This is a genomic window from Streptomyces sp. NPDC090994 (genome assembly GCF_044768905.1).
Classification (GTDB): domain Bacteria; phylum Actinomycetota; class Actinomycetes; order Streptomycetales; family Streptomycetaceae; genus Streptomyces.
Window position 1 is genome coordinate 1 of the sequence record NZ_JBIVWS010000019.1, and the last position, 55,277, is coordinate 55,277.

54 protein-coding genes, 2 pseudogenes and 1 riboswitch (1 of these 57 running past the window's edge) are annotated in these 55,277 nt (G+C 72.8%); of the genes and pseudogenes, 31 read left to right on the forward strand and 25 right to left on the reverse strand.

The window, feature by feature from the left end; all coding sequences use genetic code 11:
* Positions 1–128, reverse strand: a pseudogene (locus ACIQR3_RS29315) (xylose isomerase); the annotation flags it as partial.
* Positions 129–334: 206 nt separating this feature from the next.
* Between ACIQR3_RS29315 and xylB the strand changes: the two are divergent.
* The 7 genes from xylB to ACIQR3_RS29350 all read left to right on the forward strand — a co-directional run bounded on the left by xylB (position 335) and on the right by ACIQR3_RS29350 (position 8,681).
* On the forward strand, positions 335–1,780 hold the full coding sequence (xylB, locus tag ACIQR3_RS29320) for a xylulokinase (protein WP_403543658.1): 1,446 nt from the start codon (positions 335–337) through the stop codon (positions 1,778–1,780).
* Between the two features lie 150 nt (positions 1,781–1,930).
* Positions 1,931–3,139: an ROK family protein gene (locus tag ACIQR3_RS29325; protein ID WP_403543659.1), complete on the forward strand. Its 1,209-nt coding sequence runs from the start codon at positions 1,931–1,933 to the stop codon at positions 3,137–3,139.
* A gap of 425 nt (positions 3,140–3,564) precedes the next feature.
* Positions 3,565–4,167, forward strand: coding sequence for an N-acetylmuramoyl-L-alanine amidase (locus ACIQR3_RS29330; protein ID WP_403543660.1), 603 nt, complete (start codon positions 3,565–3,567; stop codon positions 4,165–4,167).
* A gap of 167 nt (positions 4,168–4,334) precedes the next feature.
* Positions 4,335–5,474, forward strand: a complete 1,140-nt coding sequence (locus ACIQR3_RS29335; protein WP_403543661.1) for a cellulose binding domain-containing protein — start codon at positions 4,335–4,337, stop codon at positions 5,472–5,474.
* Between the two features lie 119 nt (positions 5,475–5,593).
* Entirely contained in the window at positions 5,594–6,685 is a 1,092-nt protein-coding gene (locus ACIQR3_RS29340) for a lytic polysaccharide monooxygenase (protein ID WP_403543662.1), read from the forward strand.
* 182 nt (positions 6,686–6,867) lie between these two features.
* Complete coding sequence (locus tag ACIQR3_RS29345; RefSeq protein WP_403543663.1) at positions 6,868–7,257, forward strand: luciferase family protein; 390 nt, start codon at positions 6,868–6,870, stop codon at positions 7,255–7,257.
* A 212-nt stretch (positions 7,258–7,469) separates the two neighbouring features.
* Complete coding sequence (locus ACIQR3_RS29350) at positions 7,470–8,681, forward strand: phosphodiester glycosidase family protein (RefSeq protein WP_403543664.1); 1,212 nt, start codon at positions 7,470–7,472, stop codon at positions 8,679–8,681.
* 80 nt (positions 8,682–8,761) lie between these two features.
* Here ACIQR3_RS29350 and ACIQR3_RS29355 read toward each other — a convergent pair whose 3' ends face one another.
* The 6 genes from ACIQR3_RS29355 to ACIQR3_RS29380 all read right to left on the reverse strand — a co-directional run bounded on the left by ACIQR3_RS29355 (position 8,762) and on the right by ACIQR3_RS29380 (position 14,024).
* Complete coding sequence (locus ACIQR3_RS29355) at positions 8,762–8,956, reverse strand: hypothetical protein (RefSeq protein WP_215168277.1); 195 nt, start codon at positions 8,954–8,956, stop codon at positions 8,762–8,764.
* A 127-nt stretch (positions 8,957–9,083) separates the two neighbouring features.
* Positions 9,084–9,947: a phosphatidylinositol-specific phospholipase C/glycerophosphodiester phosphodiesterase family protein gene (locus tag ACIQR3_RS29360; RefSeq protein WP_403543665.1), complete on the reverse strand. Its 864-nt coding sequence runs from the start codon at positions 9,945–9,947 to the stop codon at positions 9,084–9,086.
* Between the two features lie 183 nt (positions 9,948–10,130).
* A complete protein-coding gene (locus ACIQR3_RS29365; RefSeq protein WP_403543666.1) occupies positions 10,131–11,204 on the reverse strand; it encodes an acyl-CoA dehydrogenase family protein in 1,074 nt (357 codons plus the stop codon).
* Entirely contained in the window at positions 11,201–12,382 is a 1,182-nt protein-coding gene (locus ACIQR3_RS29370; RefSeq protein WP_403543667.1) for an acyl-CoA dehydrogenase family protein, read from the reverse strand. The genes ACIQR3_RS29365 and ACIQR3_RS29370 overlap by 4 nt, the downstream gene beginning before the upstream one ends.
* Positions 12,379–13,350 (reverse strand): NADPH:quinone oxidoreductase family protein, encoded by a 972-nt coding sequence (locus ACIQR3_RS29375; RefSeq protein ID WP_403543668.1) that lies wholly within the window; start codon positions 13,348–13,350, stop codon positions 12,379–12,381. Before ACIQR3_RS29375 ends, ACIQR3_RS29370 begins: the two co-directional genes overlap by 4 nt.
* Positions 13,351–13,451: 101 nt before the next feature.
* Entirely contained in the window at positions 13,452–14,024 is a 573-nt protein-coding gene (locus tag ACIQR3_RS29380; RefSeq protein ID WP_215168282.1) for a helix-turn-helix domain-containing protein, read from the reverse strand.
* Positions 14,025–14,093: 69 nt separating this feature from the next.
* Here ACIQR3_RS29380 and ACIQR3_RS29385 point away from each other — a divergent pair, with 69 nt between their 5' ends.
* From ACIQR3_RS29385 to ACIQR3_RS29405, 5 genes are all read left to right on the forward strand, one after another.
* Entirely contained in the window at positions 14,094–15,086 is a 993-nt protein-coding gene (locus ACIQR3_RS29385) for an NAD(P)/FAD-dependent oxidoreductase (protein WP_403543669.1), read from the forward strand.
* Between the two features lie 30 nt (positions 15,087–15,116).
* Positions 15,117–16,655: an ATP-dependent DNA ligase gene (locus tag ACIQR3_RS29390; RefSeq protein WP_403543670.1), complete on the forward strand. Its 1,539-nt coding sequence runs from the start codon at positions 15,117–15,119 to the stop codon at positions 16,653–16,655.
* The gene (locus ACIQR3_RS29395) at positions 16,652–17,113 is read left to right on the forward strand and encodes an NUDIX domain-containing protein (protein ID WP_403543671.1); all 462 of its coding nucleotides are present in this window, start codon (positions 16,652–16,654) and stop codon (positions 17,111–17,113) included. The genes ACIQR3_RS29390 and ACIQR3_RS29395 overlap by 4 nt, the downstream gene beginning before the upstream one ends.
* A 64-nt stretch (positions 17,114–17,177) precedes the next feature.
* Positions 17,178–18,563 carry an NADP-dependent succinic semialdehyde dehydrogenase gene (locus tag ACIQR3_RS29400; protein ID WP_403543672.1) on the forward strand — a complete coding sequence of 462 codons (1,386 nt, stop codon included), beginning with the start codon at positions 17,178–17,180 and terminating at the stop codon, positions 18,561–18,563.
* A 26-nt stretch (positions 18,564–18,589) separates the two neighbouring features.
* Positions 18,590–18,829, forward strand: a complete 240-nt coding sequence (locus ACIQR3_RS29405) for a DUF6213 family protein (protein ID WP_215168286.1) — start codon at positions 18,590–18,592, stop codon at positions 18,827–18,829.
* On the opposite strand, the gene ACIQR3_RS29410 is transcribed toward ACIQR3_RS29405, so the two are convergent.
* Entirely contained in the window at positions 18,817–19,503 is a 687-nt protein-coding gene (locus tag ACIQR3_RS29410; RefSeq protein WP_403543673.1) for a transcriptional regulator, read from the reverse strand. The genes ACIQR3_RS29405 and ACIQR3_RS29410 overlap by 13 nt on opposite strands.
* 167 nt (positions 19,504–19,670) lie before the next feature.
* Here ACIQR3_RS29410 and ACIQR3_RS29415 point away from each other — a divergent pair.
* The 3 genes and pseudogenes from ACIQR3_RS29415 to ACIQR3_RS29425 all read left to right on the forward strand — a co-directional run.
* Positions 19,671–20,750 (forward strand): annotated as a pseudogene (locus ACIQR3_RS29415) (type III polyketide synthase); the annotation flags it as partial.
* Positions 20,747–21,961: a cytochrome P450 gene (locus ACIQR3_RS29420; protein ID WP_403543674.1), complete on the forward strand. Its 1,215-nt coding sequence runs from the start codon at positions 20,747–20,749 to the stop codon at positions 21,959–21,961. The pseudogene ACIQR3_RS29415 and the gene ACIQR3_RS29420, both read left to right, overlap by 4 nt.
* A 7-nt stretch (positions 21,962–21,968) precedes the next feature.
* A complete protein-coding gene (locus ACIQR3_RS29425) occupies positions 21,969–22,490 on the forward strand; it encodes a cupin domain-containing protein (RefSeq protein WP_215168290.1) in 522 nt (173 codons plus the stop codon).
* Between the two features lie 108 nt (positions 22,491–22,598).
* On the opposite strand, the gene ACIQR3_RS29430 is transcribed toward ACIQR3_RS29425, so the two are convergent.
* Complete coding sequence (locus ACIQR3_RS29430) at positions 22,599–23,825, reverse strand: acyl-CoA dehydrogenase family protein (protein WP_403543675.1); 1,227 nt, start codon at positions 23,823–23,825, stop codon at positions 22,599–22,601.
* 169 nt (positions 23,826–23,994) lie between these two features.
* On the opposite strand from ACIQR3_RS29430, the gene ACIQR3_RS29435 reads away from it, so the two are divergent.
* The gene (locus tag ACIQR3_RS29435) at positions 23,995–24,636 is read left to right on the forward strand and encodes a TetR family transcriptional regulator (RefSeq protein WP_403543676.1); all 642 of its coding nucleotides are present in this window, start codon (positions 23,995–23,997) and stop codon (positions 24,634–24,636) included.
* A 152-nt stretch (positions 24,637–24,788) separates the two neighbouring features.
* On the opposite strand, the gene def is transcribed toward ACIQR3_RS29435, so the two are convergent.
* The gene (gene def / locus ACIQR3_RS29440; protein ID WP_403543677.1) at positions 24,789–25,331 is read right to left on the reverse strand and encodes a peptide deformylase; all 543 of its coding nucleotides are present in this window, start codon (positions 25,329–25,331) and stop codon (positions 24,789–24,791) included.
* Positions 25,332–25,482: 151 nt separating this feature from the next.
* On the opposite strand from def, the gene ACIQR3_RS29445 reads away from it, so the two are divergent.
* From ACIQR3_RS29445 to ACIQR3_RS29465, 5 genes are all read left to right on the forward strand, one after another.
* Positions 25,483–26,721, forward strand: a complete 1,239-nt coding sequence (locus tag ACIQR3_RS29445; protein ID WP_403543678.1) for a MurT ligase domain-containing protein — start codon at positions 25,483–25,485, stop codon at positions 26,719–26,721.
* 27 nt (positions 26,722–26,748) lie between these two features.
* Complete coding sequence (locus ACIQR3_RS29450; protein WP_403543679.1) at positions 26,749–27,477, forward strand: type 1 glutamine amidotransferase; 729 nt, start codon at positions 26,749–26,751, stop codon at positions 27,475–27,477.
* A 179-nt stretch (positions 27,478–27,656) separates the two neighbouring features.
* Positions 27,657–28,682 (forward strand): 6-phosphofructokinase, encoded by a 1,026-nt coding sequence (locus ACIQR3_RS29455; RefSeq protein WP_403543680.1) that lies wholly within the window; start codon positions 27,657–27,659, stop codon positions 28,680–28,682.
* A gap of 123 nt (positions 28,683–28,805) precedes the next feature.
* The gene (locus ACIQR3_RS29460) at positions 28,806–29,759 is read left to right on the forward strand and encodes a cytochrome c oxidase assembly protein (protein WP_403543681.1); all 954 of its coding nucleotides are present in this window, start codon (positions 28,806–28,808) and stop codon (positions 29,757–29,759) included.
* Between the two features lie 54 nt (positions 29,760–29,813).
* Positions 29,814–29,984: a hypothetical protein gene (locus ACIQR3_RS29465; RefSeq protein ID WP_215168298.1), complete on the forward strand. Its 171-nt coding sequence runs from the start codon at positions 29,814–29,816 to the stop codon at positions 29,982–29,984.
* A gap of 3 nt (positions 29,985–29,987) precedes the next feature.
* Here ACIQR3_RS29465 and ACIQR3_RS29470 read toward each other — a convergent pair whose 3' ends face one another.
* From ACIQR3_RS29470 to ACIQR3_RS29485, 4 genes are read right to left on the reverse strand one after another with little or no spacing between them, the layout of a single operon-like run.
* The gene (locus ACIQR3_RS29470; RefSeq protein WP_403543682.1) at positions 29,988–31,193 is read right to left on the reverse strand and encodes a sensor histidine kinase; all 1,206 of its coding nucleotides are present in this window, start codon (positions 31,191–31,193) and stop codon (positions 29,988–29,990) included.
* Positions 31,190–32,926, reverse strand: a complete 1,737-nt coding sequence (locus tag ACIQR3_RS29475; protein ID WP_403543683.1) for a cation acetate symporter — start codon at positions 32,924–32,926, stop codon at positions 31,190–31,192. Before ACIQR3_RS29475 ends, ACIQR3_RS29470 begins: the two co-directional genes overlap by 4 nt.
* Positions 32,927–32,931: 5 nt before the next feature.
* Positions 32,932–33,294 (reverse strand): hypothetical protein, encoded by a 363-nt coding sequence (locus ACIQR3_RS29480; RefSeq protein ID WP_403543684.1) that lies wholly within the window; start codon positions 33,292–33,294, stop codon positions 32,932–32,934.
* Positions 33,295–33,297: 3 nt separating this feature from the next.
* Complete coding sequence (locus ACIQR3_RS29485; protein ID WP_215168302.1) at positions 33,298–34,047, reverse strand: LytTR family DNA-binding domain-containing protein; 750 nt, start codon at positions 34,045–34,047, stop codon at positions 33,298–33,300.
* A gap of 77 nt (positions 34,048–34,124) precedes the next feature.
* On the opposite strand from ACIQR3_RS29485, the gene ACIQR3_RS29490 reads away from it, so the two are divergent.
* The 3 genes from ACIQR3_RS29490 to rocD all read left to right on the forward strand — a co-directional run bounded on the left by ACIQR3_RS29490 (position 34,125) and on the right by rocD (position 36,805).
* Entirely contained in the window at positions 34,125–34,640 is a 516-nt protein-coding gene (locus ACIQR3_RS29490; RefSeq protein WP_403543685.1) for an Lrp/AsnC family transcriptional regulator, read from the forward strand.
* Positions 34,641–34,766: 126 nt separating this feature from the next.
* Positions 34,767–35,585, forward strand: coding sequence for a dimethylargininase (gene ddaH, locus ACIQR3_RS29495; protein WP_403543686.1), 819 nt, complete (start codon positions 34,767–34,769; stop codon positions 35,583–35,585).
* Positions 35,585–36,805, forward strand: coding sequence for an ornithine--oxo-acid transaminase (rocD, locus tag ACIQR3_RS29500; protein WP_403543687.1), 1,221 nt, complete (start codon positions 35,585–35,587; stop codon positions 36,803–36,805). Before ddaH ends, rocD begins: the two co-directional genes overlap by 1 nt.
* A 79-nt stretch (positions 36,806–36,884) precedes the next feature.
* Here the strand turns inward: rocD and ACIQR3_RS29505 are convergent, their stop codons facing one another.
* Entirely contained in the window at positions 36,885–37,340 is a 456-nt protein-coding gene (locus ACIQR3_RS29505) for an RpiB/LacA/LacB family sugar-phosphate isomerase (RefSeq protein ID WP_215168305.1), read from the reverse strand.
* A 116-nt stretch (positions 37,341–37,456) separates the two neighbouring features.
* On the opposite strand from ACIQR3_RS29505, the gene ACIQR3_RS29510 reads away from it, so the two are divergent.
* Together ACIQR3_RS29510 and ACIQR3_RS29515 are read left to right on the forward strand one after the other, a co-directional pair.
* Positions 37,457–38,977 carry an MFS transporter gene (locus ACIQR3_RS29510; RefSeq protein ID WP_403543688.1) on the forward strand — a complete coding sequence of 507 codons (1,521 nt, stop codon included), beginning with the start codon at positions 37,457–37,459 and terminating at the stop codon, positions 38,975–38,977.
* A gap of 180 nt (positions 38,978–39,157) precedes the next feature.
* A complete protein-coding gene (locus tag ACIQR3_RS29515; RefSeq protein WP_403543689.1) occupies positions 39,158–40,123 on the forward strand; it encodes a YihY/virulence factor BrkB family protein in 966 nt (321 codons plus the stop codon).
* Between the two features lie 210 nt (positions 40,124–40,333).
* Here ACIQR3_RS29515 and ACIQR3_RS29520 read toward each other — a convergent pair whose 3' ends face one another.
* Positions 40,334–42,235, reverse strand: coding sequence for an ABC transporter ATP-binding protein (locus ACIQR3_RS29520; protein WP_403543690.1), 1,902 nt, complete (start codon positions 42,233–42,235; stop codon positions 40,334–40,336).
* Positions 42,236–42,403: 168 nt separating this feature from the next.
* Here ACIQR3_RS29520 and ACIQR3_RS29525 point away from each other — a divergent pair, with 168 nt between their 5' ends.
* Positions 42,404–43,126: a lysophospholipid acyltransferase family protein gene (locus ACIQR3_RS29525; protein ID WP_403543691.1), complete on the forward strand. Its 723-nt coding sequence runs from the start codon at positions 42,404–42,406 to the stop codon at positions 43,124–43,126.
* A 62-nt stretch (positions 43,127–43,188) separates the two neighbouring features.
* Complete coding sequence (locus ACIQR3_RS29530; RefSeq protein ID WP_403543692.1) at positions 43,189–44,232, forward strand: NAD-dependent epimerase/dehydratase family protein; 1,044 nt, start codon at positions 43,189–43,191, stop codon at positions 44,230–44,232.
* A 46-nt stretch (positions 44,233–44,278) separates the two neighbouring features.
* On the opposite strand, the gene ACIQR3_RS29535 is transcribed toward ACIQR3_RS29530, so the two are convergent.
* The 7 genes from ACIQR3_RS29535 to ACIQR3_RS29565 all read right to left on the reverse strand — a co-directional run bounded on the left by ACIQR3_RS29535 (position 44,279) and on the right by ACIQR3_RS29565 (position 50,690).
* Positions 44,279–45,880, reverse strand: a complete 1,602-nt coding sequence (locus tag ACIQR3_RS29535) for an alpha/beta hydrolase (protein ID WP_403543693.1) — start codon at positions 45,878–45,880, stop codon at positions 44,279–44,281.
* 140 nt (positions 45,881–46,020) lie between these two features.
* Positions 46,021–46,905 (reverse strand): urease accessory protein UreD, encoded by an 885-nt coding sequence (locus ACIQR3_RS29540; RefSeq protein WP_403543694.1) that lies wholly within the window; start codon positions 46,903–46,905, stop codon positions 46,021–46,023.
* Positions 46,893–47,579 carry an urease accessory protein UreG gene (ureG, locus tag ACIQR3_RS29545; RefSeq protein WP_403543695.1) on the reverse strand — a complete coding sequence of 229 codons (687 nt, stop codon included), beginning with the start codon at positions 47,577–47,579 and terminating at the stop codon, positions 46,893–46,895. The genes ACIQR3_RS29540 and ureG overlap by 13 nt, the downstream gene beginning before the upstream one ends.
* A gap of 95 nt (positions 47,580–47,674) precedes the next feature.
* Positions 47,675–48,349 carry an urease accessory protein UreF gene (locus ACIQR3_RS29550; protein ID WP_403543696.1) on the reverse strand — a complete coding sequence of 225 codons (675 nt, stop codon included), beginning with the start codon at positions 48,347–48,349 and terminating at the stop codon, positions 47,675–47,677.
* Positions 48,349–50,070 carry an urease subunit alpha gene (locus tag ACIQR3_RS29555; RefSeq protein WP_403543697.1) on the reverse strand — a complete coding sequence of 574 codons (1,722 nt, stop codon included), beginning with the start codon at positions 50,068–50,070 and terminating at the stop codon, positions 48,349–48,351. Before ACIQR3_RS29555 ends, ACIQR3_RS29550 begins: the two co-directional genes overlap by 1 nt.
* On the reverse strand, positions 50,063–50,374 hold the full coding sequence (locus tag ACIQR3_RS29560; protein WP_403543698.1) for an urease subunit beta: 312 nt from the start codon (positions 50,372–50,374) through the stop codon (positions 50,063–50,065). Before ACIQR3_RS29560 ends, ACIQR3_RS29555 begins: the two co-directional genes overlap by 8 nt.
* Before the next feature lie 13 nt (positions 50,375–50,387).
* A complete protein-coding gene (locus tag ACIQR3_RS29565; protein WP_215172590.1) occupies positions 50,388–50,690 on the reverse strand; it encodes an urease subunit gamma in 303 nt (100 codons plus the stop codon).
* Positions 50,691–51,413: 723 nt separating this feature from the next.
* A riboswitch (cyclic di-AMP (ydaO/yuaA leader) is annotated at positions 51,414–51,546 on the forward strand.
* Between the two features lie 3 nt (positions 51,547–51,549).
* On the opposite strand from ACIQR3_RS29565, the gene ACIQR3_RS29570 reads away from it, so the two are divergent.
* On the forward strand, positions 51,550–52,023 hold the full coding sequence (locus ACIQR3_RS29570; RefSeq protein WP_403543699.1) for a C40 family peptidase: 474 nt from the start codon (positions 51,550–51,552) through the stop codon (positions 52,021–52,023).
* A gap of 339 nt (positions 52,024–52,362) precedes the next feature.
* Here the strand turns inward: ACIQR3_RS29570 and ACIQR3_RS29575 are convergent, their stop codons facing one another.
* Positions 52,363–52,827: an ATP-binding protein gene (locus ACIQR3_RS29575; protein WP_403543700.1), complete on the reverse strand. Its 465-nt coding sequence runs from the start codon at positions 52,825–52,827 to the stop codon at positions 52,363–52,365.
* Between the two features lie 214 nt (positions 52,828–53,041).
* Here ACIQR3_RS29575 and ACIQR3_RS29580 point away from each other — a divergent pair, with 214 nt between their 5' ends.
* The gene (locus tag ACIQR3_RS29580) at positions 53,042–53,902 is read left to right on the forward strand and encodes a helix-turn-helix domain-containing protein (RefSeq protein WP_403543701.1); all 861 of its coding nucleotides are present in this window, start codon (positions 53,042–53,044) and stop codon (positions 53,900–53,902) included.
* A gap of 9 nt (positions 53,903–53,911) precedes the next feature.
* On the forward strand, positions 53,912–54,142 hold the full coding sequence (locus ACIQR3_RS29585; RefSeq protein ID WP_215172583.1) for a DUF397 domain-containing protein: 231 nt from the start codon (positions 53,912–53,914) through the stop codon (positions 54,140–54,142).
* A 42-nt stretch (positions 54,143–54,184) separates the two neighbouring features.
* Here ACIQR3_RS29585 and ACIQR3_RS29590 read toward each other — a convergent pair whose 3' ends face one another.
* On the reverse strand, positions 54,185–55,277 hold the 3' portion of the coding sequence (locus ACIQR3_RS29590) for an 8-amino-7-oxononanoate synthase (RefSeq protein ID WP_403543702.1). 134 nt of this gene lie beyond the right edge of the window; only the last 1,093 of its 1,227 coding nucleotides appear in the window; its start codon lies beyond the right edge, outside the window; its stop codon occupies positions 54,185–54,187.

The following is a 55,277-nucleotide window of genomic DNA, read 5'->3' on the forward strand; positions in this document are numbered from 1 at the left end:
AGACGCCGCACCGACTCGACCGGATCCAGCTCCGGCCGGGTCGCGTCCCCGAACGGGTCCCTGCCCTGCCAGCCAACGGTCCACAGACCGAACGTAAACCTGTCCTCGGGAGTGGGCTGGTAGCTCATGTCGCGGCTCCTCGCTCGCTTGCGCCTATTTCGTCATGGCACTTTACAAATTAGTATGCGGACGCATTCCTGGGAAGGGTCAAGGGTGTCTCGGAGGAGTGATGTCCGTGTCTTCGCGGTCCTGGCTCCGAAGCGGAAGCCCGTGGAGACATCCCTGGAGCCCCAGGTCGGAATCGCGCAGAGCCGCGGAAAGAGGGAGAAGCCCGATGTCAGCAGCCGAGGGTCCGCTCGTCGTCGGTGTGGACACGTCCACCCAGTCCACCAAGGCACTGGTGGTCGACGCGGCCACCGGCCGGGTCGTCGCGAGCGGCCAGGCCCCGCACACCGTCTCGTCGGGGGCGGGCCGCGAGAGCGATCCGCGCCAGTGGTGGGACGCCCTGTGCGAGGCGCTGCGCCAGTGCGGCGAGGCGGCGCACGAGGCGGCCGCGGTGTCGATCGGCGGACAGCAGCACGGACTGGTCACGCTGGACGCGCGGGGGGAGCCGGTGCGCCCGGCCCTGCTCTGGAACGACGTGCGTTCGGCACCGCACGCGCGGCGCCTGATCGAGGAGCTGGGCGGCCCCAAGGCGTGGGCGGAGCGCACGGGCAGCGTCCCCAGTGCCTCGTTCACCGTCACCAAGTGGGCCTGGCTGGCGGAGAACGAACCGGAGGCCGTCCTCGCGACCAAGGCCGTACGCCTCCCCCACGACTACCTCACCGAGCGTCTCACCGGCGAGGGGACCACCGACCGCGGTGACGCGTCCGGCACCGGCTGGTGGGCGGCCGGGACGGAGGCGTACGACGAGGAGACCCTCGCGCGCGTGGGGCTCGATCCGGCGCTGCTGCCCCGGGTCGTGCGGCCCGGCGAGGTGGCCGGCACCGTACGCGGCGGTCATGACCTGCCGTTCGCCACGGGCACCCTGGTCGCCCCCGGCACCGGCGACAACGCGGCCGCCGCGCTGGGCCTGGGGGTCAGCCCCGGCGTGCCGGTGATGAGCCTGGGGACGTCGGGGACGGTGTACGCCGTGACGCGGCACCGCCCCGCCGACCCGACCGGCACGGTGGCCGGTTTCGCGGACGCGCGCGGCGACTGGCTGCCGCTCGCGTGCACCCTCAACTGCACGCTCGCCGTCGACCGGGTCGCGACGCTGGTGGGGCTGGACCGGGAGGCCGTCGAGCCCTGCGCCGACGTCACGCTGCTGCCGTATCTGGACGGTGAGCGCACCCCCAACCTGCCGAGCGCCTCCGGCCTGTTGCACGGACTGCGGCACGACACGACCGGCGGCCAGTTGCTCCAGGCCGCCTACGACGGCGCGGTCCATGCCCTGCTGGGCGCGCTGGACCTGGTCCTCGGCGCGGACGCCGATCCCTCCGCCCCCCTGCTTCTGATCGGCGGCGGTGCCCGCGGCGCGGCCTGGCAGCAGACCGTACGGCGGCTTTCCGGGCGCCCGGTACAGATTCCCGAGGCCCGGGAACTGGTGGCTCTCGGGGCGGCGGCGCAGGCGGCCGGTCTGCTCACCGGAGAGGACGCGGCAGCGGTCGCGCGGCGCTGGAACACCGCCGCCGGTCCGGTGCTGGATGCCGTGGAGCGGGACGAGGCGACGCTGTCCCGGATCTCCGGAGTACTCTCCGACGCGGCCCCGCTGCTGGAGCGGAGCGCGCCCGCCAGGTGAGTACGCCAGGTGATCACCGCCTGCCTGGGCCGGCCGGCTGAACACCGCCGGCCGGCGCGCGTGGCCGCGATGAACCACCTGGAAACAGCCATGTCCCCGCCGAGGACATCGACGGGGACTGCCGAGAACATCGACGAGAACCGAGGAGGCATGACCGCACCGCCGCACACCGGGCACCCGGCCGGTCCCGGACGTCCGCTGCCGGACACCCAGCAGGGCATGCGACGCCGCAATCTCGCCCGGGTGATGCACGCCGTCCGCGCCGAGGGCCGGCTCTCCCGGGCCGCCGTCGCGTCACGGATCGGGCTGACCCGTGCGGCGGTGTCGACCCTCGTGGACGAGCTCATCCGCTCCGGCCTGCTGGAGGAACTGGGGCCCGAGCGGCCGGGACGGGTCGGCCGGCCCGGATCGGCGCTGGCGGTCAGCGGGAGCGGACCCGCCGGGATCGGTGCGGAGATCGGTGTCGACCACCTCGCGGTGTGCGCTGTCGATCTGCGGGGCCGGGTGCGGTCCCGGGCCGTACACCACGGCGGCAACCGCGACCGCTCCGCCGGACCGGTGCTCGGACAGCTCACCGGCCTGGTCCGCCAGGTCGTCGACGAGGCCCAGGCGGAGGGCCTGTGGCCGGCGGGGCTCGCCGTGGCGGTGCCGGGCCTGGTGGCACGGGACACCCGGACCGTCGTACGCGCCCCCAACCTCGACTGGCACGACACCGACCTCCGCGCCCTTCTGACCGTCGACATGCCATTGACCGTGGACAACGAGGCCAACTTCGGCGCACTCGCCGAACTATGGCTCGGTGACGGCACGCCACGGGACTTCCTCCATGTCTCGGCCGAGATCGGCATCGGCGCGGCGGTGGTCGTGGACGGGCTGCTGCTGCGGGGCACCCGGGGCTTCGCGGGTGAGCTGGGGCATGTGCCGGTCCGCCCCGACGGGCCCGCGTGCGCCTGCGGCGGACGCGGCTGTCTGGAGCAGTACGCCGGCGAGGAGGCGGTCCTGCGGGCGGCCGGTCTGGCCCCGGGCGAGAACCGCGTCGGCCTGCTCGCGCGGCGCGCGGCGGAAGGCGACGAGGGCGTACGGCACGCCCTGACCGGCGCCGGGACCGCGCTCGGCATCGCGCTGACCGGCGCGGTGAACCTGCTGGACCCCGAGAGCGTGGTCCTGGGCGGCGCCCTGGCCGAACTCGCGCCCTGGCTGCTGCCCGCGCTCCGCGACGAACTGGCCCGGCGCACCGCCGGTCCGGCATGCCCGGTGACCGTGTCAGCGCTGGGACCCCAGGGACCGCTGCTGGGTGCCGCGCACTCGGTCGTGCGGGCCGTGCTGGACGACCCGGCGGCGTTCGCGGAACGGGCCTGAACCGCTCCGACCCGTCCCGACCCGTCCCGACCCGCCCTGGTCGCCGCCGCTCGCTCGTCGGCGTTCCGGCACACGGCCGGCCCTCACTCGATCGGGTGGCGAAGTTATCCCCAGTCGGACGGTTGTCCACCGGAAGGCGCCGCTTCTCCCTGCCCAACCCTCGCTCGCCGTACCGTGATTCACGCGGAACGCAGCCGCCACGAGATCGGCGGACGCGTCCGCCGGGTCCACCGCCATCTGGAGGAGGGACCGGGTCGTGACGGTGCTCACGCGGGTGTGCGCGCCACCCTGGGCACACCACCCTCGTCCGCGACCTCGGCCTCCGTGAGGCCGTTGGCCCGCACACGAGGGCGAACACGTCCACGACGCCCCGTCAGCCGCAAGCCAGGTTCAGCACATCGACCACGTACGGAAGGCGACTCCTCATGGAACGGACACGACCGCTCCCCAGCAGACGACGGCTCCTCGCCGGCGGCGCCGCCCTCGCCGCCGCCTCCTACGCGCTGTTGACGGACACCCGGGCCGGCGCCCGGGCCCAGGACGTCGACCACCCGGGCGCCGAGTGGCGGCCGGCGAGCGGGTCGAACTACACCCGGTCCAGCCGCCCGAAGGCCCATCCCGTCGACTACGTGGTCATCCACGTCAGCCAGGAGACCTACGCCGACACCCTGGGCATCTTCCAGGATCCGCAGAAGAACGTGTCCGCGCACTATGTGGTGCGCTCCTCCGACGGGCACCTCGCGCAGTGCGTCCGCGAGGCCGACATCGCCTGGCACGCGGGCAACTGGGACTACAACACGCGCAGCATCGGGATCGAGCACGAGGGGTGGGTGGACAAGCCTGCCTGCTTCACCGACGCGCTCTACGCGAGTTCGGCGGCGCTGACCTCGGCGATCTGCGCGAGATACGGCATTCCCAAGAACCGGGAGCACATCATCGGGCACCACGAGGTGCCGGGCAGCGACCACACGGACCCCGGTCCGCTGTGGGACTGGACCCGTTACCTCCAGCTGGTCAACCTCATGTGATCCGCGACCGGCCGGTCGGGCCTCCACCCGGCCGGAGCGGATCCGCGCACAGTCTTGTCAGGGACATGGACAGCTCCTACAGTCCCCCCACAGCAAGCGATGGGAGCGCTCCCATCAACGCCACACGCGTCCCCCAACTCATCCCCCTCCTCAGAGAGGCCGCCCGCATGCGATCGTCCCCCCACCAGGCCGCCGCCCTGCGCGGCCCGTTCGGCGCGCTGCTCATGACCCTCTCCCTCATCGCGGCGCTCACAGCGCTCATGACGTCGGCCGCGCCGGCCGGCGCGGCCGACACCACCATCTGCGAGCAGTACGGAACGGCCACGATCCAGAACCGTTACGTCGTCCAGAACAACCGCTGGGGCAGCAGTGCCGAGCAGTGCGTCACCGTGACCGACACCGGCTTCCGGCTGAGCAGAGCGGACGGCTCGGTGCCGACCAACGGCGCGCCGAAGTCGTACCCCTCGGTCTTCAACGGCTGCCACTACACCACCTGTTCGCCGGGCACCGCGCTGCCCGCCCGGGTCGACTCCATAGCGAGCGCGCCCAGCAGCGTCTCGTACGGCTTCGTCGACGGCGCCGTCTACAACGCCTCGTACGACATCTGGCTGGACCCGACGCCCCGGACCGACGGGGTGAACCGGACCGAGATCATGATCTGGTTCAACCGGGTCGGTCCGATCCAGCCGATCGGCTCCCAGGTCGGCACCGCGACGGTGGCCGGGCGGAACTGGGAGGTGTGGTCGGGCGGCAACGGTTCCAATGACGTCCTGTCCTTCGTCGCCCCGGCGGCCGTCGACAGTTGGAGTTTCGACGTCATGGACTTCGTCCGGCAGGCCGTCTCCCGCGGCCTCGCCGGGAACGACTGGTACCTGACGAGCGTGCAGGCCGGTTTCGAGCCCTGGCAGAACGGTGCGGGGCTGTCGGTCGACTCCTTCTCCTCGACCGTCGTCACCGACGACGAGGAGCCGACCGACCCGGGCACCCCGGCCGCCTGCGAGGTCTCCTACACCCCGCAGGTCTGGCAGGGCGGCGTCACCGCGGAGGTCAGAGTCGGCAACACCGGAGCGGCGCCCGTGGACGACTGGCGGCTGGCCTTCACCCTGCCCCCGGGCCAGCAGATCACCCACGCCTGGAACGGGTCGGTGACGACGGCGGCGGGTGCGGTGACGGTGCGCGGCCCGGAGCACGGTACGCGGATCGCGGCGGGCGGCAGCCAGACGTTCGGATTCCAGGCCACCTACAGCGGCGCGTTCGCCGAGCCCGACGGCTTCACCCTGAACGGCACCCCCTGCACGGCCCTCTGACGAGGCTCCGGCCGGGACCGACCGGGACCGCCCGGGACCGCCCGGAACCACTTCAGCGAAAGGGCCCGCACCACACCCGACACCAACCAGGAAACAGGAAACAGGAAACTGGAGATTCCATGGCTCGACGCAGCAGACTCCTCTCCCTGGCGGCGGTACTGGCCACCCTGCTCGGCGCACTCGGGCTGACCGCCCTCTGGCAGGGCAAGGCGGAGGCGCACGGCGTGGCGATGACGCCCGGATCGCGCACCTACCTCTGCCAGTTGGACGCCATCACCGGCACCGGCGCCTTGGACCCGACCAATCCCGCCTGCCAGGACGCACTGGACGAGAGCGGGGCGACGGCGCTGTACAACTGGTTCGCCGTGCTGGACTCCAACGCGGGCGGCCGGGGCGCCGGTTACGTGCCCGACGGCACGCTGTGCAGCGCAGGCGACCGTTCGCCGTACGACTTCTCCGCCTACAACGCGGCCCGCGCCGACTGGCCGAAGACCCATCTGACGTCCGGGGCGACGATCCAGTTGCAGTACAGCAACTGGGCCGCGCATCCGGGCGACTTCCGGGTCTATCTGACCGAGCCCGGCTGGTCGCCCACCTCCGAGCTGGCCTGGGACGACCTTCAGCTCATACAGACGGTCACCAACCCGCCCCAGCAGGGCTCGCCGGGCAGCAACGGCGGCCACTACTACTGGGACCTGGCGCTGCCCTCGGGCCGCTCCGGTGACGCGCTGCTCTTCATCCAGTGGGTGCGGTCGGACAGCCAGGAGAACTTCTTCTCCTGCTCCGACATCGTCTTCGACGGCGGCAACGGCGAGGTGACCGGCATCCGCGGCTCCGGCAGCACCCCCGAACCGACCCCCACTCCGACCCCGACCCCGACCCCGACCGACCCTCCGCACACGGGGTCCTGCATGGCGGTGTACACCGTGCAGAACAGCTGGAACGGCGGCTTCCAGGGTTCCGTCGAGGTGATGAACCACGGAACGGAGCCCCGTGACGGCTGGGCCGTGCAGTGGACGCCCGGCACCGGGACCCGGATCAACAGCGTGTGGAACGGTGCACTGTCCACCGGGACCGACGGGTCCGTCACGGTGCGGAACGTGGACCACAACCGGGTCATAGCCGCGGACGGCAGCGTGACCTTCGGATTCACCGCGACCTCCACCGGCAACGACTATCCGATCGGGACGATCGGCTGTGTGAACGAGTAACCGGTCCGCCGCACGACCATGATCTACTGTGCTCACGACAATGAAGCGCCGCGCGTGACCGCGCGGCGCTTCCCGTGCGTCCGGCGCGGTCGGGTACCTCGTACCGGTCCAATTACCTCACGTGCCGGTTACAAATCGCTCAACCCCTGGTTGCCGGGCGGTAATGGAGCGACGATAGGGACATGACTCTGGCCCAGCGTGCCCTGGAGCGACTGCAGGACTGGCCCGACCTCACGGCGGGGCCGGCCAGTTGCGGTACCGGACAGGCGCTCCGCTCCGTCCGTGACGAGATCGTCCACTTCCACTCGGACCGGGACGTGGACCTGCACCTGACCCAACGGGCCATCCAGCGCTTCCACTACGACCTCGGCGGCTCCAGCGCGATCCAGCTGATTCCCGGTTCCCGCTGGGTGACCGTGCACCTGGACTGCGAGACCGATGTCGACCTGCTGATGAGCCTGGTCAGCATCGCGCTCAAGGCGCACCAGACGTGGCCCACCGCGGAACCGCCGACCGGCTGCAACTTCCACCGCGTCACGGTGCTGCACCGCGACGGCGTCCTGGACGGCTGAGACCCGAGGGACGGAACGGTCTGCCTCACCCCGCCCCGGCCGCGGACGCCAACGGCGCACCGCTCCGGGCCGCCGCCCGCCCGCGCGCACCCGAGGGGGTGCGTTTCACCGTCCTTCCGCGCGTCTTCGTCCCTCGGCCGCCTCCCTGGCGGCCGCGATCTGATGCACTGCTCTCTGATCCCGTGGAACTGACGGAACATCAGGGAGCGCATGTGACGCGTCGTGCAGCATTCCGCCGGACACTGACGTTTCTGGTCGCCTTCGGCGCGCTGGTGGGCGCGGCACCGGCCGCCGCCGCTCCGGCGGCCGGGGAGATCGCGCCGGGGGTGACCTACGAGGAGTTCGACCTGCCGGCGGCGAACGGGACCACCCACGCCCATGTGCTCGGCGTCGACCTGAACGTCCCGGACGTCCGGCTGGGCCTGCTGTACCCGGGGGCGGTGGCGGCACGGGCGACGGTCTCCCGGATGGCCGGCGCCCAGGGCGCCGTCGGGGGCGTCAACGGGGACTTCTTCAACATCACCGAGAGCCAGCACCCGGGCGTCGAGGCGACCGGTGCGAGCGTGGGACCGGCGATCGCCGAGGGCCGGGCACTGAAGGGGGCGGTGCCGAAAGGCCAGCGGTTCGGGCCGGCCCTGCCGCCCGGCACCACCACCGAGGCGGTCTTCGGTGTCGGCACCGACCGGCGGGCACGGCTCGACCGGCTCGCCCTCGACGGTCAGATCCGCACGCCTGAGGGCACGCTGCCGCTCGGCGGGTTCAACCAGTACGCGCTGCCGGTGGACTCGGTGGGCGCCTTCACCGGCGAGTGGGGCAGCGCCTCCCGGGTGCGTGCCACCTGCGGTACGGACACCGACCGGGCCGCCGCGTGCAGCGCGGACACCTACGAGGTGACGGTCCGCGGCGGCCGGGTGGTCTCCGCGTCCGGCACTCCCGGCAGCGGCCCGATCGCCGACGACACGACCGTGCTGGTGGGCCGCGAGGAAGGGGCGCGGCAGCTGCGGAAGGTCGCCACCGGGGATGCCGTGACCGTCACCCACCGCTTGGTCGCCGCCGCGTCCGGGGCGGCGTTGGGCTTCGCCCTCGGCGGCTATCCCGTGCTCTCGGGCGGGCAGCCGCTGCCCGGACTGGACGACCGTACGTCGGCCGTGCGGACCGCGGTGGGCATCGCGGACGGCGGGCGGCGGGTGCTGCTGCTCGCGGTGGACGGCTCGTCGGCGTACCGCTCCGGCCTGACCATCGCCGAGGTGGCCCGGGTGCTGCGCGCACGCGGGGCGACGGAGGGGTTCAGCCTGGACGGCGGCGGTTCGACGACGCTGGTCGCCCGCGCGCCGGGCGCGACCGGTGTCTCGGTGCGCAACCACCCCAGCGGCGGGACCGAGCGCCTCGTCCCGAACGGGATCGGGGTCTTCTCGGCGTCCTGATCACGCCTTCTGACCACGCACGCTGACCACGCCTTCTGACCACGCCCCCTGATCACGCCCGCTGATCGCGGAACGAGGGATCAGGGCCTGAGACCGCTCACGATGTCGGCCGTGGCGGTGAGCCCGCTGCTGATGGTGGGAGCCATGTTCGTACCGGCCAGGTAGAAGCCCAGCAGCAGGCAGACCAGCGCGTGGGAGACCTTCAGTCCGCCGTTGCGCAGGAAGATCACCGCCAGGATCGCGAGCAGCAGCACCACAGAGATGGACACGGCCATCGTCAACCTCCTCCGCCACGCCGCCTGTCTGGTTCACGGCGTTCGGCCGCAAGTGTGGCGTAGCGGAGGGTTCGTCCGGGCGGCTGACATGTCCTCCGAACGTGTGGTGTCCGTCGTGCCCGGCGCGCTACGCCGCCCGGTGGGCGTCCAGGAACGCCTCCAGACCGGCGAGGTCGTCCGTGTTGAGGTGGTCGACGTCCGCCGCGACCAGTTCCGCCCACATCGCGTCCCGGGCCGGCCCCGCGAGGTCGGGCGTGGCCCAGAAGCGGACGCGCTGCCCGCGGGAGTGCGCGGCGCCGACGATGTCGCGCAGCTTGCGCCGCTCGGCGGCGGGGAAGGTGCCGACGCCCTGCCAGGTGAAGTGGTTGGTCCAGTTGTCGCTGATCAGCGGGACGAAGGAGGCGGGCGCTGAGGTGCCGAGGTCGGTGAGGCGGCCGTCGTAGAAGGCGTGGCGCTCGGTCTGCGCCTCCATGGGCGCGCGGGCCGCCCGGTCGCCGGAGATCACGGCGGTGACGGCGCCGGTGCGCACCCTGCCGTGGGCGTACGTGGTGAACAGGTGCCGGTAGCGGCGCAGATGCCGGTCGAGTTCCAGGTAGGTCGCCGCACCCTCGGTCTTGATGTCGATGAGCAGTTGCAGCGGGCGGCGGTCCCCGCGGTAGATCCGGCCGCCCTGGGCGCGGACGCGGGCGGCGAGCGGGTCGAGGTAGAGGGACTCCAGGGTGCGGGCCGGGTCGAGGTCCACGGCGTCGTGGGCGACCAGGAGTCGGCCGTCGACGAGGTAGATGTCGGCCTCGACGCTGCCGAAGCGGTGGTCGAGGGCGTCGAGGAGGGGGCGGGGGTGTTCGTAGTCGTTGTGGGCGTGGGCGCGCCACAACGGGCGCGGGCGGCGCGTCCGTTCGCCGGCCAGCGCGGGGGCGGCGGGCAGGGCGACGGCGCCGGCGAGGGCGGCGCCGAGGGTGGTGAGGGCTCTGCGGCGGGTGGTGAGGGCCATGCTCTGCCTCCCTGGTAGGCCTTACGGGACCTCAGTGAGTATGCGAGGCGGAGGGGGGCCGTGAGCAGGTCGGTGCGGGGAAATTGGCCGGTGGGCCGCCACCTGTTCACTTCGTGCGGGCGGGGCGCACGGGAAAGCCCGCCCGGGGTCGGGCGGGCTTCTCCGGAGTGCCGTCGCGGTCTCCTACGGTGCCGGCAGCTCCACCAGCGCGGCCAGCGCCGCGCGGTGGGCGCCCGCCGTGCCGTAGGCGATCGAGTCGGCCTTGGCCCGCTTCAGGTACAGGTGGACCGGGTGCTCCCAGGTCATGCCGATGCCGCCGTGCAGTTGAAGGGCCTCCTCGGCGGCGCGGACGGCGACGGGTGCCGCGTACGCCTGTGCGACGGCCACGGCGACGTCGGTGTCCTGGTCGGTGGCCAGCGCGTCCGCGGCGTTCCGGGCGGCGGCGCGCAGATGCACGACCTCCAGCCACAGCGCGGCGAGCCGGTGCTTGAGCGCCTGGAAGCCGCCGACGGGCCGGTTGAACTGCTTGCGTTCCTTGAGGTAGCGCACTGTTTCGGTCAGCGTCCAGTCGGCCAGGCCCAGTTGCTCCGAGGCGAGCAGTCCGGCGGCGGCCCGCAGGGCGCGTCGTACGGCGGGCTCCGCCTCGCCCAGCCGCTCGCCCGGCGCCCCGTCGAACGAGACGTCGGCCACCGGCCGGGTCAGGTCCAGGGAGGTGCGCGGGGTGACGGTCGCGTCGGTGGCGCGCACCGCGTACAGCCCGCCGTCGTCGGCCGGGACCAGCAGCACGTCGGCGGCGGCCGCGTCCGCGATGCCGGTCAGCGCGCCGCTCAGGACGCCGTTCTCCAGCCGTACGGCGGGGAAGGCGGCGCCGGGGGCGGTGTGCAGGCCGACGGCGAGCGCGGCGATCCGGCGGCCGGAGGCCAGCTCGGCCAGTGGCTGACCGGCGGCGCACTCCAGCAGGGCCTCGGTGGCGACGACGGCGCTGGTCAGGTACGGGACGGGGGCCACGGCCCGGCCGAGTTCCTCCAGGACGACGGCCGTCTCGCGGTGGCCGGCGCCCTGACCGCCGTACTCCTCGGGGATCAGCAGACCGGCCAGGCCCATCCCCTCGGTGAGGGCCTTCCAGACGGTCAGGTCGTGGGGGGTGTCCGTCTCGGTGCGCGCGATGACGCCGGCCGCGTCGCAGTGGTCGGTGAGCAGGTCCCGGACGGCGGCGCGCAGCGCCTCTTCCTCCTCCGAGTACAGCAGGTCGCTCATCGGGCCAGGTCCTTCCAGGCGACGTCCTTGTCGGTGCGGGGCTCGGCGGGCAGGCCGAGGACGCGTTCGGCGACGATGTTCAGCAGGATCTCGCTGGTGCCGCCCTCGATGCTGTTGCCCTTGGAACGCAGGTAGCGGTAACCGGCGTCGCGGCCGGTGAAGTCGACCAGTTCCGGGCGGCGCATGGTCCAGTCGTCGTAGAGCAGGCCCTCCTCGCCGCGGAGTTCCACCTCCAGGCCGCTGATCTCCTGGTTGAGGCGGGCGAAGGCCAGTTTCATGCCGGCGCCCTCGGGGCCGGGGTGGCCGACGGCGAGCTGCTGGCCGAGGCGTTCCCCGGTGAGCCGGGCGACCTCGGCCTCGACCCAGAGGGTGAGCAGGCGCTGGTGGAGGTCGTGGGTGCGCAGCTCGGGGCGTTCGCGCCAGGTCCTGGCGACCGGGCCGATCATGCCGCCCTCGCGGGGCAGGCTCCGGCCGCCGATGGCGACGCGCTCGTTGTTGAGGGTGGTCTGGGCGACCCGCCAGCCGTCGCCGATCTCGCCCAGGCGCCGGGAGTCGGGGATGCGGACGCCGGTGAGGAACACCTCGTTGAACTCGGCCTCGCCGGTGATCTGCCGCAGCGGCCGGACCTCGACACCGGGGTCGGTCATGTCGCAGAGGAAGTAGGTGATGCCGCGGTGCTTGGGCACGTCCGGGTCGGTGCGGGCGATGAGGATGGCCCAGCGGGCGAGATGGGCGCTGGAGGTCCACACCTTCTGCCCGTCCACCACCCAGCTGTCGCCGTCCCGCACCGCGCGGGTGCCGAGCGCGGCGAGGTCGGAGCCGGCGCCGGGCTCGCTGAACAGCTGGCACCACACCTCCTCGCCGGTCCACAGCGGGCGCAGGAAGCGCTGCTTCTGCTCCTCGGTGCCGTACTTGAGGATGGTCGGGGCGGCCATGCCGAGGCCGATGCCGATGCGCCGGGGGTCGTTGTCGGGGGCGCCCGCGGCGGCCAGTCCGGCGTCGACGACGGGCTGGAGGGTGCGGGGGGCGCCGAGTCCGCCGAGGCCCTCGGGGAAGTGCACCCAGGCGAGTCCCGCGTCGAAGCGGGCGCGCAGGAAGTCGAGGCGGTCGGTGGCGGCGGGCGGGTGCGCGGCCAGCAACTCCCGTGTGCGCTGACGGAGTTCCTCGGTGGTGGTCATGCGGCGGCTCCCTTCTCCAGGACGACGGCCACCCGGCCGGTGGTCACCCCGTCGGCGACCCGCTGCACGGCCCCGGCGGCCCCGTCCAGCGGTACCCGGTCGCTGACCAGGGGCTTGACGGCGCCCGTCGCGGCCAGTTCGGTGAGCCGCTCGTGGCACTCGGCCACCAGTCCCGGGTTCTTGGTGTTGTACAGGCCCCAGTGGAGCCCGAGGATCGCGTAGTTCTTCACCAGGGCGTGGTTGAGGGCGGCGCTCGGGATGTCGCCGCTCGCGAAGCCGACGACCACGATCCGGCCCTCGAAGGCGACCACCTTCGTCGACTGCTTGAACGCGGCGCCGCCCACCGGGTCGTAGATCACGTCGGCGCCGCGCCCGCCGGTGGCCTCCTTCACGGCGGCGATCACGTCCTCGCTCCTGCGGTCGATCACCGTGTCGCAGCCCAGTTCCCGGGCGACGGCGGCCTTCTCGGCGCCGCCGACCACGCCGATGACCGTGGCCCCGGCGGCCTTGCCGAGCTGTACGGCCGCGCTGCCGACCCCGCCCGCGGCGGCGTGCACCAGCAGGGTCTCGCCGGCCTGGAGACCGGCCCGGCGGTGCAGCCCGAACCAGCCCGTCTGGTAGCCGATGTGCAGGGCGGCGGCCTCGGCGTCGTCCAGGGCGTCCGGCGCGGGCAGCAGGGCGGCGGCGTCCGCGACGGTGTACTCGGCGAACCCGCCGTACGGCAGCGCGGGGTTGGCCAGGACCCGGCGGCCGTCCTCGGTCTCGGCGCAGACCTCCACGCCCGGCGTGAACGGCAGCGGCGGCCTGACCTGGTACTGGCCCCGGCACAGCAGCGCGTCCGGGAAGTTGACGTTCGCGGCGCGGACCCGCAGCAGGACCTGGCCGTCGCCCGGCGTCGGCGGCGGGACCTCCGCGAGGCGCATCACCTCGCCCGGCTCGCCGTTCTCGTGCACCTGCCATGCCTGCATGCGGGGCCTCCACCGACTGCGTCGTCCGTCCGGGTCCACCGCATACTAAGCGGTCGCTTGCCGCAGGGGGAACAGTACGGCCGGGGGAACCGCTCCGCGCGTCATGTTCGAGTGGACCGCGCCCGTACGTGAACCCGCTCGCCCTGCGGTCCGAACAGACTGAGGAACTCCACCGGCACCTCCCCCGCCGCTCCGAACCAGTGCGGCACCCTCGTGTCGAACTCGACGGCCTCACCGGCGCCGACCACCAGATCGTGCTCGCCCAGCACCACGCGCAACCGTCCGGACAGCACGTAAAGCCACTCGTAGCCCTCATGGGTCTGCGGTTCGGGTTCCTCCCGCCGTGGCGGCACCAGCACCTTGAACGCCTGGAGCCCGCCGGGCTGGCGGGTGAGCGGCCAGTAGGTGCGGCCGTGGCGCTGGATCGGCTTGGCCCGGACCCGGGGGTCGCCGACCGGCGGGGCGCCGACCAGTTCGTCCAGCGGCACCTGGTGAGCCTGGGCGATCGGCAGCAGCAGTTCGAGGCTGGGCTTGCGCAGCCCCGACTCCAGGCGGGAGAGGGTGCTCAGCGAGATGCCGGTCGCCTCGGCGAGCGCGGCGAGGGTGACCTCGCGCTCCTTGCGCAGCTGCCGCAGCCGCGGACCCACACCGGCGAGTACATCGTCCTTCGTCATGGATTTATTGCAGAACCGGCAAATCTGTTTGTCAATCCGTCGGCGGTCGGGCGACTGTCGGATCCGGAGGTGGTCACCGTGACCGAACAGAACAGGCAGACGACCGAGAAGTACGACGTCATCGTGGTCGGGGGCGGCTCGGCCGGGCTGTCCGCCGGGCTGGTGCTGGGCCGGGCCCGGCGGCGGGCGCTCGTCGTCGACGCCGGGGAGCCGCGCAACGCGCCGGCCGCGCATATGCAGGGCTACCTGTCGCGGGACGGCATGCCGCCCGCCGAGTTCCTGGCGACCGGCCGCGAGGAGGTCGCGTCGTACGGCGTCGAACTGGTCCACGACCGGGCGGTGGGCGTCACCCGGGGTGACGCCGGGGGCGGCGACTTCGCCGTGGAACTGGCCGGCGGGCAAACCGTGCGCGCCCGGCGGCTGATCGTCACCACCGGGCTGAAGGACGAGCTGCCGGAGATCCCCGGGGTCGCCGAGCGGTTCGGCCGGGACGTGGTGCACTGCCCGTTCTGCCACGGCTGGGAGGTGCGGGACGAGCGGTTCGGCGTGCTGGCGTCGACCCCGATGAGCGTGCACCAGGCGCTCATGGTGTCCGGCTGGTCGGACGACGTGACCCTGTTCCTGCACACCGTCGACGAGGGCGAGCTGTCCGACCAGGACCTGCGCAGGCTGGCCGCGGCGGGCGTCAAGGTGGTGCCGGGCGAGGTCGCCGGGCTGGTGGTCGAGGACGACCGGATCACCGGCGTACGGCTGGCGGACGGCTCGGTGCACGAGCGGTCGGTGGTGTTCGTGGCGCCGCGCGCCGTGCCGCGGACGGGCCTGCTGGAGCAACTCGGCGCCGAGCTGGACGAGACCCCGTTCGGGGCCTACCCCGTGGTGGACCCGACCGGCCGGACCAGCGTGCCGGGGGTGTGGACGGCCGGCAACGCGATGGGCTTCGCCGAGCAGGTCGTGCACGCGGTGAGCGGCGGCTACCGGGCGGCGTCCGCGATCGTCGGCGAGCTGATCATGTCGGACCTGGACGCGTCCCTGGACGACCGAGGAGCCGGCGACCAGGTGTGAGCCCCGCCCTCCCGGTGCACCATGAAGGGCATGCTGCTCGCCCGGCTGGCCCGTGTGTCCCAGGAGGTCGCCGCCACTTCGGCGCGGTCCCGCAAGACGGCCCTGCTCGCCGAGCTGTTCCGGGAGGCGGAGGCGTCGGACGTGCCGGTCGTCATCCCCTACCTCGCGGGACGGCTGCCGCAGGGCCGGATCGGCGTCGGCTGGAAGGTGCTGGGCCGGCGCGTCGAACCGGCCCCCGACCCGACCCTCACCGTGCGCGAGGTGGACGCCCGGCTCACCCGCCTCGCCGCCGTGTCCGGGCCCGGATCGCAGGCCGAGCGCACCCGGCTGGTCGCGGAGCTGATGGGCGCCGCCACCGAGGACGAGCAGCGCTTCCTGCTCGGGCTGCTCACCGGCGAGGTCCGGCAGGGCGCGCTGGACGCGGTCGCCGTCGAGGGCCTGGCCCGGGCCACCGGGGCGGACCCGGCGGACGTACGGCGGGCGGTGATGCTCGCGGGGTCGTTGCAGGCGGTGGCCGAGGCACTGCTCGCCGACGGTCCCGGGGCGCTGGGCCGCTTCCGGCTCACCGTCGGCCGCCCGGTGCTGCCGATGCTGGCGCACAGCGCCTCCTCGGTGGCGGAGGCGGTCGGCAAGCTCGGTCCCTGCGCGGTCGAGGAGAAACTCGACGGCATCCGGGTCCAGGTCCACCGCGACGGCGCCGACGTACGGCTGTACACCCGCACCCTGGACGACATCACCGACCGGCTGCCCGAGGTGACCGCGGCGGCGCTGGAGCTGCCCGGCGAGCGGTTCGTGCTGGACGGCGAGGTCATCTCCTTCGGGCCCGACGGGCGCCCCCGGTCCTTCCAGGAGACCGCCGGGCGCGTCGGCTCCCGTACGGACGTCGCCGCGGCCTCCCGGGCGGTGCCCGTCTCCCCCGTCTTCTTCGACGCCCTGCTGGTCGACGGCCGCGACCTGCTCGACCTGCCGCTGGCCGAGCGGCACGCGGAGCTGGCGCGGCTGGTCCCGGAGCCGATGCGGGTGCGGCGCACCCTGATGGCGCAGGAGGACGACGTGCGGACGGCGGAGGACTTCCTCGCCGGGACCCTCGCCCGCGGTCACGAGGGCGTCGTGGTCAAGGGCCTGGACGCGGCCTACAGCGCCGGGCGGCGCGGCGCGTCCTGGCTGAAGGTGAAGCCCGTGCACACCCTAGACCTGGTGGTCCTGGCCGCCGAGTGGGGCCACGGCCGGCGCACCGGCAAGCTCTCCAACCTGCACCTGGGCGCCCGCGCCGCCGACGGCTCCTTCACCATGCTCGGCAAGACCTTCAAGGGCATGACGGACGCGATGCTGACCTGGCAGACCGGGCACCTCACCCGGCTCGCCGTGGCCGAACACCCGTGGGGCGTGACCGTCCGCCCCGAACTGGTCGTCGAGATCGCCTACGACGGTCTCCAGCGCTCCACCCGCTACCCGGCCGGCGTCACCCTCCGCTTCGCCCGCGTGGTCCGCTACCGCGAGGACAAGCGCCCCGAGGACGCGGACACGGTGGAGACGCTGCTCGCCGCGCATCCGCGGGCCGCGCCGTGAAGCGCAGCGCGGGTCTGCTGCTGTACCGCCGGACCGGCGCGGCCCTGGAGGTCCTCCTCGGCCACATGGGCGGCCCCTTCTTCGCCCGGCGCGACCAGGGCGCCTGGACGGTGCCGAAGGGCGAGTACGAGGAGGACGAGCCGGCCTGGGACGCGGCCCGGCGCGAGTTCCAGGAGGAGCTGGGGCTGGAGCCGCCGGAGGGCGACGGGGCCGTCCCGCTGGGCGAGGTCCGCCAGTCCGGCGGCAAGCTGGTCACGGTCTGGGCGGTCGAGGCCGACCTCGACCCGGCGACGGTCGTGCCCGGCACGTTCCGCATGGAGTGGCCGCCGCGGTCGGGCCGGGAACAGGAGTTCCCGGAACTGGACCGGGTGGCCTGGCTGCCCCTGGACCGGGCGCGCGAGGTGATCGTCACGGCCCAGCGGGCGTTTCTCGACCGCCTGGCGGAGCACTCGGGCTGACGAGGCGCCCTCGCGGCGCGGCGCCCCGCGCCCGGTGCGCGGAAGAACGACAGGGAGGTCGGCCATGCCCATCGCGACGGTGAACCCGGCGAACGGCGAGACGGTCAGGACGTACGAGGCGATGGGCGAGGAGGAGACCGAGCGCCGGCTCCAGCTCGCCGAGGCCACCTTCCGTACGTACCGGACGACGACGTTCGACGAGCGGGCCCGGCTGATGCACCGGGCCGCCGACCTCCTGGAGGCCGACCAGGACGAGATCGGCCGGGTCGTCACCACCGAGATGGGCAAGCCCGTCAGGCAGGCCCGCGCGGAGGCGGCCAAGTGCGCCAAGGCGATGCGCTGGTACGCCGACCGCGCGGCCGCGCTGCTCGCCGACGAGGAGCCCGACGAGGGGGACGTGAAGGACTCCGGCGCGTCCCGGGCGCTGGTGCGCTACCGGCCGCTCGGCCCGGTGCTCGCCGTGATGCCCTGGAACTTCCCCCTCTGGCAGGTGATCCGGTTCGCCGCGCCCGCGCTGATGGCGGGCAACGTCGGCCTGCTCAAGCACGCCTCGAACGTGCCGCAGACAGCCCTGTACCTGGAGGACCTCTTCCACCGCGCGGGCTTCCCCGAGGGCTGCTTCCAGACCCTGCTGATCGGCTCGGCGGCCGTCGACGACATCCTGCGCGACGAGCGCGTGAAGGCCGCCACCCTCACCGGCAGTGAGCCCGCCGGCCGCGCGGTGGCCTCCACCGCCGGGGAGATGATCAAGAAGACGGTGCTGGAACTGGGCGGCAGCGACCCGTTCGTGGTGATGCCGTCCGCGGACCTGGACCGGGCCGCCGAGGTCGCGGTGACCGCCCGGACGCAGAACGCGGGGCAGTCCTGCATCGCCGCCAAGCGGTTCATCGTGCACACGGACGTGTACGACGCCTTCGCGGAGCGTTTCGTGGCCGGCATGAAGGCGCTCAGGGTCGGCGACCCGATGGACGAGGACACCGACGTCGGGCCGCTCTCCAGCGAGCGCGGCGTGACCGACCTGGTGGAGCTGGTCGAGGACGCGGTGCGCGGCGGCGCCACGGTGCTGTGCGGCGGCGAACGCCCCGACGGGCCCGGCTGGTACTACCCGCCGACTGTGCTGGCCGGCATCGGCCGCGAGATGCGCGTCCACCGCGAGGAGGCCTTCGGCCCGGTCGCCACGCTGTACCGCGCGGCCGACCTGGACGAGGCGGTGCTGATCGCCAACGACACCGACTTCGGCCTCAGTTCGAACGTGTGGACCCGCGACGAGGCGGACGTCGACCGGTTCGTACGGGATCTGGAGGCGGGCGGCGTCTACGTCAACGGGATGACGGCCTCGCACCCGGCGTTCCCGTTCGGCGGGGTCAAGCGGTCGGGCTACGGGCGTGAGCTGTCCGGGCACGGAATCCGGGAGTTCTGCAACATCACCACCGTATGGCACGGAGCGTGAGCCTTCCGCGACTACGATCCTTTCCTGTGACCCGCGAAGTGACTCTTCCCCTGATCGTCGACGACCGCGGCACCCTGCAGGTGGCCGCGGCCGACGTGAGCAAGCTGCTGCGCACGATGGGCGGACGGTGGCTGCGCCTGGTGGAGACCGGGGAGAGCGGCCGGCTGGACGAGGACACCGTGGCGGCCCTCACCATCGAGCTGGCCAAGCTGGCCGACCGGATCGACGTGGCCTGCATCGCGCACAGCAGCGGTCAGTCGTCCTGACCGCCCCGGGGGTGCTCCAGCCCCCACAGGCTGTCCCAGAACATCGCCTCGTACGCCTGGAGCAGCCGTCCGTAGCGGTGTACGAGATCCTCGTTCAGGTGGCCGCCGTCCAGTCCTGCCTGCACGGCGGCCGTCGCCCTGTGCTCCAGGCCGGGATCGGGTGCGGCGAAGAAGTCGAAGAAGGCGCAGGCCTCGTCGGTGAAGCCGTGGTGGCGGCGCAGAGCGCCGGCGACGGTCGCGCAGTAGCCGCCCCAGGCGGAGAAGTTGGCGTGCACGGCGAGGACCGTCTCGGCGGGTGACCCGTTCAGCGCGAGCCAGGCCACGTAGGCGGGGTAGGCCTGGCAGCCAGGCAGCGGCTCATGGGCCACCGACCGGGACTCCCCCACGCCACAGGCCGCGGCGAACGCCTCCAGTTTCTGGGCGGCGACGGCCTCCCCCTCGGCGAGCGCGGAGAAGTAGGCGGCGACGGGCGGGGTGTCGTCCGCGCGGTGCGCGAGGTACGCGAAGGCCCGCCGGTCGGCGGCGATCACCCACCGCTGCTCCAGCGCCAGCGCGGCGAGCGTGTCCCCGCTCACCGCGCCCCGCGCCACCAGCGGCACGAACCGGTTGGCCCGGGGGTCGGGGGCCAGCTTCGCGGTGGTGGTCTCCAGCAGGTTCCGTGCCGTCGGTGCCATCGTCTTCTCCCTCTCCTCGTCCGCGCCGCGCTCCCAGGGTCCCCGAGACGGAGTAACTCCGCGAGAGAACGGCGTCCCGCCGGGTGATCGTGGATGAACACCCCTAGAGGTGAACCACTTTCTGACCGGGGGGCGCAAGGCCGCCCGGGAGGCGAAAGCAGGCACGGTTCATGGCGACTTTGTGCAGACCCTCGGTGTCCGTACCGGAGCACGTGATCACGATGGAGGAGACGCTCGCGCTGGCACGTGAGCGCCACGCGGACCACCCCCAGCTGCCGTTGGCCCTCCGGCTGATCGAGAACACCGGCGTGCGCACCCGGCACATCGTGCAGCCCATCGAGGAGACCCTGAAGCACCCCGGTTTCGAGGACCGGAACAAGCTCTACGAGGCCGAGGCCAAGCGGCGCGTCCCCGCGGTGATCCAGCGGGCGCTGGACGACGCGGAGCTGCTGCCCACCGACATCGACGTGATCATCTACGTCTCCTGCACGGGCTTCATGATGCCCTCGCTCACCGCGTGGCTGATCAACGAGATGGGCTTCGACAGCACCACCCGGCAGATACCGATAGCGCAGCTGGGCTGTGCGGCCGGCGGCGCGGCGATCAACCGGGCCCACGACTTCTGCACGGCCTACCCCGAGGCCAACGCGCTGATCGTGGCCTGCGAGTTCTGCTCGCTGTGCTACCAGCCCACCGACATCGGCGTCGGCTCCCTGCTCTCCAACGGCCTGTTCGGCGACGGCATCGCCGCCGCGGTGGTCCGCGGCCAGGGCGGCACCGGCGTACGCCTGGAGCGCAACGGCTCGTACCTGATCCCGAAGACCGAAGAGTGGATCATGTACGACGTGAAGGCCACCGGCTTCCACTTCCTGCTGGACAAGCGGGTGCCGGCCACCATGGAGCCGCTGGCACCGGCGCTGGTGCAACTGGCCCGCGACCACGGCTGGGACGCCACCGACCTCGACTTCTACATCGTGCACGCGGGCGGACCGCGCATCCTGGACGACCTGAGCAAGTTCCTCCAGGTCGAACCCCACGCGTTCCGCTTCAGCAGGGCCACGCTGACCGAGTACGGCAACATCGCCAGCGCCGTCGTCCTGGACGCGCTGCGCCGCCTCTTCGACGAGGGCGGCGCGGACAACCGGGCGCGCGGACTGCTGGCGGGCTTCGGGCCCGGCATCACCGCGGAGATGTCGCTGGGCCGCTGGCGGACCGCGGACGAGACCCAGGGCGTGAGACGAACGTGAGCGAAGAGACGATTCCCCGGACCGCCCCGCCCGTGCGGGACTGGCCGGTCCCGGACCTGCCCGGCACCGACTTCGACCCGGTGCTGCGCGAGCTGATGGCCGAGGGCCCGGTCACCCGGATCTCGCTGCCCAACGGCGAGGGCTGGGCCTGGCTGGTGACCCGCTACGACGACGTGCGGATGGTCACCAACGACCCCCGGTTCGGCCGTGAGGCGGTGATGGACCGGCCGGTGACCCGGCTGGCCCCGCACTTCATCCCGGCCCGCGGCGCGGTCGGCTTCCTCGATCCGCCGGACCACACCCGGCTGCGCCGCTCGGTGGCGGCGGCGTTCACCGCGCGGGGCGTGGAGCGCGTCCGGGACCGGGCCCGCGGCCTGCTGGACGAGCTGATCGACGCCATGCTGGCGCAGGGACCGCCCGCCGACCTCACCGAGGCGGTGCTCAGCCCCTTCCCCATCGCGGTGATCTGCGAGCTGATGGGCGTCCCGGCCGCCGACCGGCACAGCATGCACACCTGGACCCAGCTGATCCTGTCCTCCTCGCACGGCGCCGACGTCAGCGAGCGCGCCAAGCAGGAGATGGGCGCCTACTTCGCCGACCTGATCGGGCTGCGGGAGAACAGCTCCGGCGAGGACGTGGCGTCGCTGCTGGGCGCGGCCGTGGGCCGGGAGGAGATCACGCTCCAGGAGGCGGTGGGGCTCGCGGTGCTCCTGCAGATCGGCGGCGAGGCGGTCACCAACAACAGCGGGCAGCTGTTCTTCACCCTGCTGACCCGTCCCGACCTGGCCGAACGGCTGCGCGCCGAGCCGGACATCCGCCCGCTGGGCATCGACGAGCTGCTGCGCTGGATTCCCCATCGCAACGCGGTCGGGCTGTCCCGGATCGCCCTGGAGGACGTGGAGATCCGGGGCGTGCCCATCCGGGCGGGCGACGCGATCTACGTCTCCTACCTGGCCGCCAACCGGGACCCGGAGGTCTTCCCCGACCCGGAGACCATCGACCTCACCCGCAGCCCGAACCCGCATGTGTCCTTCGGCTTCGGCCCGCACTACTGTCCGGGCGGCATGCTGGCCCGGCTGGAGTCGGAGTTGCTGGTCGACGCCCTGCTGGACCGGGTGCCGGGGCTCCGGCTCGCGGTGGATCCGGCGGAGGTGCCGTTCAAGAAGGGCGCGCTGATCCGCGGGCCCGAGGCCCTGCCGGTGACCTGGTGAGCGCTCGATGACGGCGACCGAGGGACTGCTGGTGCCGCCGGGGCACGGCCGGGTGGTCGAGGCCCCGGCCCAGCACGTGACCTTCAAGGTGACGGGTTCGCATTCGCGTATGGCGTCCACCTTCGAGGTGATCGTGCCGCCGGGCTTCGACGTCGGCGCCCATGTGCACACCCGCAGCGAGGAGTTGTTCTACGTCCTCGAAGGCGAGCTGGACGTGCTCGCGTTCGAGCCGCGCGTCCGTACGCCCGACAACTGGCAGCGCTGGGAGTCGAGCCGGGGCAGCCGGGTGGTCCGCGCCACCCCGGGCACGGTCATCGTCGTACCGCCCGGCTGCCCGCACGCGTTCGCCAATCCGACGGACACCCCGGCGAAGATGTTCTTCCAGGCGAGCCCGCCGCCGGACCACGAACGCTACTTCGAGGAGCTGCTGGAGATCCTCCAGGACGGCGGCCCGCCGGACCACGAGGCGATCGAGGCGCTGCGGGCCAAGTACGACATCCAGCAGCTGACGCCGCTGCGGCATCGGTGACACGGCGACAGGCGCCAGGCCGAGGCCGACCGCTGTCGCTCGGCACGGCAGGCGGGCCGTCCCCGGGGCGCGGCCGGACACGGCGTGCCCCGGGCCCCTCCCCCGCCGCTACCGGATCGGCATCCCCGACAGCGTGCGGGCGATCACCAGGCGCTGGATCTCGCTGGTGCCCTCGAAGATGGTGTAGATCGCGGAGTCGCGGTGCATCCGCTCCACCGGGTACTCCCGGGTGTAGCCGTTGCCGCCCAGGATCTGGACCGCCTGGGCGGTCACCTTCTTCGCCGTCTCGCTGGCGAACAGTTTGGACATCGAGCCCTCGGCCGCCGTGAACGGCTTGCCGTTGATGGCCATCCAGGACGCGCGCCACACCAGCAGCCGGGCCGCGTCGATGGAGGTGCGCATGTCGGCGAGCTGGAAGGCGACGCCCTGGTTGTCGATGATCGGGCGGCCGAACTGCTCCCGGGTCTGCGCGTATTCGAGGGCGACCTCGTAGGCGGCGCGGGCAGTGCCGACCGCCATCGCGCCGACGGCCGGGCGGGACGCCTCGAACGTGGCCATCGCGGCGTTCTTCACGCGCTCGCCGCCCTTCTTGGCCTTCTCCCGGGCCCGGGCGAGGCGGGCGTCCAGCTTCTCCTTGCCGCCGAGCAGGCAGGAGCCGGGGACGCGCACGTTGTCGAGGATGACCTCGGCGGTGTGCGAGGCGCGGATGCCGTGCTTCTTGAACTTCTGGCCCTGGGACAGGCCGGGCGTGCCCGGCGGGACGATGAAGGAGGCGTGGCCCTTGGAGCCCAGCTCGGGGTCGACGACCGCCACGACCACGTGGACGTTGGCGATGCCGCCGTTGGTCGCCCAGGTCTTGGTGCCGTTGATGACCCACTCGTCCTTGGCCTCGTCGTACACCGCGCGCGTGCGCATCGAGGCGACGTCGGAGCCGGCGTCGGGCTCGGAGGAGCAGAAGGCGGCGACCTTGACGTCGTTCACGTCGCCGTACATCTGGGGGATCCAGGTGCCGATCTGCTCCTCGGTGCCGTTGGCGAGGACGCCGACGGCGGCGAGGCCGGTGCCGACGATCGACAGGGCGATGCCCGCGTCGCCCCAGAACAGCTCCTCCATGGCCATCGGGATGCCGAGCCCCGTCTGGTCGAAGTACTGCTGGGCGTAGAAGTCGAGGGAGTAGATGCCGACCTTGGCGGCCTCCTGGATGACCGGCCAGGGAGTCTCCTCACGCTCGTCCCATTCGGCGGCGGCGGGACGGATCACATCGGCGGCGAAGCCGTGCAGCCAGTCCCGCACCTCCTTCTGTTCGTCGTTGAGCTCCATGGTGAACTCGGCCATGACCCCTCCAGTGACGCACGTGCGTGTTACTAACGGTAACATCGAGTCTGTTACCCGCGGGTAAGAAAAGTCAACTCCCTGCTTCCGTCGGCAGCCCGTTCGATCATCGGAGGGCGGTGAGTGCTACTTTGCGCAGGCGTCACCGAATCAGCACAGGTGGGGAGAGCACATGGAGACCAGGCAGCGGACCGATCAGCAGCGGTCCGCCGACCGGCGACGGCGAGAGCTGCTGGAGGCCGCCGACCGGGTGGTGCTGCGTGACGGACCCCATGCCTCGATGAACGCCATCGCCGCCGAGGCGGGCATCACCAAGCCGATCCTCTACCGGCACTTCGGCGACAAGGGCGGCCTCTACGCCGCCCTCGCCCAGCGTCACACGGACGCCCTCCTCTCCTCGCTGCGGGCCGCCCTGGACGCCCCGGCGGAGCGGCGGCAGCGCGTCGAGGCCACCCTGGACACCTATCTGGCGGCCATCGAGGCACGCCCGCAGGTGTACCGCTTCCTGATGCACCCGGCGGACAGCGCCCAGGGCGAGACGGGCTTCGACGTCGGCAAGCACTCGGCGCCGCTGCTGCGTCGCATGGGCGAGGAGCTGGCCCAGGTCATCGAGGAGCGCCTCGACCTCGGACCGGGCGGCCAGCAGCTGGCCCGGGTGTGGGGGCACGGGATCGTCGGGATGATGCACGCCGCCGGCGACTGGTGGCTCGGCGAACGCCCCTGCTCCCGCGAGGAATTGGTGCGCAGCCTGGCCGACCTGCTGTGGGGCCGGCTGGCCGGGGCGGACGACCGGACGGACGGCCCGGGGTTCTGACGGCCCGGGGTTCCGACGGCCGCCCGGGCCGGCCGGTCCTGACGCTTCGGGCCGGTCGGTTGCTGACGGCTCCGGTCAGCGGAATCCTGTCGGCTCCGGTCGCAGCTTGCCAGCGGCTCCGGTCGCGGCTTGCCAGCGGCTCCGGCCGCGGGTCACCGGCGGCTCCAGTCCGCCCGGGCGGCCTGCCGTTCCACCCGCCGGCGCCGCCATCCCGTGAGGTGGTCCACGTACAGCCGTCCTTCCAGGTGGTCGCACTCGTGCTGCAGGCAGCGCGCGAAGAATCCCGTCCCGTGGACGGTGACCGGCTCCCCGTCCGCCGTGAAGCCCTCGACGACGGCGTGGTCGTACCGCTCGGTCCCGGCCTCCAGGCCCGGCAGCGACAGACAGCCCTCGGGCCCGCGCACCACCACCCCGTCGGTCTCCACCAGCCGGGGGTTGACCACATGGCCCAGGTGACGGACGTCCTCGTCGTCCGGGCAGTCGTACACGAAGACCCGCAGCGGCTCCCCGATCTGGTTGGCCGCCAGCCCCACGCCGCGGGCGGCGTACATGGTGGCGAACAAATCCTCCACGAGCCCCGCGAGTTCGGGGCCGAAGCCGGTGACCTCGCGGCACGGCTCGCGCAGTACCGTGTCTCCGAGCAGGGTCAAGGGCCGGACGCGCCCGCGGGCGCCCGGGATCGGGCCGTGTCGCATGGCGGCAAGGGTACGGGCCCTGAACGCCCCGCCCGCGCGGGCCGCGATTCGGGAGAGCGAATGGATCTCGATAGGCTGAGGTCCACACCACGTGGCCGTCAGGCTTCCCAGGCTTCAGGCGCGGCGCGTACGCAAGGAGGATCGAGAACTGATGGCAGGCAACTCGGACCCGCTCACGCCGCGGGCCAAGCTGGCCGTGACCGCGGGCAAGGCGGTCGCGGCGGCGTCCCGCGCCGCGGGTCGCGGCAGCGGTTCGGTGATCGGCGGCAAGGTGGCGCTGAGACTCGACCCCGACCTCCTCGCCCGGCTCGCCCAGCACCTGGACGTGACCCTGGTCTCGGCGACCAACGGCAAGACCACCACCACCCGGCTCATCGCCGAGGCCCTCAAGGCGGCCGGGCCGGTCGTCTCCAACGCGCTCGGCGCCAACATGCCGGCCGGCATCACCTCGGCGCTGGCCGGCGGCTCGGACGCCAAGTACGGCGTCATCGAGGTCGACGAGAAGTACCTCGCCGGCGTCGCCCGGGACACCGACCCGAAGTGCATCGCCCTGCTCAACCTCTCCCGCGACCAGCTCGACCGCGCCGCCGAGACCCGGATGCTCGCGGAGGCCTGGCGGGAGGGCCTGGCCGGCTCCAAGTCGGTCGTCGTCGCCAACTGCGACGACCCGCTGGTGGTCTGGGCCGCCTCCTCCTCGCCCAACGTGGTCTGGGTGGCCGCCGGGCAGATGTGGAAGGACGACGCCTGGTCCTGCCCGTCCTGCGGCGGTGTGATGCAGCGCCCCGGCGACGACTGGTTCTGCGGCGAGTGCGGCTTCCGCCGGCCCACCCCGAGCTGGGCGCTCTCGGGCGACCACGTCATCGACCCGCACGGCTCGGCCTGGCCGATCCACCTCCAGCTGCCGGGCCGCGCCAACAAGGCCAACGCCGCCTCCTCGGCGGCCGTCGCCGCCGTCTTCGGGGTGCCGCCGCAGGTCGCCCTGGAGCGGATGTACCAGGTGCAGGCGGTCGCCGGACGCTACGACGTGGTCCAGTTCCAGGGCCGCGACCTGCGCCTGCTGCTCGCCAAGAACCCGGCCGGCTGGCTGGAGACCTTCTCCCTGATCGACCCGCCGCCGGCCCCGGTGATCCTCTCGGTGAACGCGCGCGGCGCCGACGGCACCGACACCTCCTGGCTGTGGGACGTCGACTACACGCGGCTGACCGGCCACCCGATCTGCGTCATCGGCGACCGGAAGCTGGACCTGGCGGTCCGCCTCGAAGTGGCGAACCAGCAGTTCCAGGTGTGCGAGAACCTCGACCAGGCGGTACAGCAGTGCCCGCCGGGCCGGATCGAGGTCATCGCCAACTACACCGCGTTCCAGGACCTGCGCCGCCGCGTCGGCAACTGACCCACGACACCGGTAGGGAACTTGAGAGTGAGCGACAACCAACTGCGCATCGTCTGGATCTACCCGGACCTGCTCAGCACCTACGGCGACCAGGGCAACGTCCTCGTCGTGGAGCGCCGCGCCCGGCAGCGCGGCCTGGACGTGGCCCGGCTCGACGTGCGCAGCGACCAGCCGATCCCGACCTCCGGCGACATCTACCTGATCGGCGGCGGCGAGGACCGGCCGCAGCGGCTCGCGGCGGAGCGGCTGCGCCGGGACGGCGGTCTGCACCGGGCGGTGGGCAACGGCGCGATCGTCTTCTCGGTCTGCGCCGGCTACCAGATTCTCGGCCACGAGTTCGTCAACGACCTCGGCCAGCGCGAGCCCGGCCTCGGCCTGCTCGACGTGGTCTCGGTGCGCGGCGAGGGCGAGCGGTGCGTGGGCGACGTCCTCGGCGACATCGACCCGCGCCTCGGCCTGCCCCCGCTGACCGGTTTCGAGAACCACCAGGGCGTCACCCACCTGGGCCCCACCGCCCGCCCGCTCGCCCAGGTCCGCTTCGGCAACGGCAACGGCACGGGGGACGGCACGGAGGGCGCGTTCAACGACACGGTCTTCGGTACGTACATGCACGGTCCGGTGCTCGCCCGCAACCCGCTCATCGCGGACCTGCTGCTGAAGCTGGCCCTGGACGTGAACGCGCTGCCGCCGACCGACGACCGGTGGTACGAGGCGCTGCGCGACGAGCGCATCGCGTCGGCCCAGCAGTCCGCCTGACACACGGCGCCGGCCCGCACGCCACCGGCCCGTCTGATGGCGTGTCCGCACAGGTGAGCGGGCACGTCCAGCAGGCGGACGCCCCGTGCGGACGGGCCCGCGGATGCCGCTAGGGTGGCGGCATCCGAGCCGGACATCGCGGTCCGGACCCGTGCCCACTGGAGAAGGTAAATCGGGCTATGCGCATTGGTGTCCTCACGTCCGGCGGCGACTGCCCCGGCCTGAACGCCGTCATCCGGTCCGTCGTGCACCGTGCCGTCGCCGACCACGGCGACGAGGTCATCGGTTTCCGGGACGGCTGGAAGGGCCTCCTGGAGTGCGACTACCTCAAGCTCGACCTCGACGCCGTGGGCGGCATCCTGGCCCTCGGCGGCACCATCCTCGGCTCTTCCCGGGTCCGTCCCGAGCAGCTGCGGGACGGCGTGGAGCGGGCCCGGGGGCACGTCCGGGAGCTGGGGCTCGACGCGATCATCCCGATCGGCGGCGAGGGCACGCTGAAGGCGGCCCGGCTGCTGTCCGACAACGGGCTGCCGATAGTCGGGGTGCCCAAGACCATCGACAACGACATCGCTGTCACGGACGTCACCTTCGGCTTCGACACCGCCGTGACGGTGGCGACCGAGGCGCTGGACCGGCTGAAGACCACCGCCGAATCGCACCAGCGGGTGCTGATCGTCGAGGTCATGGGCCGGCACACCGGCTGGATCGCGCTGCACTCCGGGATGGCGGCCGGCGCGCACGCCGTCGTCGTGCCGGAACGGCCCTTCGACATAGAGGAGCTGGCCGCGAAGGTCGGCGAGCGGTTCTCGGCGGGCAAGCGGTTCGCGATCGTGGTGGCGGCGGAGGGCGCCAAGCCGAAGCCGGGCACGATGGCGTTCGACGAGGGCGGCAAGGACGTCTACGGTCACGAGCGCTTCGCGGGGATCGCCCGGCAGCTCTCCATCGAGCTGGAGCAGCGGCTCGGCAAGGAGGCGCGGCCGGTGATCCTCGGACACGTGCAGCGGGGCGGGACGCCCACCGCGTACGACCGGGTGCTGGCGACGCGGTTCGGGTGGCACGCGGTGGAGGCCGCGCACCGGGGCGAGTTCGGGAAGATGACGGCCCTGCGCGGGACGGACATCGTGACGGTGCCGTTGGCGGAGGCCGTGGAGACGCTGAAGACGGTGCCCGGTGACCGGTACGCGGAAGCGGAGTGCGTTCTCTAGGCCGGCACAGTCCCGCGCCCCTTGGGGAAGCGCTGTTCAGCCCCCGGTGACATCGGTCGCCGGGGGCGGTTCTAGTCTTGGGGCGGACAGACAGCGTCAATCAGCATGAAATGGGAGCCGGCGATGGATCACAGCGGGCACGGCATGATGACCGAGCTGCCGCCGTTCACGCTGGGGCGGGGGCTCGGGTGGTCCATGGACCCCTTCTTCCTCGTCGCCTGCCTGCTGGGGCTCGCGCTCTACGGCTGGGGGGTCGTCCGGCTGGCCCGGCGTGGCGACGCATGGCCGGTCGGACGGACCGTGGCGTACGTCGCCGGCGTACTGAGCATCGCGCTGGTGATGTGCACCAAGCTGAACGACTACGGCATGGTCATGTTCAGCGTGCACATGGTGCAGCACATGGTCATCAGCATGGTGTCGCCCATCCTGATCCTGCTCGGCGCCCCGGTCACCCTGGCCCTGCGCGCGCTGCCGCCGGCCTCCGTACGGGGCAGCAAGGGGCCGCGGGAGCTGCTGCTGATGCTGCTGCACAGCCGGTACATGCGGGTGATCACCCACCCCGTGTTCACGATCCCGCTGTTCATCGCGAGCCTGTACGCGCTGTACTTCACGCCGCTGTTCGACTTCCTGATGGGCTCCAGGGTCGGGCACATCGCGATGATGGTGCACTTCCTCGCCGTCGGCGTGGTCTTCTTCTGGCCGATCATGGGCGTGGACCCGGGCCCGCACCGGCCGGGCTATCTGATGCGGATGCTGGAGCTGTTCGCGGGCATGCCGTTCCACGCGTTCTTCGGCATCGCGCTGATGATGGCGTCCTCGCCGATGGTCTCGACGTTCGAGAACCCGCCCGCCTCGCTCGGCATCGACGCGCTCTCCGACCAGAACGCGGCCGGCGGCATCGCCTGGGCGTTCAGCGAGGTGCCCTCGGTCCTGGTGCTGATCGCGCTGCTGTTCCAGTGGTACGCCTCGGACCAGCGGCAGGCCAGGCGCAAGGACCGGGCCGCCGACCGGGACGGCGACAAGGAGCTGGCGGCGTACAACGCCTATCTGGCCTCTTTGCAGACACGCGGGAGCTGAGCGGGACCCTTCGGGGCACCATGGAGGGGATCGGCCCATGAGGAGGGTGTCGCGATGCCCGGTTCCACGGACGGTTCCACGAAGACGATGGGGGCGCTGACCATCGGCGGCCTGGTGGCGGTGACGGCGTACACGGTGGCGCTCGGCAGCAACGGCTGGCTGTGGTTCGGCTGGGTGCTGCTGGGTCTGATCACGCTGGGGATGGTCGCCTCCCGCAGCGCCTGAGGTTCAGCCGCGGGCCGGCCGGGCGGCCGAGTGGACGCCCGGCTGGTACTTCGGCAGCCGGACCGTGATCTTCATGCCCGCGCCGACGGCCGTCTCGATGACCAGGCCGTGGTCGTCGCCGTACACCTGGCGGAGCCGGTCGTCGACGTTGGACAGGCCGATGCCGCCGGACGGGCTGACCTCGCGGGCGAGGATCGCGCGGAGCAGGGCGGGGTCCATGCCGGCCCCGTCGTCCTCGATGACGACGAGGGCCTCGGCGCCCGCGTCCTGCGCGGTGATCTGGATGCGGCAGGTGCCGGACTTGCCCTCCAGGCCGTGCTTGACGGCGTTCTCCACCAGGGGCTGGAGGCAGAGGAAGGGCAGCGCGACCGGCAGGACCTCGGGGGCGATCTGCAGGGTGACGGCGAGGCGGTCCCCGAAGCGGGCGCGGACCAGGGCCAGGTAGTGGTCGATGGCGTGCAGTTCGTCGGCGAGGGTGGTGAAGTCGCCGTGCCGGCGGAACGAGTAGCGGGTGAAGTCGGCGAACTCCAGCAGCAGCTCCCGGGCGCGTTCGGGGTCGGTGCGGACGAAGGACGCGATCACCGCGAGCGAGTTGAAGATGAAGTGCGGGGAGATCTGGGCGCGCAGTGCCTTGATCTCGGCCTCGATGAGGCGGGTGCGGGAGCGGTCGAGGTCGGCGAGTTCCAGCTGTACGGAGATCCAGCGGGCGACCTCGCCGGCCGCCCGGACGAGGACGGCGGACTCGCGGGGCGCGCAGGCCACCAGCGCGCCGTGCACCCGGTCGTCGACGGTGAGCGGGGTGACGACGGCCCAGCGCACCGCGCAGTCGGGGGCGGAGCAGGTGAGCGGGAACGCCTCGCCGCGGCCGGTCTCCAGCGGGCCGGCGAGCAGTTCCATGATCTCGGTGCGGTGGTGGGCGCCGGCGCCGTCCCAGACCAGGACCTCCTCGGTGTCCGTCAGGCACAGCGCGTCGGTGCCGAGCAGGGAGCGCAGTTTGCGGGCGGACTTGCGGGCGGTCTCCTCGGTGAGGCCCGCCCGGAGCGGGGGCGCGGCGAGGGAGGCGGTGTGCAGGGTCTCGAAGGTGGCGTGCTCGACGGGGGTGCCGAGTCCGCCGAGGCTCTCGGGGCGGGCGGTGCGCCGGCCCAGCCAGAAACCGGCCGCCAGCAGCGGGAGGACGGCCACGCACAGTCCCGCCAGGAATCCGCTCATGCCGCTCTGCCTTCCTGGGGGCGCAGTTCCTCCGTGCGCAGTTCTTCGGGGAGGTGGAACCGGGCCAGGATCGCGGCGGTCCCCGTCGGCACCCGGCCGGGGGTGGCCAGCGACACCGTGATCATGGTGAGGAAGCCCAGCGGCACCGTCCAGAGCGCGGGCCAGGCCAGCAGGGCGTGCAGCGCGCCGGCGCCGGGGAAGCCGGCCATCGTGGCGGCCACGGCGAGCAGCGCGGAGCCGCCGCCGACCAGCATCCCGGCCGCGGCGCCGGGCGGGGTCAGCCGCCGCCACCAGATGCCGAGGACGAGCAGCGGGCAGAAGGAGGAGGCGGAGACGGCGAAGGCGAGGCCGACCGCGTCGGCCACCGGCAGCCCGCCCACCAGGACGCTCGCCGCGAGCGGCACGGCCATGGCGAGCAGCGTGCCGAGCCGGAAGTGCCGCACGCCGCGGGTGGGCAGGACGTCCTGGGTGAGGACGCCGGCGACGGCCATGGTCAGTCCGGAGGCGGTGGACAGGAACGCGGCGAAGGCGCCGCCCGCGACCAGGGCGCCGAGCAGGTCGCCGCCCACTCCCCCGATCATGCGGCCGGGCAGCAGCAGTACGGCGGCGTCGGCGTCGCCGGTGAGGGCGAGTTCGGGGGCGTAGAGGCGGCCGAGGGCGCCGTAGACGGGCGGCAGCAGGTAGAAGGCGCCGATCAGGCCGAGGACGGCGACGGTGGTGCGGCGGGCGGCGACGCCGTGCGGGCTGGTGTAGAAGCGGACCACGACGTGCGGCAGGCCCATGGTGCCGAGGAACGTGGCGAGGATCAGGCCGTAGGTGGCGTACAGCGGGCGTTCGGTGCGGCTCTCGGCGCGGGACGGGGTCAGGGCGTCGTCGGCGCCGTGGACGGTCGCGGCGGGGACCGGGGTGTGCGGGGCGAAGGTGAGGCGGGTGCCGGCGTCGACGCGGTGCGGGCCGGTGGGCAGGCGGAGCCGGGTGCCGTCGTGGCGGCGGCCGTCGACGGTGCCGTCGACCGTGACGGTCAGCGGGGTCTCCAGCTTCAGGGTGAGGGTGTCCTGGACGCGGACGGTGCGCTGCTCGCGGAAGGCGGCGGGTTCGTCGAAGGCGCGGCTGGGGGCGCCGTCGGCCTGCCAGGCGAGGATCAGGAAGAGGGCGGGGACGAGCAGGGCGGTGAGCTTGAGCCAGTACTGGAAGGCCTGGACGAAGGTGATGCTGCGCATGCCGCCGGCGGCGACGGTGGCGGTGACGACGACGGCGACGATGACCCCGCCGAGCCAGTCGGGCGCGTCGGTGAGCACGGTCAGGGTCAGCCCGGCGCCCTGGAGCTGGGGCAGCAGGTAGAGCCAGCCGACGCCGACGACGAAGGCGCCCGCGAGGCGCCGCACCGCCTGGGAGGCGAGCCGGGCCTCGGCGAAGTCGGGGAGGGTGTAGGCGCCGGAGCGGCGCAGCGGGGCGGCGACGAAGAGGAGCAGCACCAGATAGCCGGCGGTGTAGCCGACCGGGTACCAGAGCATGTCGGGGCCCTGGACCAGGAGCAGCCCGGCGATGCCGAGGAAGGACGCGGCGGAGAGGTACTCGCCGCTGATGGCGGCGGCGTTGAGGCGGGGGCCGACGGTGCGGGAGGCGACGTAGAAGTCGGAGGTGGTGCGGGAGATGCGCAGGCCGAAGGCGCCGACCAGGACGGTGGCGACGACGACGAGGGCGACGGCGGGGACGGCGTAGCTCGACTGCACGGTGGCTAGCGGTCCTCGACGAGCCGGACCAGGTCGCGTTCGTTGCGTTCGGCGCGGCGCACGTACCAGCGGGCGAGCAGGACCAGCGGGGCGTACAGCGCGAAGCCGAGGACGGCCCACTCCAGGCGGCGGGCGTCGGGCATCGCGGCGAACAGCAGCGGGAGCGGGCCGATGAGCAGGGCGAGGACGGCGAAGACGGTGAGGGCGGCGCGCAGTTGGGTGCGCATCAGGGAGCGGACGTAGGTGTGGCCGAGGGTGGTCTGCTCGTCGATCTCGGTGCGCGGGCGGTAGTAGGCGGAGGTCCGGCGGCGGGTGCGGCGGGGCGGGCCGGTGACGGTGACGCGGCGCTCGGCGGGGTCCTGGGGCACGGTTCAGGTCCTTCTCATCAGCAGGTCGCGCAGTTCCCGGGCGTGGCGGCGGCTGACCTGGAGTTCCTCGCCGCCGACCAGGACGCTGACCGTGCCGGCGTCCAGGCGCAGTTCGCCGATGTGGCGCAGGGCGACCAGGTGGCGGCGGTGGATGCGGACGAAGCCGCGGGAGCGCCAGCGCTCCTCCAGGGTGGACAGGGGGATGCGGACCAGGTGGCTGCCCTGGGCGGTGTGCAGCCGGGCGTAGTCGCCGCGGGCCTCGACGTGGGTGATGTCGTCGACGGCGACGAAGCGGGTGACGCCGCCCAGCTCCACGGTGATGTGGCCGGGGTCGGGTTCGTGGACGGGGATGCGCGGCAGGGCGCCCCGCAGGTCGGCGGCGCGGCGGACGGCCTCGGCGAGGCGCTCGCGGCGGACGGGTTTGAGGACGTAGTCGACGGCCTTGAGGTCGAACGCCTGTACGGCGAAGTCCTCGTGGGCGGTGACGAACACGATCAGCGGCGGCCGGGCGAAACCGGTGAGCAGCCGGGCCAGGTCCAGGCCGTCCAGGCCCGGCATCTGGATGTCGAGGAAGACCACGTCGAGGGCGTCCGGTCCGTCGGGGCCCGACTCCAGGGCGCGGTTGACGCGGCGCAGCGCCTCGGTGGCGTCGCCGGCGCCCTCGACGGTCGCGATCCGCGGGTCGGCACCGAGCAGGTACACCAGCTCTTCCAGCGAGGGGCGTTCGTCGTCGACGGCCAGGGCGCGCAGCATGGACGTGGAGTCTAGGGGCGATCCGGACGTGTGAACACGGGCCCGACGTGGACGTATGTGAGGGATACAGTGCCCGCATGAGCAGCAGGCCGGGCTCCTTCGACGAGCTGGACCGGAAGATCGTGACCGCGTTGATGGCCAACGCCCGGACGTCCTTCGCCGAGATCGGCGCCGGGATCGGACTGTCGGCGACGGCGGTCAAGCGGCGGGTGGACCGGCTGCGGGAGACCGGGGTGATCACCGGGTTCACGGCGACCGTGCGGCCGTCCGCGCTGGGCTGGCGGACGGAGGCGTACGTGGAGGTGTACTGCGAGGGGGCGGCGCCGCCGCGGCGGCTGGCGGAGGTGGTGCGCAACCATCCGGAGATCACGGCGGCGATGACGGTGACCGGCGGTGCGGACGCGCTGCTGCACGTACGGGCGCGGGACGTGGAGCACTTCGAGGAGGTGCTGGAGCGGATCCGGGTGGAGCCGTTCATCCGGAAGACGATCAGTGTGATGGTGCTGTCGCATCTGATCCCGGACAGCCCGGAGGCCGGGGCCAGCCACCCTGCCCCTGACGAGGCCCCTGCGCGCGCAGTGGACCTGCGCTGAACGGCTGAACTACGCATGATTGCTGCGCGGACACGCAGCTTTCGTCGCTTGTCGGGCGTCTCCGCCTCTTCTTACCGTGGTGACACACCCCGTCACCCCCTGTGAGCGAAGCGGAGGGATCCCGCTGTGCCCGACTCCCGTGTGCCGCGCAGGCGGCGCTTCCTGGTCTGCGAGCCCCGGCACTTCGCCGTGCGGTACGCGATCAATCCGTGGATGGACCCCGACCGGCCGGTGGACGTCATCCGCGCCCTCGACCAGTGGCAGGCCCTGGTCGACGCCTACCGCGCCCACGGCCACACCGTCGAGCGTGTCGCGCCGGTGCCCGGCCTGCCCGACATGGTGTTCGCCGCCAACGCGGCGGTCGTCGTCGGGGGCCGCGTCCTCGGCTCCCGCTTCCTCGCGCCCGAGCGCCGCGCCGAGACACTGCCGTACGAGGCGTGGTTCAAGGAGCGGGGGTACGAGGTGCGGCATCCGGGGTCGGTGTGCGAGGGCGAGGGCGATCTGGCGCCGGCCGGGCGGTGGATCCTGGCCGGCACGGGATTCCGTACGGCGCCGGAGGCGCACCGGGAGGCGCAGGAGTTCTTCGGCGTGCCGGTGATCTCGCTGACGCTGGTGGATCCGTACTTCTACCACTTGGACACGGCACTGTTCGTGCTCGATGACGGACACGACGGAAATATCGCTTACTACCCAGAGGCGTTCAGTCCGGGCAGCCGTGAGGTACTCGCCCGGCTGTATCCCGACGCGGTGCTCGCGACGTGCGAGGACGCGCTGGCGTTCGGCCTCAACTCCGTCTGTGACGGGCGCCACGTGTTCCTCTCACCGGGGGCGACGGCCCTCGCCGGCCGGCTCGCCGAGCGCGGCTATGTCCCTGTCCCCGTCGACCTGTCCGAGTTCCACAAGGCGGGCGGCGGCATCAAGTGCTGCACTCAGGAGATCCGCTGATGACCACCACCGCGCACACCCGTACGTCCGCCGAGCTGATCCGCGCGGAGGAGCCGGTCCTCGCGCACAACTACCATCCGCTGCCCGTGGTCGTCGCCCGCGCCGAGGGCGTCTGGATGGAGGACGTGGAGGGCCGCCGCTACCTGGACCTGCTGGCCGGTTACTCGGCGCTCAACTTCGGCCACCGCCACCCGGCGCTGGTCGAGGCGGCCCACCGGCAGCTGGACCGGCTGACGCTGACCTCGCGCGCCTTCCACAACGACCGCCTCGCCCTGTTCGCCGAGCGCCTCGCCGCGCTGACCGGCATGGACATGGTGCTGCCGATGAACACCGGCGCGGAGGCGGTGGAGAGCGGCATCAAGGTGGCCCGCAAGTGGGCGTACGACGTGAAAGGCGTCCCGGACGGCGAGGCGACGATCGTGGTGGCGGCGGACAACTTCCACGGCCGTACGACGACGATCGTGAGCTTCTCCACGGACGAGACGGCCCGCGCGGGCTTCGGCCCCTTCACGCCCGGGTTCCGTGTCGTGCCGTACAACGACCTGGCGGCGCTGGAGGCGGCGGTCGACGAAACGACGGCGGCGGTGCTGATCGAGCCGGTCCAGGGCGAGGCGGGGGTGCTGATCCCGGACGACGGCTACCTCGCGGGGGTGCGGGAGGTGACCCGGCGGGCGGGCTGTCTGTTCATGGCGGACGAGATCCAGTCGGGGCTGGGCCGCACCGGGCACACCCTGGCTGTCGAGCACGAGGCGGTCGTCCCCGACCTGGTGCTGCTCGGCAAGGCGCTGGGCGGCGGCATCGTGCCGGTGTCGGCGGTGGCGGGCCGGCGGGAGGTGCTCGGGGTGCTGCGTCCGGGCGAGCACGGCTCCACGTTCGGCGGCAATCCGCTGGCCGCGGCGGTCGGCACGGCGGTGGTCGAGCTGCTGGAGACGAACGAGTACCAGCGGCGGGCGGCCGAGCTGGGCGTGCTGCTGCGGGAGGGGCTGGCGGCGCTGGTCGGGCGGGGCGTCGTGGGTTTCCGGGCGCGCGGGCTGTGGGCGGGCGTCGACGTCGACCCGGCGCTGGGCACCGGCCGCGAGGTCAGCGAGCGCCTGATGCGGGAGGGCGTCCTGGTCAAGGACACCCACGGCTCCACGATCCGGCTGGCACCACCGCTGACGATCACGGCGAAGGAGCTTGAGGGGGCGCTGGCGGCGCTGGAGAAGGTGCTGACGCTCTGAAACGGGGGGCGCCCGGGTGACCGGGGGCTGGGTGTGCCGCGGCAGCCGGCCGCGGTGCCGTGCCCCCCGGCCGCGGGTGTCACGGGGCGGGGTGGGCGGCGTCGAGCCGGGTCACGTGGGTCACGCTCTCCCGGTCCTCGGCGTCCGTGCTGGGCTCGCCCGCGAACCAGGCGTCGAGGATCTCCGTCAGCAGCGGGCCGGAGGTCAGCCGCAGGCTGAGGGCGAGGACGTTGGCGTCGTTCCAGCGGCGGGCGCCGTCCGCCGTGTACGCGTCCGCGCACAGGGCCGCGCGGACGCCCGGCACCTTGTTCGCGGCGATCGACGCGCCGGTGCCGGTCCAGCAGCACACCACCGCCTGGTCGGCACGCCCGGCGGCGACCTCACGGGCCGCCCGCTCCGAGCACACCGCCCACCCGGGGTCGTCCCCGGGGCGCAGCGCGCCGTGGGTCAGCACCTCGTGGCCCCGGCCGCGCAGCTCCTCCACCAGGAGGCGGGCGACGGGTTCGTCCATGTCGGAGGAGACGGCGATCCGCATGCTCCGCAGCCTACTCGGTGACCGACGCGACACCGATCCGTACGAGTGAAATCTGCATTTTGTGGCAGGTGCAGCTGGAAAGCATATGAACGAGCATAAGTTCCGTTTGGAGCGCTATGCCCCCGGAAAGGAACGCAGCCACGTCTCCCACCGACAACGGGCCCGTGCCCGATTCCGCGGCTCTCAAGCGTCACCCGGCTCTCTTCCGTGCCGTCAGACGCAGGCAGAACCCCCGGCTGCGCCGGTCGGACATCACGGTGACGGACGAGCGCGCGGTCAAGCGGGCGGTGAAGGCCGCCGCCCTCGGCAACGCCATGGAGTGGTTCGACTTCGGCATCTACGCGTATCTGGCCGGCACCATCGGCCGGGTCTTCTTCCCGTCCGGGAGCGAGACCGCGCAGTTGCTGTCCTCGTTCGCCACGTTCGCCGTCGCCTTCCTGGTGCGGCCGATCGGCGGCATGGTGTTCGGGCCGATGGGCGACAAGATCGGCCGCAAGAAGGTCCTCGCGCTGACGATGATCCTGATGGCGATCGGCACCTGCGCGATCGGGCTGCTGCCGACGTACGCCGCGGTCGGCTTCTGGTCGCCGCTGCTGCTCATCCTGTTCCGGCTGCTCCAGGGCTTCTCCACGGGCGGCGAGTACGGCGGTGCCTCCACGTTCATCGCGGAGTACGCACCGGACAAGCGGCGCGGTTTCTTCGGCTCCTTCCTGGAGCTGGGGACGCTGGCCGGGTACACCTGCGCGGCGGGTCTGGTGACCGCGCTCACCGCCGGGCTGGGCACGGAGGCGGTGGACGCGTGGGCCTGGCGCATCCCGTTCCTGGTCGCCGGTCCGCTCGGGGTCGTCGGTCTGTATCTGCGGATGCGCCTGGACGACACCCCCGCCTTCCTGAAGCTGGAGGAGGGCAACGTGCACGTCTCGGACGCGGCGACCGCGGTGGAGACGACGGCCCGGGGCGACCTCGCGAAGATCTTCCGGCAGCACTGGCGGATGCTGGTGCTGTGCGTCGCCCTGGTCGGTGCCTACAACATCACCGACTACATGCTGCTGTCGTACATGCCGACGTACCTCTCGGACGAGCTGCACTACAGCGAGACGCACGGGCTGCTGATCCTCGTCGTCACCATGATCGTGCTGATGCTGGTCATCAACCAGGTGGGCCGGATCTCCGACCGGTACGGCCGCAAGCCCGTGCTGATGACCGGCATGCTGGGCTTCTTCGTGCTGTCCGCCCCGTCGTTCCTGCTGGTGCGGCAGGGCAGCATGCTCGCCGTGGCGGGCGGGATGCTGATGCTCGGCCTGTCGCTGGTGTGTCTGCTGGGCACGATGTCGGCGGCGCTGCCCGCGATGTTCCCCACCTCGGTGCGCTACGGCTCCCTGTCGGTCGGCTACAACCTGTCGACGTCCCTGTTCGGCGGCACCACTCCCCTGGTCATCACCGCGCTGATCGGCGCGACCGGCTCGGAGATGATGCCGGCGTACTACGCGATGGCGGCCGCGCTGGTCGGGGTGGTGGCGGTGGCCTGCATGAAGGAGACCGCGCGGCAGCCGCTGGAGGGGTCCCCGCCGTCGGTGCAGAGCGAGGAGGAGGCGGCGGCCATCGTGGAGGAGCAGGCTCCCGCGCCGAGGTTCTGAGGCGTTCACGGGGTCCGGCGGCGGTGCGGTGCCGGCGCTCCGGCGTCACGGCCGCGGAGCGCACACACCCGCGTCGGCTGCCGGGATGCCCGGGCGGAACGGGGGCAGTCTGGACGGACGGAACACGTCACTCGGCGGCCACCGGGACAGGGGTCCGCCGCGAGGAAGGGTGGGCGCGCCGTGGGCACCGCCGTACACGTCCCGCAGACCAGGGACATGCGTGGGGAGGAGCTGTCGGGGGACGAGGCGTTCACCGCGCTGCGGCACTACGGGGGCGTGCGGCTGCTGGCCGACTCCTTCGCGCGGTTCCGTTACGCGGACGGCTTCACCAACGCGCGGGCGCTCGCCTTCCAGGTGGTGCTGGGGCTGGTGCCGTTCACGGCCGCCCTGGTCGGCCTGGCCACCAGCACGCACACCGAGACCGTGGGGCGCGTCGTCGAACTCACCCTGGGCCGGATCGTGCCCGGGGCCAGCGGCGACGTCGTCGCGGACGCCTTCGCGCGGACCCGGCGGTCCGCTCACGGCGACGTGTGGAGCACGCTCGCCCTCTGGCTGGGCCTGGGTTTCGCGCTGCTGAACCTCGCGTCGGCCATGGGCCAGATCGAGCGGGGCGCCAACCGCATCTACGGCATCGAACGCGACCGCCCCCTCCCCCTCAAGTACGCCCGGGCGATCGCCCTCGCGGTGACCGCGGGGATGCCGATGGTGCTCGGGTTCGTCGTCCTGGTCGCCGGTGAGGCGGTCGGCGACGCGGTGATGCGGGCCACCGGGCGGGCGGGCGGCGTGCCGGGCTGGTGGAGCGCGCTGGAGGTGCCGACGGGGCTGGCGCTGGCGTGGATCGCCTCCGCGGTGATCTTCCGGTGGTCGCCCCGCCGGGTCCAGCCCGGCTACACCTGGCTCGCCCTGGGCTCGGCCCTGCAGATCCTCCTGTGGGTGACCGCGACCTGGCTGCTGGCGCTGTACGTCGAGGAGAGCGGTTCCTTCGGCGCCCTGTACGGGCCGCTGACCGCGTTCGTCGCCCTGCTGCTGTGGGCCAACCTCACCGCCGTGGCCCTCTTCTTCGGCATCGCGTTCGCCGCGCAGCTGGAGGCGGCCCGCGCCGGTCTCGCGTCCCCGGTCCACCCGGACCCGGGGCCGGGCGACTGACCGGTCCCGGGTCCGGGTGATGCCGCGCCGTCCCTGAAGCCGACGCGGCACGGGACGCGCGGGAGGCGGCGGGGGCCGCGGACGGTACGAGGCCGCCCGTCCGCCCGCGAACCCTCCCCGGCACCCGGGGCCGCAGGGCCCGTGGTCAGCCGAGGCCGAGGCCGGTGCCGGTGCCGGTGCCGGTGCCGAGGCCGGTACCGGGGCCGCCCGTCACCGCCTCGTCGCCGCGGACCGGTCCGGCGCGTGCGCAGGCGGCCCGGCCGGCTCCGGCAGCCCGGCGAGACCAGCCCTCGGGGGATCGTCGCCCGGCACCGGCTCGACGTTCTCCGCGAGGAAGCCGCCGGACTGGTGCTGCCACAGCCGGGCGTAGGCACCGTCCGCGGCGAGCAGCTCCTCGTGGGTGCCCTGCTCGACGACGCTGCCCCGGTCGAGGACGACGAGACGGTCCATGCCGGCCACCGTGGACAGCCGGTGGGCGACCACGAGGGCCGTACGTCCCTCCATCAGCCGCCACAGCGCGTCCTGCACCAGGATCTCGCTCTCCGAGTCCAGTGCGCTGGTCGCCTCGTCGAGCAGCAGGATCGGGGCGTCGCGCAGGATGGCCCGGGCGAGGGCGACCCGTTGGCGCTGGCCGCCCGAGAGCTTCACGCCCCGCTCCCCCACCAGGGTGGCGAAGCCGTCGGGGAGCTGGTCGGCGAACTCCGTGACGTGCGCGGCACTCGCCGCCGCGTGGATCTCCTCGTCGGTGGCACCGGGCCGGGCGAACGCGATGTTGTCCCGCAGGCTGCGGTGGAACATGGCGGGTTCCTGCGGGACGTAGGCGATCAGTGAGCGCAGGTCGGTCTGGCGCAGCGCGCTGATGTCCTGACCGCCGATCAGGATGCGTCCGCCGTCGACGTCCGACATCCGCAGCAGCAGCCGGGTGAGGGTGGTCTTGCCGCCGCCGGACCTGCCGACCAGGCCGATCCGCGCACCGCCGGGCACGTCCAGGTCGAGGCCCTCGAAGATCGGTTTCGCACCGGCGTGCGCGAAGGTCACCGCCTCGAAGCGGACGCCGCTGTCGCGCGGCGCGAGCGGTACGGGCACCGCCGCGTCCAGCACGGTGGGCGGGTCGAGGAGCAGCTCCGTGAACTGCGCGGCCTCGGTCATGGAACTCTCCAGCCGCCGGTAGATCTGGTTGAACTCGAACATGATCTGGGTGGCGTTGGAGTAGTAGGTGAAGGCGACGACGATCTCCTCGACCCCGAGGCCCGGGCCGCCGAAGGCGATGGCGACGAACAGGCCCAGCACGTTGGTCAGCACGGACATCGGGGCGACCAGGGTGTCGACGCGCAGGTTGCCGTAGTCCCACGACTTGAGCGTCAGGCGCCGGGACTCCGCGACCCGGCGGCGGTGTTCGTCGGCCTCCCGCCGCTCCGCCGCGAACGCCCGGATGGTCTCCATGTTCGCCAGGCTGTCGGCGACGTGCCCGGAGACCCGGGCGAGCGCCGCCTCCCGGTCGTTGACGAGCTTCTGCCGGCGGCGGATCAGGGGGGTCGCGCCCAGCACGGTCAGCGCGATCATCAGCAGCAGGCCGGCGACGAGCATCGGTTCGTAGCGCCACAGCACCACGGCACCGAACACCAGCGGGACGAGACTGCCCACGATCCGGTACGTCACCGTGTCGACGAAGTCCTCGAAGCGCTTGCCGAAGCTCAGCACCCGCTTGGTCAGGGACCCGGCGAAGTTGTCGTGGAAGAACGCCGCGTCCTTGGCGAGGAGTTCGTCCATCCCGGTGACGTACAGGTGTTCCATGCCGAGGGCGTCCACGCGATTCAGACAGTGCTGCCCGATCCGCCACACGGCCTCGGCGACCAGCAGTGTCACGCCGAAGGCCAGCACGTACGGCAGCGCCGTCGCGAGGGTGAGACCGCCGTCGCCGGCGGCCTGCCCCGCCAGTTTGGCGATGAGCAGGGGGGCGACGTAGCGGATGCCGATGTTGCCGACGGCCGGCAGCAGCAGGGCGGGCAGGGTCAGCCGTCGCAGTCTCAGCAGTTCCCTGCCGTAGTGGCGCAGCGCCAGGACGACCGCGCTCCTGCCCGGCGTCGGTGGGCGCGAATCTTCTGTTCCCATCACACTCCCGAAGGTCGGAACTCGGAAGTTTCCCGGGGGAAGAGGCCGCCAGTCCAGGCATTTACGGCGGACGGGCCAGAACCGGACACGCCGTGCGGGCTCGCGGGCTGTTCAGGCGGTGCGGTCGGCTGTCAACATGACGGATCCGGTCGGAGTGAGGGGCGAGCCGTGTTCTACCACCTGCTCAAGTACGTACTGCTGGGGCCGCTGCTGAGGCTGGTCTTCCGCCCCCGGATCGAGGGCCTGGACCATGTGCCGCCGTCGGGCGCGGCCATCGTCGCCGGCAATCACCTGTCGTTCTCGGACCACTTCCTGATGCCCGCCGTGCTGAAGCGCCGGATCACGTTCCTCGCCAAGGCCGAGTACTTCACCGGCCCCGGCCTCAAGGGGCGGCTGACCGCGGCCTTCTTCCGCAGTGCCGGGCAGATCCCGGTGGACCGCTCCGGCAAGGAGGCGGGCCGGGCCGCGATCCGCGAAGGGCTCGGCGTGCTCGGCCGGGACGAACTGCTCGGCATCTACCCGGAGGGCACCCGCTCGCACGACGGACGGCTCTACAAGGGCAAGGTCGGAGTCGCGGTGATGGCGCTGACGGCGGGTGTGCCGGTGGTGCCGTGCGCGATGATCGGCACGTTCGAGGCGCAGCCGCCGGGCCGGCGCCTGCCCCGCGTCCGCCCGGTGGCGATCCGCTTCGGCGCGCCCCTGGACTTCTCCCGCTACGCCGGCATGGAGCACGAGAAGACGGTCCTGCGGGCCGTCACCGACGAGATCATGTACGCGATCATGGCGCTGTCCGGGCAGGAGTACGTCGACCGGTACGCCGCCGACGTCAAGGCCGAGGAGGAGAAGAAGGCCGCGCGGGGGCGCCGGTTCCCCCGGATGCCGCTCGGTTAGCGCCCCTCTGCCCTCGGCAGACCAGCATGACGGGACGGGCCCCGCGCGCCTACGGTCCCGGTATGAGACGTGCTGTGGTGATCGGGGCGACGGGACAGATCGGGCGGCCGGCGGTGGGTGCGCTGGCCCGGGACGGCTGGGAGGTGACCGCCGTCTCGCGCGGCGGCGGACGGGACGCGCAGTGGCCCGAGGAGGTACGGGCCGTGCGGGCCGACCGGGAGGACGACGGGGCGCTGGCCGCCGTGGTCGGCGACGGCTGCGACGTCCTGGTGGACGCGGTGGCGTTCGGCCCGGAGCACGCGCGGCAGGTGGTCTCGCTCGCCGGGCGGATCGGCTCGGCGGTGGTGCTCTCCAGCGTGTCGGTGTACGAGGACGACGAGGGCCGCGGTTTCGACACCCAGGAGGAGCCCGGCGGCTTCCCCGAGTATCCGGTGCCGCTCACCGAGGAGCAGCGCACCGTCCGGCCGGGCGACGCCGGCTACAGCACCCGCAAGGCGGCGCTGGAGCGGGAACTGCTGGCCGCGGGCGACCGGTTGCCGGTGACGCTGGTGCGGGCGGGTGCGGTCCACGGGCCGTACTGCCGTACGCCGCGTGAGCTGTACTTCGTCAAGCGGAACCTCGACGGGCGGCGCCGCCGCGTCCTGGCGTACGGGGGCACGAGCCGCTTCCACCCGGCGGGGGTGCGCAATGTCGCCGAGGTGATCCGGCTGGCCGCCGCCCGGCCGGGCAGCCGGGTGCTCAACGCCGTGGATCCGGACGCGCCGACGGTGGCCGAGATCGCCCGGGCGGTCGACGCGGTGATGGGCGTGGCGGTGGAGGACGTCCTGGTGGACGGGCCTCCGCCCGCGCCCCGGGTGGGCGACACGCCCTGGTCGGTGCCGGCGCCGGTGGTGTGCGGCATGGGCGCGGCGGAGCGGGAGCTGGGCTACCGGCCGGTGACCCGGTACGCCGAGTCGCTGCCGGAGACCGTCGCCTTCATCGAGGAGCGGCTGGCCGGGGGCCGGGACTGGCGGGAGGCGTACCCGAAGATGGCCCGGAACTACGGGGGCCTCTTCGACTACGCGGCGGAGGACGCCTGGCTGGCGGGTGCGGGGCGTCGGGCATGAGAAAGGGGCGGCCGGGTGAGCACCGGCCGCCCCTGACCCTGACGGGTTACGGCTTCGGCGTGGCGTGCGGGGCGCAGGTCACGTCACGGGCGTCCACCTTGCCGGTGAGCAGGTAGGTGTCGACGCGGTCGTTGACGCAGGGGTTGGTCAGACCGGTGACGCCGTGCGAACCGGCGTCCCGCTCGGTGATCAGCCGGGAGCCCTTGAACCGCTGGTGCAGTTCGACGGCGCCCTCGTACGGGGTGGCCGCGTCCCGCTCCGCCTGGACGATCAGCACGGGCGGCAGGCCCTTGCCGGTCTTCACGTTCACCGGGGTGTTCTGCTTCGTGGGCCAGGTGGCGCAGGGCAGGTTCATCCAGGCGTTGGACCAGGTGAGGAACGGATAGTCCTGGTGCAGGCGGGTGTTGTCCCGGTCCCAGGTCTTCCAGTCGGTGGGCCACTTGGCGTCGGCGCACTCGACGGCCGTGTAGACGGCGTTGCCGTTCTCCGAGGAGGCGTTGCCCGCGGTGTCGGACATGTCCGGGGCGGCGGCGTCGACCAGGGCCTGGGTGTCGCCGGCGACGTAGGCGCTGAAGACGGAGGCGACCGTCGCCCAGGCGGAGTCGTAGTACGGGGCGCTCTGGAAGAAGCCGAGCAGTTCGGCGGGGCCGACGACGCCGCCGATCGGGCTCTCCTTGGCGGTGGCGCGCAGCTTCAGCCACTGGGCCTGGACCTCGGCTCGGGTGCCGCCGAGGTGGTACGTCGCGTCGTTCTTCGCGACCCAGTCCTGCCAGTCCTTCCAGCGGGTCTCGAAGGCGACGTCCTGGTCCAGGTTGGCCTGGTACCAGATCTTCTCCCGGGAGGGGTTCACGACGCTGTCGACGACCATGCGGCGGACGTGGTCCGGGAAGAGGGTGCCGTAGACGGCGCCGAGGTAGGTGCCGTAGGAGACACCGAGGTAGTTGAGCTTCTTCTCGCCGAGGGCCGCGCGGATGACGTCCAGGTCGCGCGCGGTGTTCGGGGTGGTCATGTGCGGCAGCATCTCGCCGCTGCGCTCGGCGCAGCCCTCGGCGTACTCGCGGGCCAGCTTGCGCTGGGCGCGCTTGTCGGCCTCGGAGTCGGGCACCGGGTCGGCCTTGGGCGCCTTGACGAACTCCTGCGGGTCGACGCAGGAGATCGGCGTCGACTTGCCGACGCCGCGCGGGTCGAAGCCCACGAAGTCGTACGCCTCGGCCGTCTTCGCCCAGATCGGGTTCTTGGCGGTCACGCGGGCCGGGAAGCGCAGGCCCGAGCCGCCGGGGCCGCCGGGGTTGTAGATGAGGGCGCCCTGGCGCTGGGCCTTGGTGCCGGTGTTGCCGATGCGGTCGACGGCGAGCTTGATCTGCTTGCCGTACGGCTTGGCGTAGTCGAGCGGGACGGTGACGTAGCCGCACTGGATCGGCGCGGGCAGGCTCCAGTCGGCGGGGCAGTCCTGCCAGTCGATCCCGGCCTTGGCGGCGCGGGCCGCGGCGACGGCGGCGCCGTACGCCTGCCGGTCCTGGGTGTTCCCGTGCCGGGCGGCCGGGCTGGCGTCGGCCGCGGGCGCGGTGACGGCGCCGGCCGTCAGCAGCCCGGAGACCAGCAGTCCGGCGGTGCCGAACGCGGCCGTGCTCCGCTTCAGTCGTCTCATCCTCAAGTGGGCCTCCCCGTACATCCTTGCGATTGGTACGGGGATCCTCGCGGCTGTGGGTTCCCTGAGGACAGGGGCGACCCGACTTCTTTGCCAATCCGATAAACGGCACCACCCGTTCGATCGGCGGAGCGCGGTCCTCAGTCCCCGTCGAGACCGGCCAGCGCCTCGTCCAGCAGCCGGCGCAGGCGCAGCGCGTCGGGGGCCAGGGCGGTGACGAGGACCGCCGGCCCGGCCAGCGGCAGCACGGCCGCCCCCTCCCCGGCCATCCGGGCCGACGGCGGCGACTGGGCGAACTCCGGCCGTACGAGGACGGCTTGCCCGACGGCGCGATGTCCCGCCAGCACCGCGGGGCCGTCCCAGCCGCCGGGGGCGCCGGGGCCGCACGCCAGTTCCTGGTCGAGGACGCACCGCCCCGCGATCCGTACCGTCAGCCGGCTGGTGAGCCGCCCCGGTTCCTCACCGGCGCGGCCGAGCACCTGTTCCTCGCGCAGCACCAGCCGGGCGCCGGCGGCGAGGTCGGCCCGGGTGGTGACGTACAGGTCGCTGCCCCGGGCGGCGATCAACTGCTCGGGCAGCCAATGCAGTTCGCCGCCGTCGGCCACGGTGAGGCGGACGTCGTAGCGGGCCTCGTCCTTGGTCTGGCCGGGCAGCGCGATGGTGGCCGCCGCCGATCCCACGCGCAGCCGGGCGCCCGCGCCGACGTCCGCTTCGACGGTGAGGCGGTCCCCGCCGAGCGGCCCGCTCATCGCGCCGACCAGCGTCACCCGCGCCTCGGTGCCGACGGACCGGGTCCGGCGCGGCGCGAGGGGTCCCTCGCCGTCGAGCACCGGCAGCGCGGTACCGCCCCGTCCGTCGCGGCGGGCGTGGACGCGTGCCGTGGCCCGGACGCCGGCGGTTCCGCGGGCGGCGGCGGATTCCCGGACTCCGGCGGTTCCCCGGGCAGCGGCGGATTCCCGGGCGATGGCGGTCTCCCGGACTCCGGCGGTCGCCCGGGCGGCGTCCGTGCCGCTCACGCCGTCCACGCCGCGAGCCGGGAGCGGACCCATGCGGCGACGTCCGCCACACCCGTCTCCGTCCTGAGCGACTGGAGGACGACGGGCAGTTCTCCGCGCTGCGCCTTGGCGTCGGCGGCCATCCGGGCCAGGTCGGAGCCGACGTACGGGGCGAGGTCGGTCTTGTTGACGACGAGCAGGTCGGCCGTGGTCACGCCGGGGCCGCCCTTGCGCGGGATGTCGTCACCGCCGGCCACGTCGATGACGAAGATCTGCGCGTCGACCAGGCCCCGGGAGAAGGTGGCGGTCAGGTTGTCCCCGCCGGACTCGACGAGGACCAGGTCCAGGGGGCCGACCTCGTCCTCCAGGTCCTCGACGGCTTCGAGGTTGGCGGAGATGTCGTCCCGGATCGCGGTGTGCGGGCAGGCCCCGGTCTCCACGGCGGCGATCCGCTCGGGCGGCAGCACGGCCTCGCGCAGCAGGAACTCGGCGTCCTCGCGGGTGTAGATGTCGTTGGTGACGACCGCGAGGGACAGTTCGTCGCGCAGCGCCCGGCAGAGCGCGGCGACGGTGGCGGTCTTGCCGGACCCGACGGGTCCGCCGAGCCCGATCCGCAGGGCACGGCGGGTCCCGTCGGGGCGGTGCGCGTCGGCGCTGACGGCGGCGGGTCCGTGGGAGTGGGGGTGGGGGTGATCGAGGTGCATGACGGCTCCTTCTCGAACTGGGGGGACCGGGGGCGCAGCCCTCAGGGCGGCGGGCTCAGGCGGCAGACTCAGGCGGCAGACTCACGGCGGCAGGCTCAGGAAGCGAACAACCGCACCGGCCGCGCCGCGTGCGCCTCCGCCAGGATCTCCAGCAGCGGCGCGGAGGCCGCGGGCAACGCCTCCGCCCCCGCGTCGACGGCCTCGCGGGCCGCCTCGACGGCCCGGTCGGCCACCCGGTCCAGCTCCGGCGCCAGCCGCGCCAGCACCCCGGTGGCGTCGAACGGGTCCAGGCTCAGCAGCCGCACCACGGCCGTCGCCGGCCCGCTGACGCTCTCGTACGCCGCGCAGTACGCCGCGTCGTCCGGCCCGAGCCCCGCCGCGCGCGCCGCCAGCCCGAGCACGACCGGCTGGTGCGCGCCCTTGGGGAAGGCCCGGGCGAGGCCGGCGAGTTCGGTGGACGGCCAGGTGGCGCGGGCCGCCCGCATCAGCTGCCGGCCCAGCTTCCGCGCGGCGGTGCGCAGCGCGGGCGACGGCGTCCGGGCGTCCGCTGCGGCGTCGAGGGCCACCGGGTCCGCGCCGAGGGCCGCCGCCGCGGCGAGCGCGGCCGACACCAGCCCCGTCGTGTGCAGCCGGCCCCGGCAGAAGGCTTCGAGGTCCTCGGCCCCGGTGATCCGCCCGGCGCGTACGGCCGCCTCCGCGCCCCCGGAGTGCGCGTGCCCTCCGGCGGGGAAGCGGCCGTCGGCCAGGACCAGGAGAGCGGCCCTGGACATCAGAAGAGGAAGTAACGCTGGGCCATGGGCAGTTCCGCGGCCGGTTCCGCCTCGACCAGCTCGCCGTCGATGTGCACGGCGAAGCTGTCGGGGTCGATCCGTACGTCGGGCCGCGCGTCGTTCTCCCGCATGTCGGCCTTGGTGACGGCGCGGGTGGAGTCGATCGCCGCGAAGCCCTTGCCGAGGCCGAGGCGTTCGGGCAGCCCGTCGTCGATCGCCGGGCCGGCGACGAAGTTCACCGAGTTGCCGGCCGGGGCCCGTCCGATCGCCCCGTACATCGGCCGGGGCAGGACCGGCTGCGGGGTCGGGATGGAGGCGTTGGCGTCGCCCATCTGCGCGTAGGCGATCTGGCCGCCCTTGATCACGAGCAGTGGCTTGACGCCGAAGAACTCCGGTTCCCACAGCACCAGGTCGGCGAGCTTGCCGGTCTCGACGGAGCCGATCTCGCGGGCCATGCCCTGGGCGAGCGCCGGGTTGATCGTGTACTTGGCGACATAGCGACGGACGCGGTGGTTGTCCGCGCGGCCGTCGCCCGGCAGCGCGCCGCGCCGGCGCTTCATGACGTGGGCGGTCTGCCAGGTGCGCAGGATCACCTCGCCGACCCGGCCCATCGCCTGGGAGTCGGAGGAGATGATCGAGATGGCGCCCAGGTCGTGCAGGACGTCCTCGGCGCCGATGGTGGACGGCCGGATGCGGGACTCGGCGAAGGCGAGGTCCTCGGGGACGGCCGGGTTGAGGTGGTGGCAGACCATCAGCATGTCGAGGTGTTCCTCGGCCGTGTTGACGGTGTAGGGCCGGGTCGGGTTGGTGGAACTGGGCAGCACGTGCGGCTCGGAGACCACGGTCATGATGTCGGGCGCGTGGCCGCCGCCCGCACCCTCGGTGTGGTACGCGTGGATGCCGCGTCCGCCGATCGCGGCGAGCGTGTCGCCCACGAAACCGGCCTCGTTGAGGGTGTCGGTGTGGATGGCGACCTGGACGCCGGTCGCGTCGGCGACGGTGAGGGCGGCGTCGATGGCGGCGGGGGTCGCACCCCAGTCCTCGTGGATCTTCAGACCGGCGGCGCCGCCCCGGATCTGGGAGAGCATCGCCTCGTGGGAGACGGTGTTGCCCTTGCCCAGCAGGCCGATGTTGAGGGGGTGGGCCTCCATCGCCGCGAACATCCGGGCCAGGTGCCAGGGTCCCGGCGTGACGGTGGTGGCCTTCGACCCCTCGGCCGGGCCGGTGCCGCCGCCGACCAGCGTGGTGACGCCGGACGCCAGCGCCTCGTCGGCCACCTGCGGGCAGATGAAGTGCACATGGGCGTCGACGGCCCCGGCGGTGAGGATGCGCCCGTTGCCCGCGATGATCTCGGTCTCGGGGCCGATGACGAGGTCGGGGTGGACGCCGTCCATGGTGTCCGGGTTGCCGGCCTTGCCGATGCCGGTGATCCGGCCGTCGCGGATGCCGACGTCGGCCTTGACGATCCCCCAGTGGTCGATGATCACGGCCCCCGTGATGACGGTGTCGGGGGTGCCGTCGGCGCGGGTGGCGCGGGACTGGCCCATCGACTCGCGGACGACCTTGCCGCCGCCGAACACGGCCTCCTCACCGGCGCGTCCGGGGCCGCCGGAGCGGTCCTCCTCGATCTCGGCCAGCAGGTCCGTGTCGGCGAGGCGGATCCGGTCGCCGGTGGTGGGGCCGAACAGGTCGGCGTAGGCGGGGCGGGAGATCTCAGGCATCGAGGGCTCCCCCGGTCTCCCCGCGCAGTCCGGGCACGATCCGGGCGCCGGCCACGGGGACGAGCGCGACCTCGACGGGGATGCCGGGCTCGAACCGTACGGCCGTGCCGGCGGCGATATTCAGCCGCTTGCCGCGGGCCGCGGCGCGGTCGAACTCCAGTCCCGGGTTGGCCTCGGCGAAGTGGTAGTGCGAGCCGACCTGGACGGGGCGGTCGGCGGCGTTGAGGACGGTCAGCCGGGTCGTTTCGCGGCCCTCGTTGTAGACGATCGGACCGTCGGCGAAGAGGATCTCTCCGGGTATCACGGCGCGGTTCCCCTCAGACGATCGGGTCGTGGACGGTGACGAGCTTGGTGCCGTCCGGGAAGGTCGCCTCGACCTGCACGTCATGGAGCATCTCCGGGATGCCCTCCATGACGTCGTCCCGGGTGAGCAGCTTGCGACCGGAGGACATCAGCTCGGCGACGCTGCGGCCGTCCCGCGCGCCCTCCAGGATGTGCGACGTGATGAGGGCGACGGCCTCGGGATGGTTCAGCTTCAGGCCGCGCGCCCGGCGCTTCTCGGCGACGTCGGCCGCCACGTGGATCAGCAGCCGCTCTTGCTCATGCGGGGTCAGTCGCACGTCCCACCTCACAGTCCTCGCTCCGGACCGTGCCGGGTCCGGTCGCCGCGGCCACGGGGCGACGTCCCAGGTGGCCGGAGCGGCAGGCTAGTTGCACCGGGTTTCGCTCACGTTAACCCACCCAAGATCATTTCCCGTTGCCCGAAGCAACTTCTTGGACGTCCCTTTGCCCGCGCGTGAACGGACGCGGGGACGAACACGTGAACAGCGGGGACGGAGGCGGGGACGGAGGCGCCGACGGCTCGCGCGGACGCACCGACGGCTCGCGCGGACGCGGGGAGGGTCCGAGCGGACGCGCGGGCGCCGGTGCCGGTTGCCGGCGCCCGCTCCGGGTTCCGTACCGCAGGGGGCCGATCGGAGCCGGAACGGGCCGAACGGCGTACCGCCTATCGGCGTAGATTCACGTCCGTTTCCGGAACCGTACGGCTTGCGCAACGCGCCTGGCTCATCGGCGAAATGGCGACTCCGCCGCTGGTGGGGAGGTCACCGGCCCCGGCGATGGTGGCCCGGACGGCGCACCGTCCACCCGAACGGATGAGTGGTGAGTAACAACACAAAGTCCACGTTCCGTTGGGATTTTCCCACTTCGGTGCGTCAAGATCCCTGACTGACGACAAGACCCCGCCGCAGCGGCGGGGCGATCCGGGCGGACGCCGAGTCCTGCCGCCGCCCGGATGACCGGTCGACAGGAGTGGATCGGCAGGAGTGGAGGACCCGAGCACGACGGGTCGCCGGCCCGGTCACGCCATGACCGGAGCCGAGCAGCCCTTGGGGTGAAGCCGCACTCGCGCGGCCGGGCAACTTCGCCAGCCCGAATCCGACAGGTCATCCTTCACAGGCGGCTGACGAAGGGTTGCGCATGACTGCGCTCAATCGTGTCCCGTCGCTCATGGCCCGGGCCGGTACGGCCTCGGCCCTCACCATCGCCGCCGTGGGCGGCTCGATCGTGGTTCCCGGCATCGCCTCCGAGGCCGCCGCGGCGACCCATGCGACCAAGGCGCTGAAGATCGCGGCCTCCAAGAAGGGCGCCCCGTACCGGTACGGGGCCACCGGGCCGTCCCGCTTCGACTGCTCAGGGCTGACGCTGTACTCGTTCAAGAAGGCCGGCAAGAAACTGCCCCGCACGGCGGCCCAGCAGTACAACCGGACCCGCCATGTCTCCGCCTCCAGCCGCAAGGCCGGCGACCTGGTGTTCTTCCATTCCGGTCGCAGCGTCTACCACGTGGGCATCTACGCCGGGAAGGGCAAGATCTGGCACGCCCCGAAGACCGGTGACGTGGTGCGGCTGCAGAAGATCTGGACGAAGAGTGTCTGGTACGGCCGGGTGAAGTGATCCCCCCGAGGGGGCGCGCCGCCGACCCTGCCGGGGGGGCGCGCTCCCTCGGGTGCGGATGGGGCCGTACCGGGCGTACGGACCCCGGGAGGGCCGTAGGGGCCGCGCGGGCCCGTACGGGGCGGCAGGGGTGCCGTACGGGCGCGTACTGGGTGTACGGGTGCCGTACGGGCGCGTACTGGGCGTATAGGTGCATACGGGGCGCACGGGAGCTCCAGGCGTGGCGCGGGCCCGGCGGGCGGTCCGTACGGCATGACCGGCGCCCCTTCCCGGACCGGGCGCGACGGGACCCGCCGCGGTGACGCCTGCCGCGCCCGTCCCTCGCCGCCGCCGACCGCGTCACCGCCGCCGATCGCGCCGTACCGTCGTCGGGAGCGGCTCGGCCGGGGGCGTCCAGGGGAGTTCGACGGAGACGGTCTTGCCGCCCTCCCGGGTGGGGCGGACTCTCAGGCGCCCGCCGCATTCGGCGGCGAGGCAGCGGATGATGACCATGCCGCGGCCGTTGTCCTGCTGGACGGCCGCGGGCAGGCGCTTGGGGAAGCGCGGGTGGCTGTCGGTGACACCGATGCGCAGGCGCTCGTCACGGTCGAGCGCCAGGTCCACCGTGAAGGTGGGTGACTGTCCCAGGGTGTGCTGCACGACGTTGGTCGCCAGCTCCGAGACGATGAGCCGGATGGTGTCGGACACTTCCGTGCCGGCGGACAGTCCCCACTCCGCGAGCGTGCCGACGACGTAGGTCCGGGCGGCGGACACCGAGGCGGGATCGCTCGGCAGAGTGACGGATGCTTCCAGGTGGTCTGCCATGGCGACGTCGTCCCTTTCCGACGGGACCGCAGCCCCACACGGAGCGGATGGTTCGAGTACGGTCCCGGACTGTGCTTGGTCGCCAGAGTGCCATCACCACGCCGGTGAAGGGTGGCGATCCCCCAAGATGTGCATATATCTGTCGCTCGAAGCGGTGAACTCTGCGGCCGCAGACCCTTTTTGCGCGACTCATAAGGAGTAAAGGAGTTGGCCCATGCGGCACGGTCCCGTGGTGCGCCGCCGGAAACTGGGCGCCGAACTGCGCACGCTGCGCACGGAGGCGGGGATCACCAGCGGCGAGGCGGCCCGGCTGGCGGGATGGCACCAGTCCAAGGTGAGCCGGATCGAGACCGGGACGAGCGGCGCCAAACCCGGCGACGTGCGGTTACTCCTGGACGTCTACGGCGTGGCCGACGTCCAGTTGCGCGAGGTCATCCTCGCCCTGGCGGGGTCCGAGGACAACGGCGGCCGGCAGCACTGGTGGCACCCCTACCGGGGCGTGCTGCCGCCGGCCTACCGGGACTTCATCAGCCTGGAGTCCCAGGCGAGCACGATGCGCACCCTGGAGACCACCGTGGTGCCCGGTCTGCTCCAGACACCGGAGTACGCCCGTGCGGTGACCCGCGCCGCGATGGACGGGCTGCCGGAGGAGCGGATCGACGCGCTGGTCGAGGTGCGGCTGACCCGGCAGGACGTGCTGCGCTCCGCCACCCCCCTGCGCCTCAGCGCCGTACTGGACGAGGCGGTGCTGCGCCGGACGGTCGGCGAGCCGGGCGTGATGGCCCGCCAGCTGGAGCGGCTGGTCGACGCGGCACGGCTGCCCCATGTCCGGCTCCAGGTGCTGCCGTTCGCCGCCGGAGCCCACATCGGCGTCACGGGGCCTTTCGTTATCTTCTCATTTTCGAGCACTTCTGATCTAGACGTGGTTGTTCTCGACCACTTGACGAGTAGCCTCTATCTGGAACGGAAAGAAGACCTGGAGGCCTACACCGAGGCTTTCAACGCCCTGCAGGTTCACGCCCTTTCGCCCGACGACTCATTGGATCTCATCGCCGCGACAGCGGCCGGCGCGTAAGGAGGCACCATGTCAACACCTCCGCGGCACGTCCCTTCCAGCACCCGACTGCACGGTGTGCGGTGGCTGCGCAGCAGCTACAGCACCGGGGCCAACAACTGCGTGGAGACGGCCCGTCCGTCGGCCGGCCCCTGGGCCGGACTCCTCGCCGTGCGCGACTCCAAGGATCCCGCCGGACCGGCCCTGCTCATCTCCCCCGGGAGCTGGACGGGCTTCACCGCCGGGCTCCGCCAGAAGTAACCCCGTGCGGCAGCCGACGACACACGGCCGTGTCACGCCGACTCATGGCCGCGTTTCGCGGATCGTCCGCACAGCACGTTCGACCTGATCCTCGGTGAGGTCCGCACGGGCGGTCAGCCTGAGCCGTGAGATGCCGTCGGGCACGGAAGGAGGACGGAAGCATCCCACGGCCAGGCCGGCCGTACGGCAGTCAGCCGCCCACCGTACGGCCTGGACCGAGGACGGCGCGCGCACCGAGACCACGGCGGCGTCCGGGCGCACCGCCTCCAGACCCGGGGCCGTACGGACCGAGACCGTACGCGCCGTGTCCGTACGCGCCGTGTCCGTACGGGCCGTGTCCGTACGCGCCGTACGGGCCACGTCCGTCGAGGCCGTGGCCGTGAGCCGCGCGTGCAGGTCCGCCGCCACCGCGCGGGCCCGCGCGGCCCGTTCCGGTTCGCGGCGCAGCAGCCGCAGCGCCGCCAGCGCGGCCCCCGCCGCCGCGGGCGCGAGTCCCGTGTCGAAGATGAAGGTCCGGGCCGTGTCGACCAGATGGCCGATCACCCGCGCCGGGCCGAGGACCGCCCCGCCCTGGCTGCCCAGCGACTTCGACAGCGTGACCGTCGCGACGACGTCCTCGGCGCCCGCGAGTCCGGCGGCGTGCGGGGCGCCCCGGCCGCCGTCACCGAGTACGCCGAGGCCGTGGGCGTCGTCGAGGAGCAGCCCGGCGCCGCGCTCCCGGCAGACCGCGGCCAGCGCGGCCAGCGGGGCGGCGTCGCCGTCGACCGAGAACACCGTGTCGGAGACGACGACCGCGGGCCCGTCGTGCGTCCGCAGCGCCTTGCGCACCGCCTCCGGCGCGGCGTGCGGCACGACGTGGGTGGTACCGCGGGCCAGCCGGCAGCCGTCGATCAGCGAGGCGTGGTTGCCGGCGTCGGAGACGAGCAGCGAGCCGTGCGGCGCCAGCGCGGTGACGGCGGCGAGGTTGGCCGCGTAACCGGAGGAGAAGACGAGCGCGGCCTCGAAACCGCAGAAGGCGGCCAGTTCGCGTTCGAGTTCCGCGTGCAGTTCCGTGGACCCGGTGACCAGCCGGGAGCCGGTCGCGCCGCCGCCCCAGGTCCGTGCCGCCCGGGCCGCCCCCTCGGTCACCTCGGGG

Coding starts and splice junctions, on each gene's coding strand:
- xylB (WP_403543658.1), top strand. CDS start 335: ATGTCAGCAGCCGAGGGTCCGCTCGTCGTCGGTGTGGACACGTCCACC.
- ACIQR3_RS29325 (WP_403543659.1), top strand. CDS start 1,931: ATGACCGCACCGCCGCACACCGGGCACCCGGCCGGTCCCGGACGTCCG.
- ACIQR3_RS29330 (WP_403543660.1), top strand. CDS start 3,565: ATGGAACGGACACGACCGCTCCCCAGCAGACGACGGCTCCTCGCCGGC.
- ACIQR3_RS29335 (WP_403543661.1), top strand. CDS start 4,335: ATGCGATCGTCCCCCCACCAGGCCGCCGCCCTGCGCGGCCCGTTCGGC.
- ACIQR3_RS29340 (WP_403543662.1), top strand. CDS start 5,594: ATGGCTCGACGCAGCAGACTCCTCTCCCTGGCGGCGGTACTGGCCACC.
- ACIQR3_RS29345 (WP_403543663.1), top strand. CDS start 6,868: ATGACTCTGGCCCAGCGTGCCCTGGAGCGACTGCAGGACTGGCCCGAC.
- ACIQR3_RS29355 (WP_215168277.1), bottom strand. CDS start 8,956: ATGGCCGTGTCCATCTCTGTGGTGCTGCTGCTCGCGATCCTGGCGGTG.
- ACIQR3_RS29360 (WP_403543665.1), bottom strand. CDS start 9,947: ATGGCCCTCACCACCCGCCGCAGAGCCCTCACCACCCTCGGCGCCGCC.
- ACIQR3_RS29365 (WP_403543666.1), bottom strand. CDS start 11,204: ATGAGCGACCTGCTGTACTCGGAGGAGGAAGAGGCGCTGCGCGCCGCC.
- ACIQR3_RS29370 (WP_403543667.1), bottom strand. CDS start 12,382: ATGACCACCACCGAGGAACTCCGTCAGCGCACACGGGAGTTGCTGGCC.
- ACIQR3_RS29375 (WP_403543668.1), bottom strand. CDS start 13,350: ATGCAGGCATGGCAGGTGCACGAGAACGGCGAGCCGGGCGAGGTGATG.
- ACIQR3_RS29380 (WP_215168282.1), bottom strand. CDS start 14,024: ATGACGAAGGACGATGTACTCGCCGGTGTGGGTCCGCGGCTGCGGCAG.
- ACIQR3_RS29390 (WP_403543670.1), top strand. CDS start 15,117: ATGCTGCTCGCCCGGCTGGCCCGTGTGTCCCAGGAGGTCGCCGCCACT.
- ACIQR3_RS29400 (WP_403543672.1), top strand. CDS start 17,178: ATGCCCATCGCGACGGTGAACCCGGCGAACGGCGAGACGGTCAGGACG.
- ACIQR3_RS29410 (WP_403543673.1), bottom strand. CDS start 19,503: ATGGCACCGACGGCACGGAACCTGCTGGAGACCACCACCGCGAAGCTG.
- ACIQR3_RS29425 (WP_215168290.1), top strand. CDS start 21,969: ATGACGGCGACCGAGGGACTGCTGGTGCCGCCGGGGCACGGCCGGGTG.
- ACIQR3_RS29430 (WP_403543675.1), bottom strand. CDS start 23,825: ATGGCCGAGTTCACCATGGAGCTCAACGACGAACAGAAGGAGGTGCGG.
- ACIQR3_RS29435 (WP_403543676.1), top strand. CDS start 23,995: ATGGAGACCAGGCAGCGGACCGATCAGCAGCGGTCCGCCGACCGGCGA.
- def (WP_403543677.1), bottom strand. CDS start 25,331: ATGCGACACGGCCCGATCCCGGGCGCCCGCGGGCGCGTCCGGCCCTTG.
- ACIQR3_RS29445 (WP_403543678.1), top strand. CDS start 25,483: ATGGCAGGCAACTCGGACCCGCTCACGCCGCGGGCCAAGCTGGCCGTG.
- ACIQR3_RS29455 (WP_403543680.1), top strand. CDS start 27,657: ATGCGCATTGGTGTCCTCACGTCCGGCGGCGACTGCCCCGGCCTGAAC.
- ACIQR3_RS29460 (WP_403543681.1), top strand. CDS start 28,806: ATGGATCACAGCGGGCACGGCATGATGACCGAGCTGCCGCCGTTCACG.
- ACIQR3_RS29465 (WP_215168298.1), top strand. CDS start 29,814: ATGCCCGGTTCCACGGACGGTTCCACGAAGACGATGGGGGCGCTGACC.
- ACIQR3_RS29470 (WP_403543682.1), bottom strand. CDS start 31,193: ATGAGCGGATTCCTGGCGGGACTGTGCGTGGCCGTCCTCCCGCTGCTG.
- ACIQR3_RS29485 (WP_215168302.1), bottom strand. CDS start 34,047: ATGCTGCGCGCCCTGGCCGTCGACGACGAACGCCCCTCGCTGGAAGAG.
- ACIQR3_RS29490 (WP_403543685.1), top strand. CDS start 34,125: ATGAGCAGCAGGCCGGGCTCCTTCGACGAGCTGGACCGGAAGATCGTG.
- rocD (WP_403543687.1), top strand. CDS start 35,585: ATGACCACCACCGCGCACACCCGTACGTCCGCCGAGCTGATCCGCGCG.
- ACIQR3_RS29505 (WP_215168305.1), bottom strand. CDS start 37,340: ATGCGGATCGCCGTCTCCTCCGACATGGACGAACCCGTCGCCCGCCTC.
- ACIQR3_RS29510 (WP_403543688.1), top strand. CDS start 37,457: ATGCCCCCGGAAAGGAACGCAGCCACGTCTCCCACCGACAACGGGCCC.
- ACIQR3_RS29520 (WP_403543690.1), bottom strand. CDS start 42,235: ATGGGAACAGAAGATTCGCGCCCACCGACGCCGGGCAGGAGCGCGGTC.
- ACIQR3_RS29530 (WP_403543692.1), top strand. CDS start 43,189: ATGAGACGTGCTGTGGTGATCGGGGCGACGGGACAGATCGGGCGGCCG.
- ACIQR3_RS29535 (WP_403543693.1), bottom strand. CDS start 45,880: ATGAGACGACTGAAGCGGAGCACGGCCGCGTTCGGCACCGCCGGACTG.
- ureG (WP_403543695.1), bottom strand. CDS start 47,579: ATGCACCTCGATCACCCCCACCCCCACTCCCACGGACCCGCCGCCGTC.
- ACIQR3_RS29550 (WP_403543696.1), bottom strand. CDS start 48,349: ATGTCCAGGGCCGCTCTCCTGGTCCTGGCCGACGGCCGCTTCCCCGCC.
- ACIQR3_RS29555 (WP_403543697.1), bottom strand. CDS start 50,070: ATGCCTGAGATCTCCCGCCCCGCCTACGCCGACCTGTTCGGCCCCACC.
- ACIQR3_RS29570 (WP_403543699.1), top strand. CDS start 51,550: ATGACTGCGCTCAATCGTGTCCCGTCGCTCATGGCCCGGGCCGGTACG.
- ACIQR3_RS29575 (WP_403543700.1), bottom strand. CDS start 52,827: ATGGCAGACCACCTGGAAGCATCCGTCACTCTGCCGAGCGATCCCGCC.
- ACIQR3_RS29580 (WP_403543701.1), top strand. CDS start 53,042: ATGCGGCACGGTCCCGTGGTGCGCCGCCGGAAACTGGGCGCCGAACTG.
- ACIQR3_RS29585 (WP_215172583.1), top strand. CDS start 53,912: ATGTCAACACCTCCGCGGCACGTCCCTTCCAGCACCCGACTGCACGGT.